Genomic DNA, 57,671 nt, shown 5'->3' with positions numbered 1-57,671 from the left:
ACTCTATTTCTGTGCTTTGATGAAACTTGACTTTGATACCAAAAAAATTGCACAATGTACCAATAACAGTATTCGTGCTGTAGAAAGTAAAAAATACAGGATCCGAAAAAAACTGAATATTTCTTCAGAAATAAACATCAACAGCTTCCTGATTAAAATTTAAATATCCACAATACTGAGTTTTACTACTTATGCGTAGCATTAAGTAATGTTGAGTGATGCCTGATAGTATTTATTGTCAATATTTTTACCCAAATATATTTCGATGAATATTAAGAACATTCATATTGGAGGTTTGATCAGGTCCAAAGTGGAAGAGTATCAGATCCCAATAGAAAGAATCTCAAGATTTTTAGACAGGACGGAAGATGATATAGAAAAGATGTATCATGAGCAGAGCATTAATACTGATGTTTTGTTGAAGTGGAGTAAGCTTTTAAAATTCGATTTCTTTAGATTTTATACCGGGCATCTCATTTTATATGCTCCCCAGTCAAGAATGGATCATAAGGAAAGCCAAAAGAAAAGCACAATGGTCTTCAGGAAAAATATCTATACCCAAGAGGTAAAGGATTTTATACTTGAGAAAATAGAAAGTGGAGTGATGACGGCAAATGAGGTGGTTCTAAGGTATAATATTCCTAAAACAACCCTCTATAAATGGATAAAAAAAATATAATATGGCTCCAGATTACAAACAGATTTATACTGATATTCTTAAGGAGAAATTTCCGGAAAAATTAATTGATAGTACCATTAAGCATCGATTGGAAAGATTGCATTCGGCCATAGATGTTCTGAATTTTAATCAATTGATTTTTGGAGAACCGGAATATGCTGTTGGATTTAACAATCAAAGACTTCGTTCTTATGATGAAGAATCTATTTTGAAAATTCTTAGGTATCAGAAAAAAAATAAACTTAATAATCTTCAGATTAGCAATCATTTTAAAATAAGCCGAAATACGATTACCAAATGGAAAGCTATTTTTAAAATATGAAAGGATTGTGCATTTTTGATAGTTCACTTTTTGATTTGTCCTTTTTAAATAGATGAACGATTGGTATTTTGTGAGTTTTATTACGCGTGAGTAGTATTACGTAGGTAGAATTAATTTGTAATGGTCTGAGGATGATAATTTTGTAGCGGTTAAATGACTTAGTTGAAAATTTTAATCATTAAACAAAAACAATTATAATTTATAAATGATGGAAACAAAATTTACGATGCCCTCAATGAAAGTCTTGTTAATAGCAATGCTATTTGTTTTTGGGAAATCTTATTCACAGGCCAATAATGGTGCTGTGGGAATTAATACCACTACGCCTAATACCAATTCTGTTTTGGATGTTGTCTCGGCCAATAATAACAAAGGAATTCTTATTCCAAGGCTCACTGAAGCACAGCGAAATGCCATTGTAATCAACCCATCCAAAGATGATGGTTTGACCATTTACAATACTACAGAAGATTGTTTTAATTACTGGAGTCTTACAGATAACGAATGGAAAAGTGTCTGTGGGCAGATGGGAAAAGCGGTTTTTACAATAGACTGTTCCACTTCCAAAGCAATGGGAAGCTATGTAAAAGGAAAAGAACTTACTAATTCGAATTACCTGAACATCGCTGTGAATGTAACAAAAGTTGGTAACTATACCATTTCAGGAACTACTATCAACGGATATAACTTTTATGGAACCGGAGTATTTCTTAATACCGGAGTACAAACAATACAGATTCCGGGACAGGGAACCCCTCAGAATATCCAGATAGATAATGTGTCACTAGAAGCTAATGGAAATACTGTTACCTGTGCTCCAGCGATCTCTGTTACGGTGTTAAGTCCTGCAGGAACCTATACGATGAGCTGTGGAACTGCAACCGTAAATGGAGTATACAAAGTAGGAACTGCTCTTACAGCTTCCAATACAATTACTTTGCCTGTGAATGTTGCAACATTGGGAAGTTATACCATTATGACCAATAGCGTTGATGGAATTTCTTTCAGCGGGTCAGGAACATTTACTGCTACAGGAAATCAGAATGTTACGCTGCAAGGAACGGGAATACCTTCCTCCACGACAGTGAAAACTATGACGATTACTTCCGACAGCCAGGGAGGAGTATCTACAACATGTTCTGTAAATGTGATTGTAGTTGTTCCAAAGAAAAGACTTTTAACAATCGGGACTGCACCCAACGGTTGTGGATATAATGTATCAGGGACTTCTCCATCGGGTATGGTGACTAAAGCTGCTGCTAATTTTGGAACATTGGCCAACAGTATTGTAAAATACGAAGGATGGGATCAGATCATAGACGGTACAGACAGCCCGAGTGCCACACAGCTAACGACCTGGACAACCGGAGCTAATCCTGTAGATATTATTGTAATAGGATATGCGTGGGGAATGAATGCTGCAGAAGCACAAGTGCTAAGAAATTATCTGGCAAAAGGAGGTGTCATCGTTGCGTATTCTGAAAGTAATAGTGGAATGCAAAACCTGTTCAGGAATGTTTTTGACGGATCTGTAAACACCGGAAGTGTAAACAGTGCAGGAGCTATTTATAAACTGCCAATGACCAATGATGAAATCCTGAATGGTCCTTTTGGAGATATAAGAGGATTGCAATGGGGAGAAGATGCTTCTTCTACAACTTATGCAACAGGGCTTCCTTCAAGTGAAATTACAGTATATTCAGGAGATACAAATATTTCTACAGCTTCACCATCAGGAACGGTAGGTCGTGTAACTGCATTTAAGCATAACACGCTAAACTTCATCTGGGTAGGAGATGGTGGATTCAATTCTCAGTGTGGAACAGTAGCTTCTCCAAATACCTCAGATACCATATGCCCATTCTATGCAGATACAAACTATAAACCAATCGCAAAACCCAATTATGGAAATGGGGCTGCAGCTTATGAAATGAATGTATACAACTCAATATTCTATGCCAACGCTCTTGCCTGGGCGATTAAAAAGGCAGAATTCAGTGGAATAAATACAAAATGATAAAGGGTTTTTAAAAAAGGCTCCGGTACGATTATTCGTACCGGAGCCTTTTATTTTATATATCTTTTAATCTCCTCAGTCAGCTTTAATATAAAGGCTACAGGAAGATCTTTTTCCATATCAATGAGAAGGATTTTAAACTTCTTTCTTCCATCCTGGATCAGTTCCGAATAATCCAGTCTGTCACCATGATAAAAACTCAGATAATGCTTTTCGTATTTTTTGCTGTAATAGAAGTAGCACAGCATTTTCTTTTTGTATTTGATAAACGGAAGCCCAAAGCTAAATGTCTCTGTAATGTTTTCAGGATCTGAGGCTAAGATCGTATCTCGTAAAAATAAAAGAGTACTTCTTTCAGGTTCTTTAATTCTGTAGAAATACTCTTGTATAGGGTTCATTTTTAATTAAATTAAAAAATTAGTCAAAGTTTTGAAGTTCAACAAGCTTGTTGTACATTCCTTTTTTAGCAATCAGGTCATGGTGAGTTCCCTGTTCTACAATATCACCTTTTTCCATCACTACGATCCAGTCTGCTTTCTGAATGGTTGAAAGACGGTGGGCAATCACTAAAGAAGTTCTGTTTTCCATCATTTTCTCCAGGGCATCCTGTACAAATCTTTCAGATTCTGTATCCAGGGCAGAAGTTGCTTCATCCAGGATCATAATGGGTGGGTTTTTCAATACTGCTCTGGCAATAGAAACCCTTTGTTTCTGACCTCCGGAAAGCTTACCGCCATCATCTCCGATATTGGAATCATATCCTTCAGGAAGCCTTGTAATAAATGCATCTGCATTGGCAATTTTTGCGGCAGCAATCACTTCTTCTTTTGTTGCATCAGGTTTACCCATCAGGATATTATTGTAAACGGAATCATTGAATAATACAGATTCCTGTGTTACCATACCTAAAAGCTTGCGATATTCCTGTAATTTTAAATTTTTAATATTGGTCCCGTCAATCAGGATTTCTCCTTCAGAAACATCGTAGAATCTTGCTAAAAGATTGGCAATTGTTGTTTTTCCGCTTCCACTTTGCCCAACCAGAGCAACGGTTTTTCCTTTTGGAATAGAAAGTGAGAAGTTTTTAAGAATCGTATGATCTTTATCGTAGAAAAAGCCAATATTATTAAACTCGATTGAACTATTTAATGTCGATATAGAAACAGGATTTTCTATTTCGTCAATTTTTACATCGGCATCAAGAATTTCTAGAACTCTTTCAAGAGAAGCTTCTCCCTTCTGTACATTTGAAATGGACTGAGACAAACTTTTCACAGGAGGTAAAATCTGGAAGAAAATACCCAGGAAAACCAGGAAATCCGCAGGGGAAATACTTTGTTCTACAATGATTTGTTTTCCACCGTACCAAGCGATAATTAAGAACGTAACCGAACCTAAAAATTCGCTCATTGGAGATGCCAATTCCTTTTTTCTCCCTAAACTTATAGAGCTGTTAATCCATTTCTGCATTGACTGCATAAAACGGTTGTCCATTATTTTTTCTGCACTGAAAATCTTAATCACCTTTGTAGACTTTAATGTTTCGTCTACAATCGAGAAAATATTTCCCATCTCATTTTGAGCTTGGTGAGAGTCTTTTTTCAGGCTTTTTCCTATTAAAGCAATCATAGTTCCCATTACAGGCAATACTAGAAGTGAGAAAAGAGTCATTTCTGTACTTAAAACGAAAAGAGTCACCAGTGTGCTGATCAGCATAAAAGGAGCATTGATTAATTCAACTAAACTTCCCAAAATATTACCTTCAACTTCACCCACATCATTTGACATACGGGACATCAGATCTCCCTTTCTGCTTTCTGTAAAAAAGGAAACTGGTAAAGAAAGAATTTTTCTGTACATGGCTCCACGAAGGTCTTTAGTAACGCCTACACGATAATTGATCAATAAAAATGAACCTAGATATCTGAAAAGGTTTCTCAGTAAAAACATAAAAGCTGTTATCACGCAAAGCCAAGCCAAAACGGTAAGTGCACCATGTTCCGTTACTAAACTCTGAACATAATAATTGGCATATTCTTTCGCGTAAGAGAAAAAATCTAAAAATTCTCCTGAATAAACAGGAGGTTTGCTGTATTTTTTAGACTCAATGGTTCCGAAAAGCATTCCCAACACAGGTAGAATAGTTCCTAAGGAAGCAATCTGAAAAACAGAGTACATAAGGTTGAAAAACAAACTTCCGTAGATGTATTTTTGGTGAGGTTTTGCGAACTTGAGTATTTTAATATATTGGTTCATTCAATGAAAAAATTGGATAGCAAAATTACGTAAAATTAAAAGATAAGACGTTCTTAATCCTGTTTTACTTTAAAGGATATGTTTCAAAAAATGCCTTTTTGTTACAACTCAAAGTTATTATACTTTAACTTTAGAATAAATAAACATGAGTAAAGTCGTAGAATAGGGGATGCGGGCGTATGGCAGGTTAATAAAAAGAACCGCTGAAGCAGCAGTTCTTTTTATGAGGATTTCATTAAAATCTCACTTTATCATTATATTTCGGAGCAAAGTTTTTAGGACTCAGTTTATCCAGTGTTTTTCCGAAGTTATTGATGATTTGAGTCATATTATCAAAATCAACAATGTTGATATCGTCATTTTCGTGGTGATAATGAGATGCCTTCGTCATATCAACGGTAGAAAACGAATGAGCAATGATTTTCTTTTTGACAAAGCTCACATTGTCTGAACGGTAGAAAAGCTGTTGTTTCGCATATGGATCCGCATTAATTTTTAATCCATTGACTGCATTTTGGTTGAACAGTTCATCAAGATCTGATAGTCCGTCCCCAGTCATATACAATGCATTTTTCCCCCATTGAGATTCTGTTGCTACCATTTCAAAGTTGAAAAGTGCGGTCATCTTATTATAGATAGGATCCAGGTTTTTATCTGTTGAAATTGCCATTGATCCCAGCATTCCTTTTTCCTCCCCATTAAACGCCATAAAAACCATAGAGAATTCAGGTTTTTTGTTTTTAAAATAATCGGCAATACCTACCAGAGTAGTAATTCCGCTGGCATCATCATCAGCTCCGTTATAAATATTGTCTCCGCTTTTATCACTGGTTCCAATGTGGTCGAAATGCCCGGAAAATCCCAGATATTGATCTGTTTTTCCTTTTTTGACTCCACAAACATTGTACACGGTTTTCCCATTATAGTCAAATGGCACGAGATAAGAGTTTCCGGTACAGTATTCCAGATTATTTTCTTTAAAAAGCTTAGCAATATAATGGGCTGCATTTTCATTTTCCTGAGTTCCTATTTCGCGGCCTTTCATTTCATCAGATGCTAACGAAGAAAGTACTGTTTGGATTCTTTCTTTTGAAACTTGCTGGGCAAAAATGGATATTGAAAAAAGTGATAAAGTAAGATAAGTTAGCTTTTTCATTGTCTTTAATTAAAAATTATATAATCTGTCGTGCTTTCGACAGAAAAGTTGCAATGAATTTACATAAATTAATTGATGTAAAAGAGGAGTAATATAAACAGGAGTATATAATCAATAAAAAACAGCTCCTTAAAAGAAGCTGTTCTCACTCAAAAAATCGTTGTAAGGCTATCGGAGTCTGTCTACAGATTTTACGAGCCTCTCATCTTTGCGGATGTAAACGTTTGCAATAAGCAGACAGATTACAGCAATCAATGGGAAACCTGGCTCAATACCCTTCTCAGGAAAATGAATTCCTCCGGATAAGTTTAGTAACCAATACGCCAATACACCAATCAACAAAACGTTTATAATGATGCTGATGGTATTCAGCAAAATTTGTCTTTTTCTGTTTTTGAAACTAAAAATACTTAATGCGCCGACAATAACAAGGGCTATACACCCGATATTAAGTAAAGGAATACTGTCGGAAATGACAACATCCTGTCCTGTTATAAAAAGGAAAACAGCAGCTAAAACTGCTAATAATGTCCATATGGTTTGTATTCTCTGTAGCATTGAATATTAAATTCTTGGCAAAAATAACATAAATTTTGCACAATTCAAAAATAAGTGTAGATTTGCATTATACAATGTACTTGAAAACCAAAGTCACCGGACTTACTTTTCTTACTCACAATTAATTACATTTTTACATAAATATGTTTAACATAGAAACGTTAAGGTCAAAATCCGTAACGGAACTGACTAAAATCTTAAAAGATTTGGGCGTTAAAGTTGCAAGAACCAGCAATGAAAATGACAAGATCTTTGCTATTCTTGACTTTCAGGCTTCTAACCCTAAAGTTGCAAAAGATTATTTCAACGCCACAGAACCCGCCAGTGTAAATACTGAAGAGGCCTCAGCAGAAAAACCTGCTAAAGCCCCGGTAAGAAAAGCTGCTCCCAAAAAACCAGCAGCCAAGCCAAAAGCAAATACAAATGCAAAAGCTCCGGAAGAACCTAAAGCAGAAGAAAAGGTTCCCGCTGCTGAAGAAATAAAACAAGAAGAGCCCAAAGCTGAACCTGTTGTAACAGCAACTGTAACTGAAGACACATCAGCCGCCGCTCAAGCTAAAAAGAAAAGAAAAAGAGTTTCTCCCAATACAGGTAATACAGAAGTAACCCAGGAAAAGCCAGAAGCTCTAAAAAACACAGAATCCCAAGAGCCTGCTCAGGCAGAAGAAAAGCCTAACACTCCCCCTCAACAATCACAGGCTAACAGACCTCAAAAAGGAAACAACCATCCACAGAACAGTGGAAACCAACATAAAAATCAAAACCAGAACCAACATCAGCACCAAAACCAAAATCAGAACAGACATTCTGAAAAGGCAGAGGAGCAGCACGACCATAAAAAAGAATTTAATTTCGATGGATTGGTAAGTATTGAAGGTGTTTTGGAAATTTTGCCAGATAACTACGGATTTTTACGTTCCTCAGATTTTAGCTATATCTCTTCTCCGGATGATGTATATGTGTCTACAGCACAGATCAGGAATTATGGTTTGAAAACCGGAGATACCGTTAAAGGAATTGTAAGACTTCCAAAAGAAGGTGAGAAATATTTTTCATTATTAAAACCTACAGAAGTTAACGGACGTGACCTTGCATTCATCAAGGACCGTGTTGCTTTTGAATATCTTACTCCACTTTTCCCGGAAGAAAAATTCAATTTAGCAGGAAACGGATCTACGCTTTCTACGAGAATTGTAGATTTATTCGCACCTATTGGAAAAGGGCAAAGAGCGATGATCGTTGCCCAGCCTAAAACGGGTAAGACTATGTTGCTTAAAGATATTGCCAACTCTATTGCATCCAATCACCCGGAAGTATATATGATGGTTCTTTTGATCGATGAACGTCCGGAAGAGGTTACAGATATGGAAAGAAGTGTAAATGCAGAAGTTATTGCATCTACATTTGATGAAGCAGCAGAAAAACATGTGAAAGTAGCCAACCTTGTTCTTGCAAAAGCACAGAGAATGGTAGAATGTGGTCATGATGTAGTTATTTTACTGGACTCTATTACAAGATTGGCAAGAGCATACAATACAGTGACTCCTGCATCAGGTAAAGTTCTTTCCGGTGGGGTAGATGCCAATGCACTTCACAAACCGAAAAGATTCTTTGGAGCAGCAAGAAAAATTGAAGGAGGAGGTTCTCTTACGATCATTGCAACAGCATTGATTGATACAGGATCTAAAATGGATGAAGTGATCTTTGAAGAATTCAAAGGTACAGGTAATATGGAGCTTCAGTTAGACAGAAAAATTGCTAACAGAAGAATTTATCCAGCTATTGACTTGATTTCTTCCAGTACTCGTAGAGATGACCTTCTATTAGATGAAGTGACTTCTCAGAGAATGTGGATTTTCAGAAAATATCTTTCTGAAATGAATCCTGTAGAAGCTATGGAGTTTGTAAATAAGAACATCAAAGGAACTCTTAATAATGAAGAATTCCTGATGTCTATGAATAAATAAATTTAATATTGTTAAATGAAAGCACGGATCATTTTGGTCCGTGCTTTTTGTTGACTGTAAATAAAAAAATAAAACTTAATTCATTCTAAATCAATGTATCAATGTTAAAGATTTATTAAAGTAATCTTCAATCCTTGATAATCCCTTAAATAATGGCTATTTTTGGGTATAACATTAAAAATAAAGATTATGTCATTTGAATTACCAAAACTAGGATATGCATATGATGCATTAGAGCCGACTATTGATGCAAAAACTATGGAAATCCACCATACAAAGCACCACCAGGCATATATTGACAATTTAAATAAAGCAATTGAAGGAACTGAACTAGCAGGAAAAACGATCGAAGAAATCTGTAAGACAGGTACTGACAAGCCAGCAGTAAGAAATAATGGAGGAGGACACTTCAACCACTCTTTATTCTGGGAGATTTTAACGCCGGGAGGAAGCAAAGAACCTGTAGGAAATGTAAAAGCTGCTATCGAAAATTACGGAGGTCTTGAGAAATTCAAAACTGATTTCTCTGATGCTGCTAAAACAAGATTCGGTTCAGGATGGGCTTGGTTAGTAAAAAATGCTGACGGTTCTGTATCTGTTTCATCTACACCTAACCAGGACAACCCACTAATGCCTGTAGCAGATGTTAAAGGAACTCCGGTTTTAGGATTGGACGTTTGGGAGCACGCTTACTATTTAAACTATCAAAACAGAAGACCTGATTATGTTTCTGCATTCTTTGATGTAGTAAATTGGGATAAAGTAGAGGAATTATTCAATAAATAATTTTCAGCTATTATAAAAATGAAAAGGTTCAGAATTATTCTGAACCTTTTTTTATTGAATGTAACTGTAAAGTTATCTTATTGCATCGCTTCCGGATAATCCGTTCATTTTTAATTTATACTTCCAGTTTACATATACGAAAACCTGGTATAATTTATATTCAAACTTGATTCCGTAATTTTCCTGAGGATCATAATCTATTCCGGATTCTATAATGTTTCTATATCGGCCGGAATTATAATAGCTGTTCCATTCGTTGACCAAAAACGTGTTTTTTGTCTTCAGATAAGATTCTGTATACTGGCTGATAGGTTTGGCAACAGCACTCAGAAAATAATCGAACTGAGTATCAATAACCGTAAGATCCCATTCCCCGTCTTCATTTTTAGAAGGCTTCATCTCAGATTGCTCTTTATCTTTCTTTGTGGTTTCCTGAGAAAAACAGCTGAAAGGAATCAAGGCAATCAATACGAATAAAACAATATTTTTCATGATTGAGGTATTTACATAAAAAAAGCACTCCAATAAGAGTGCCTAACTTTTTTATGGTTCTTTCTGAAGAACTACAAATGCCGGGAAGTGATCACTGTAGCCTCCTGTAAACTGGTCTCCGTTCCAGGATCTGAAAGGGTACCCTTTGTAATTTCCTTCTTTATTGACTAAGTAAGCCGGAGCAAAGATTTCTGCTTTGTAAACAGAATATTCTTTAGTTACCTGATCTGAAATGACATTTTTAGAAACTATAATCTGGTCAAACAGGTTCGGTGCATCCTGATAAGCAAGAGAGGCAACACCTTTCTTATATAAAGGATACATCAGATTAAGATAAGGCGTTTCTTCGCTTAAATCTTTAGGACTAGCCTGAGCTTTCAGATGGTTTTTTAAACTTGGACTTACAGGATCATCGTTAAAGTCTCCCATTGCAAAAAGCTTTGTCGTAGGATCTGCAGCTCTTACACTGTCCATTTGTTGCTTTAATAAAACAGCAGCAGCATTTCTTTTAGGTAAAGAAATCGCTTCACCACCTCTTCTTGAAGGCCAGTGGTTCATGAAAAATGCTACTTTCTCATTATCTAAAAACCCTGTTACAACAAGGATATCTCTTGTATATTCTCTTCTTCCGTTGTCACCGTAGATTACCAATTCTTTTTTCAATGAATTGGTAGGGGTGAATCTTCTTTTCTGATAAATTAATGCAACATCAATTCCTCTGTAGTCATAAGAATTGTAATGAATGATTCCGTAATCATATTTTTTTAGAGCAGGTTCGTTCACAAGATCCTGGATGACCTGTCTGTTTTCAACCTCAATTAAGCCTACTACTGCAGGAGCTGTTTTGGTATATTGTGCTCCCATTTCAGAAATTACCTTAGCTTCGTTGGCCAGTTTTGCTTTATAAATCTTTGTTCCGTAGTTCTTTGCGCTTTTTGGAGTAAATTCTTCGGATCCACTTTGTTCTCTAACTACTTTTTTGCCTTTCAAAGCGCCGTCACTCCATGGTCCATCGTATTTTTCAGATTCCAGAATTTTGATAGAGTCTATAGGAATACTTCTGTGGAAAGCCGGATTCTTAATGTCTTTGGTTCCATCGATATAATCTGCTGAGCGGATAGTGTCCCAAAGGTTTTCTACGTTTAAGAAACCTACGGTAGCTACTTTTCTCAGTTTTCCTTGTTGTGAGAATGCCATGATTGAAATAAGGATGGCAAACAGACTTAAAAATCTCTTCATCTATTTAGAGTTATTATTAATACTATTTAATTTGCAAATTTACTTTTTTTTAATTCACTGTATTTTAAATATTTGTAAATTTAAAAGCAACAATGCTATCATCATTTATATAATGATTCTTAAAAGTTTGCAATGTTAAGAAAAATTTACGTTAAAAAAGTTGTGAATTATAAAATTTAACTAAATTTGTGCCCCCAACTTTTAAACTGTTGAGAATTAACAAGAAAAGTATTAAAAAAATAAATATACTCATGATTAAAAAACTATCATTGATCTCTTTATTTACTTTGCTGCCTGCGTCATATTATTATGCACAGACAACAGTGCATGCGTATCTTAAGGATGCGGATGGCAAGCCTGTTGAGCAAGCAAGTGTAGATTTAAAAGGAGCAGGAAATGATGCAAAGGCAGACAAGATCGGTTATTTCCAATTTACTGACTTGATGCCCGGACATTATCAGATTATGGTTACAAAACCAAATTTCGAAACTAAAATTTTTGAATTTGACGTAACTAGTGATGAGAAAAGAAAAGATCTTGGAGTAATTACTCTTTATTCTGCATTGAACGGTGCAGATCAGGGTTTGGCTATTGTAGAAGATTCCGGAGAAAGTGACAGCGGTGGTGCACAGCAAACTGCAACAGTAGGATTACTACAGTCTTCTCAGGATGTTTTCAACAGAATTGCAAGTTTCGATTTAGGACCATACTGGTTCCGCCCAAGAGGGATTGATAGCAGAACAGGTGAGAATATGATCAACGGGGTTTCTATGGCCGCTGCAGATAATGGAGATGTAGACTTCAGTACCTGGGGAGGATTGAACGAAATTACCCGTTATCCGGAAATTTCCGCTAATCATGCGCCTTCAGAATATGCTTTCGGAGGAACTACCGGTGTATTTTATAAGAATACAAAAGCAAGTGAGTACAGAAAAGGAAGTCAGTTGACGTACTCTCTGACGAACAGAAATTATACGAATAGATTGTCTTACAGGTTCTCTTCCGGAATGAATAAGAACGGATGGGCATTTACAGGAATGATCGCGAGAAGATGGGCACAGGAAGGGATTCAGGATGGTACAGCTTATGATGCATATAGTGGATATGTTGGTATTGAGAAGAAATTCAGCGATAGCCATACGATGACTTTAAATGCTATCGGATCTAAATATGCAAGAAGTTCTTCAAGCCCAAGTACTCAGGAAGTATATGACTTCAGAGGAGTTCATTACAACTCTTACTGGGGATGGCAGAACGGAGATAAAAGAAATGAAAGAGTAAAAAGAGGTTTCCAGCCGATGATTCAATTACAGGATTTCTGGAAAATCAATAAAAACTCTCAATTATGGACGTCTGTTTCTTACCAGTTCGGTAAAGAATACAGTTCAAGATTAGATTGGTATAGAGCGAATAACCCGTCGCCAACGTATTACCGTAATTTACCAAGTTATTGGTTAAACTATAAAAATCCGGCTCCGGAACAAGCTGCCAATGTTGGAATCACAAGAGACTGGTGGACGAATGATGACCAATCACACACACAGATCAACTGGGATAATCTTTATAATGCCAACAGGAATGTAGAATATAATGCTACACTTGGTGGAAGAAGAGCTGCTTATTATCTTGTGGATGATGTGAAAGATGATAAAGTATGGAATTTATCTACGCACTATACTTATAACTTTAATGATACTTCCCGTTTCATTTTAAACTTATCTTACCAGAACTACAGATCTGAACAGTACAGAGAAGTGAATGATCTTTTAGGTGCTGATTTCGCCCTGAATATGGACGCGTTTGCATCTAATACAACTGCAGGAAGCGCTTGGGGGAAATTCAATACAAGAGAAAGTGATACTGATGTTGCCAAAAGAGAAGGTGATAAAATCGGATACAGCTATATTTTCAGAAGACAGGAATTTAAAATAAACCCAGCTTTCAAATTCTCAACAGGGAAATTTGATGTTTTTATTTCCGGATTATTCGGTTATACAACAAACAGCAGAGAAGGATTGTTCCAGCACTATTTGTATGAGTCATCTTACGGAAAAGGGGCAGATCAAAACTTCTGGAATGCAGGGGTGAAAGGTCAGGTTACCTATAAAATCAATGGTAGAAACTTCTTGGTTTATAACGGAGCTTACTTTTCTCAGTCTCCTTTCTTAAATGATATTTATTTTAATACAAGAGTAAGTGGTGTTACCACTCCGGGTATCAAGAACGTTGTTATTGATGCAAACGATTTGAGCTATGTAATCTCTACTCCTATTGTTAAACTTAGATTGACAGGTTACCTTGTTAATACTCAAAACGAAACAAGTGTACAGAGATACTTTGCACAGGGAGTTAAGTTGACTACGCTTACTGAAAGCGGAGATCAGGCTCCTATTCAGGATGGTGCTTTTATTACTCAGGTATTGGCAGGAGCCAACAAGAGAAATATGGGTATTGAACTTGGTGCACAGGTGAAAGTTACTCCTACTTTGACAGCAAGTGGATTATTAAGCTTAGGACAGTATACTTATACTAATAACCCTACTGTTTATTTTGCATCTGATGCTGTTGGAACTTTTAGAGAACTTGATGGAAACGGAAATGTAGTATCACGATCGTATACCAACATGGGTGAAGCTACTCTGAAAAACTACAGACAGGGTGGAACTCCTCAGGAGGCATATACTTTAGGTCTTCGTTACAGCAGCCCTAAATACTGGTGGTTAGGAGCGACATGGAATTACTTTGGACATTCGTTCTTAGATCCGTCTCCGGTAACCAGAACTGCCAGATTCTACACAAACCCCAATACACCGGGAGTACCTTATGACAACGTAACCGATGAAGAGCTTGCAAGAGTTCTTACGCCTACAAAACTACCTTCAGCATTCTTCTTCAATGTGAACGCAGGTAAGTCTTGGATGATTGGTAAGTATTATGTATTGGTGTCTGCCTCTGTAAATAACATCCTTAATAACAGAAACTTTATTACAGGTGGATTTGAGCAGACAAGAAACGTTAACTATACTGACTATGCTAATGATTATGACAGCGGAAACATGGTATTCGCTCCTAAATATTGGTATAACCAGGGTAGATCTTATTTTGTGAACCTTCAATTCAGATTCTAAAAAAATTAAATTAAAAATCGAAAACAATGAAAAATATATATTTTAAAGCGGCGATCTTTACTGCCATTTCAATGCTGGCGTTCTCGTCTTGTGTAAAAACCGATGATTATGACGTGCCGGAAATTAAATGTATCAACAAATTTGCAGCAGCTAACCATCAACTATCTGAGCTTGTATCCATTGCAAAAGCAAAACCTGTTGAAGCTGATATCATTAAAGAAGATTATATCGTTGAAGCGTATGTATCTTCAAGTGATGAGTCTGGAAACATCTACAAAATGATGTTCCTTCAGGATAAGCCTGAAAACCCAACACAAGGTATCGAAATTGATATCGACGGAGGAAACCAATATCTTGATTTCCCAACTGGATCTTTAGTTAGAATCAACCTGAAAGGATTGATCGTTCAGGGGGTTAATGGGAATATTAAAGTAGGTTCTTTTGACCCTAACTATCCTATCGGTAGAATCAACCCCAATAAAGTTTCAAATTACATGGCAAGAGTTTGTGATGGACAAAAAGCTGTAGTAACCGCTATCAAGCCATTAGAATTCAACTCTATTGCTGATGCTCTTAAAAATGGTGCTCACATCAATCAGCTTGTAAAAATTAAAAACGTTCAGTTTGAAGAGCCTGAATTGACAAAAACTTTTGCTGATGAATCAGCTACAGGTGACCGTTATATTACGGATAAAAAAGCAGGTAGACTAGATCTTCGTTTCAGCAACTATGCAACATTTGCGAAGTCTCCTATCTCTCCTAAATATGCAAAAAGTGGTGATATCGTTCTTCTTTTAAGCCGTTTTACAAGTTCAAGCAACACTACAACATATACAGAGCAGGCTTATATCAGAACTCTTGATGATATGAACTTCCCTAACGACAGATTCAACCCGGGTGAGCCGGAAGCTCCGTCTGTAAGTGCTGTCAATCTTTTCGCAGGATCTGATTTTGAAAACTGGGCAACGTTCTTAACAAGTGTAAACACCTTCGGACTTAAGCCTTATGCAACTCAAGGTGTCGGTTTAGGATACAACAATACAAACTCACTTCAGATCAAAGGAACACCTACCGCTAACGATTACGTATTTACATCTATCGCTACTACAGGAATTCCAGCGACTCCTAAGAGAATTACAATGTATATCAAAGGTACTGCAACAGGAAAAACTCTTTCTTTCAACGTGTATAAAGCAGGTGGAGGTTTCTACGTATTTAACTTAGGAACATTCTCTACAGGTGCTACTTTAGGAGTAGAAAGTGCTAACTCTTACACAGGATCGATCAATACGAACGGTCAATGGAGATTAGTTGAGCTTACGCTTACAGGTATTGCTGATATTAACACAACAGCTGGAAAAGATATGTTCGCTATCAAAACAGGAACAAGTGGAAATTACGATCTTCAGATTGATAACATCAAAATTGAGTAATACAGTAGGATAGAATATCGTTCTAATATACTTTATAAAAATCAGGCAGCTTGAAAAGCTGCCTGATTTTATTTTTAATAGTGAATATTAAATTAAATCCACTGAGAATTTTATATTTTTATTTCTGAAAATAATAGTAAAATATAGAACTGATATTTAAAATGGAATATTTCATTTATGCCTTAAATCATACTTATACTGATGAGTCCCATACAGCTACCAAATTTCTTGGTTTTTGCAATAGTGTTGAAGGCTTGGAGAAGTTGAAATCCAAAGCGGTTACTCTGCCTGGATTCAGAGATTATCCTGAATGTTTTGTTACGGATTGTTATATTATGGATAAAGTACATTGGAATGAAGGATTTCAGGAGGTTATTGGGGAAATGGGACGTGATTATATTGAGAAAGGTGATGTGATAGATGAAAACTGTATTTCAGTTAAGGGATTAGGCTTGAATACTGTTTTTAGTGTCAGCCATTATTATACAATACACACCTTTCTGGATGATGAAAGATATATTGGAGTATTTTCATCTTTAGAAAAAGCAGAAAATGCTATTGAGGAACTGAAAAACAAGCCTGGTTTTAAAGATTATCAGAATGATTTTGATATTAGTGAATTAGATCTTGATATCCTTTTCTGGTCTACAGGATTTTAAATTATTTAAAAACAAAAACCACTGCACCGGCAGTGGTTTTTTTATTTTCTTTTATTTAACTGTAATTGTTGGATCCCAGTAAAAGTAACCGTACAGAATCTGTTTGTTACTGTCTTTAGGATCTAAAATATAAAGTCCGAACTGTACATAGAAGTTCTCTTTTCCAGTAGATCTTACTTTTGAATCAATACTGGCAAAGCTGATATCTGCAGAGGTGGCAGGGAGGCCGTTTAAAGAATTTACATCCGGTACAGCAGCTTGCTTTCTTCTAACAGAATTGTATACGAAATTATTAAAAACCTGATCTCCGGACCAATATTTAATATTATAAATAATAACTGCGTCATCCGAATTCTGATAGATTGAAGTTCCTCTGAAAGAAACTACATCTCCGGCTCTTGCACTGAAGTTCAGATCAGCTGAACCTTGTCCTGAGATGGCATTGGCATTCGAAACGATCATATGCTGGCTGTTATGATCAATTCCTACAGGTTTATTAGGATCTGTACTGGGACTTTTATAATTTGCTCGTACATAATCCGTGTCTATTACAATCAGGACATCTATTGCCTGGCTGGATGATTTAAGTTCTATATCTTCCATGATACTTAGTTTTAGTTTGGTGTTTTCTTACTCATTGGCTTTTCAGATTTCGCCCCGTTATTTAAGTGATACGGCTTCACCTGTTTGGTTGTAATTACAATACAAATGTACATTGCTGAAAATGAAAATATTAGAGTGTAAATGCTGAAATTTGAGATTAGGTATTTGTACTTAATTTATCTCTTGGATGTGATTTTTTGTTATTCCAAAAAAAATACCCTGAAAAGTTCAACTTTTCAGGGTATCCATTTTATAATGGTTAAATCTAATTCTCGTTTAAAAAGAAACCTCGTTCACTTCTTTTCCTCTTTGAAAATTCATTGTTTTCTGGCTGCCTTTGTAGGCGATATTCACCAGATTGATCTGCTTAGGAAAAGCGCTCAAAAGGATCGTATTTTTAATCTTTAAGGTGCTGATATCCGAAACGCCTCCGGTCTCAAAATACACCCATACAGTTTCTCCACTGACCTGACTTCCTGTGAAGGTAATCGTTTTAGGAGACCCATTGACAAATACATCAAAACTATTGTTCACATATTTTTTTACCTCTGCTTCAAATCCAGCCGTATTAGGGTTAATTTTAATAGCATCAGAGATATGGCTTGTATTCATTTTTGTGGTAAACTTCAATGTTTTGCTTCCATCAATATAGTCAACTTTGGTCATTGAAGAGAAAAAGTCTACATACATAAAACTCGATAACACAAAAAATGTTAAAATACCTGATATATATAAAAGTTTTTTCATCTTAATTAATAGATTTACAATCATACTTGTTAGTTATAGGTCACAAATAATATGCCAATTAAAAATTTACATTCACAGCATACTTATCATAAAAAGCTTTAATATGTGCTACAGCCTCATCAGCAGTATCTACCACACGATAAAGATCCAAATCATCTTCAGCAATCATCCCTTCTTTCAAGAGCGTTGCCTTGAACCAATCTAATAATCCTCCCCAGAATTCACTTCCTACCAAAACGATTGGAAATTTTCCTATTTTGTTGGTCTGAATCAGAGTCATCGCCTCAGTCAGCTCATCCAATGTTCCGAAACCTCCCGGCATCACCACGAAACCTTGAGAATATTTTACAAACATTACTTTTCTTACGAAAAAGTAATCAAAATTCATAGAATAGGATTTATTGATGTAAGGATTAAAATGCTGCTCAAAAGGTAGATCAATATTAAGTCCGATAGATCTCCCTTTACCATTGAATGCTCCTTTATTTCCAGCTTCCATAATCCCGGGACCACCTCCGGTGATAATTCCGAAACCTAATTTGGTGATCTTTTCAGCAATATCTACAGCCATTTCATAGTATTTGTTCTCCGGCTTCAGTCGTGCTGAACCGAATATAGAAACACATGGGCCAATCTTGGCCAGTTTTTCATAGCCGTCTACAAATTCAGCCATCACCTTGAAAACCATCCAGCTGTCTTTGGTGATGGTTTCGTCCCAGGTTTTTTGTCTGAAGCTATTATGTAGTTTTGTTTCGTTTATGTCAAGTTCTGGATTTACTAAACTTTCATCCCTAGTTCCATCAATTTCCATTGCAAAATTTTATTTAAAATGTTTTTCGGCTTCTGTTACGGATGCCGGTCTTCCGACATCAATAAGGATGCTGTCATGTACAAATCCGTGTATATGCTCGGTTTGCATCAAATCCAGATATTCTTCCATAACAGAAAATTTGCCTGTTCTTTTTATTTTTTCAAAGATGACAGGATTGATACAATGAATTCCGCTGAAAGCAAGAGCTTTAAAACCTTTGTTGAATTCTGCCAGTCTCTGTTCTCCTGATTGTACATTCAGCCAGCCTCTCAAAACCATATCATCATTGAAAAGGAGTTTTCTCGAACTTTCTCTGTCCGAAACCGCTAAAGTAGCAAAATCTTTTATCTTTTTGTGGTATTCTACCAACGCATTGATGTTCAGGTCAGTTAGAATATCCGCATTCAAGATTAAAAAATCTTCTCCGTGATCAAGAAATTTTCTTGCAAAAATCAAGCCGCCACCTGTTTCCAGAAGCTCATTAGTCTCATCAGAGATTTCGATTTTGCAGCCGAAATTATTATTTTTATTTAAAAAATCAACAATCTGATCTCCAAAATGATGGATGTTGATGACAAAATCATTTATTCCGAAACTTTTCAGGTATTTGATATTTCTTTCGAGAAGCGGAACTCCGTTTACTTTGGCCAACGCTTTCGGATGGTGATCTGTAAACGGTTTAAGCCTGGTACCTTTTCCTGCTGCGAAAATTAGAGCTTTCATTTTTTATAATTGATAGATGGTAATTGATGAATGATAATACTTTGTATCATAAATAAATGATAATTAAATCATTTATCAATGATCGCTTATCATTTATTTATTCAGTTGTGGTTGTTCATCATGATGAAGGGTGATCTCAGTTCCTTCAGGATATTTTTCTCTGATAAATTCGGCAATTTTTATTGCGGAATATACCGATCTGTGCTGTCCTCCTGTGCATCCGAAATTGATCTGCAGGTGTTCAAAACCTCTTTCAAGGTAATTGTCAATATTAATAGAAACAAGAGATTTTACCAATTCTAAAAAAGTTGGCATTTCTGTTTTTGTTTCCAGATATTCCTGAACTCCTATATCGTTTCCGGTCTGAATTTTATATTCTTCAATTCTTCCGGGATTTAAAATCCCACGACAGTCAAAAGCAAAGCCGCCGCCGTTTCCTGAATTGTCTTTAGGAATTCCTCCTTTCTTGTATGAAAAACTGTGTATCTCGATGTGTAGCATATTCTTTTTTTAATTTTTAAACCATTAAGGTTTATTTAGTTTTTAAGGTAAGTTAAGATTTTGATAAATCAAAATTTAGTCAGGAAGTTCCTTGAAAAATTCCTTGATAAAAGGCTTCATTGACTTTGTAATATTATTCGTGAAAAAATTAATAAGAAGGCCTTGTGGCTTTTTAAGAACTTTCATGTAAGTGAGTAATTGTGCTTCATGAATTGGTAGTACTTTTTCCACAGCTTTTAACTCTATAATAATTGTATCATTTACAAGTAAGTCTACGACAAGTTTTGTTTCAATTTCTATCCCTTCATAATTGATGGGAATATATAATTGTTGTTTAACATCATAACCATTTTTAACAAGTTCGATTTTTAAGCATTCTTCATAAACACTTTCTAGTAGACCAGGACCAAGAATTTTATGGACTTTAATAGCAAAGCCTGTAATTTCATATGACAGTTGAGTAATTTCTTTTTTGGTCATAACCTTAATATTCTTAATAACTTAAAGCTTTCTTAATGGTTTGAATTTATTATTTCCTCAATTTTTTGTTTTGCTCTCTCTGATGTCAACTGCTGAATTACTTTTTTCAGCTCTGGATAGTTGTTCATCTGTTCCCAGGAGCCGGCAAACTGTGTTATATTTTGAATTCCTTTCTCCAGACTGGTCATGAAGTGTTGTTTCCTCTGAATCAATCCTCTGAATCCATAAGCTCCTAAAACCTGTAAAAATCTCATCATTTGAATAGGCATAACTGCATTTCTTAACTGGGTTCTCGTTTCAGGGTTTTCAAACTGCTGAATATAAAAATCCAGCATTTCCTGTTTAAAATCTTCCGGGAAATTGGCTTTAGCCTGGAAAAGAAAAGAGATGACATCATACATTAATGGTCCCTTCATTGCAGACTGATAATCGATGAAAGAAACCTCATTTTTTTCATCTACCATGATATTTCTTGCCTGAAAATCACGAATCATAATTCCTTTAGGTTCAATATTTTCAATGAGTATTGCAATCTTTTTGAATTCTTTCAGAAGAGTAGACTTGTTGTATTCAAGCTCAAGGACATCGGCTACAAAGTTTTTAAAATAATATAAATCATGAATCACGGGAAGTTCATCATAGCTTTCATATTCAAACGTTCTGGAAAAATCAATTTTTCCCTGAGTTTGTATCTGCATCCGGAAAAGCTTTTCTAATGTCTGCTTTACCAAAGATCTTACGGTGGAAGATAATTGTTCCTTGGCGATCACCTCTGAAAGGGTATGTTGGCCCAAAAACTCCTGGATATACATTTTTCTATCTTCAGAAACAGCAAGAATAGAAGGAGTGTTGAGGCTCAGTTCTGAGAATATTTTGGAATAGTAAAGAAAGCTTTCATTTTCCGGAATATTTTCATTGTAAGTAATGATATATTTTTCAGAAGTGACAGTGGCGAGGAAGTTTACCCTCGCAGAACCGCTTTGAGCTAATGTGACGAATTCGGAAGATTTTTTACCCAAATGGTTTTCAAAAAATCGTTTTGCGTTTTCAGAAGTCATAATATGGAAACAAATATACTAAATTAACATGAGTTGGAAATTATAGTTTAAGGAAGTAAAATATATGAGGAAAAGAATATTATCATTATGATATGAAATGAATTGTTGAACATTAGTTTAACTGCATATTTTTAAGAAAATTTTCAATGTCATATCCCGTAATAATGGTATATTATCCTTGGTTTTTAACTTTCTTGATTCAAATTCAGGATATTACAGTCTAATTTTTATCTTTGTACCATGCTGAAAGACTTTAAACCTGTTTTAGGTATTTTACTGCGTTTTATTATTATTTATCTGGTGCTGCTTTTTGCTTATCAGTTCTACCTGAATAGTGGTAAAGACTCCGGGCTGGATTCTTTTTCAAGACTCATTGCCCATCAGGTAGTTGTTCTGCAGAATGCAATAGGGTATCCTTCGGAACTTTATGATGATGTAAAGAATGAACAGGTTTGGTTTTACGTAAACCAACGCTATGAGACGAGAATGGTAGAGGGCTGCAATGCTGTTTCTGTCATCATTCTATTTGTCTCTTTTGTTTTTGCTTTTTATAAAGGGATGAAGACCTTTGCCTTTGTTGGGATAGGATTGGTTATCCTGTATATAATGAATCTTCTGAGAATCATAGGATTGAATATCGTAATGACAGATTATAAAGAGTATGGTAAAATGTTCCATGATTTTATTTTCCCTGCCATCATTTATGGGAGTGTTGTTGTACTTTGGCTGATCTGGATTAAATTTTTTGCGTTAAAACATGAAAATTCTTAACTGGCTTCTGATTATTGCAGGAATCTGCGGATTGATAAGTGTAAGAGTTCTGGAGGACCGTCTTTTTTATGATCCTTTCCTTACTTACTTTCATGAAGCGAATAAAAATATTGAATTCCCTGCATTTGAATGGGGAAAACTGATTCTTGGACATGTCTTCAGATTTGTTTTAAATCTTTTGTTTTCCTGCTTGATTATCTATGGCTTATTTAAAAGCAAACAATGGCTGGTACAGGGAGCAATGATGATACTAATTGTCTTTGTAATTGCTCTGCCTATTTATCTGTATTGTATTCATGATCAATTTGAAATAGGATATCTTTTTTCTTTCTATATGAGAAGATTTGTGATCCAGCCCTTGATTATCCTGTTGATTGTCCCCATGTTTTATTACAGAAAGCAGATGATTGCTAAAGGCGGCTGAGAATATGAATTGCGTAACCTATTCTGCAGTGTGCTTATCAACGCTGGTTATATTTTCCGGAGTCCATTCTACACGTTTTACGAAATCTTTTTCACGGACAGGACATTCTCTGATCTGGCAGACCGGGCATGAAATAGGTTTACAGTCGTCCATATGAAAATTGAACTCAATATTTCTTTTCATATTTTTAGCAAGAAGGATAATTACTTTTTCCATTTCGCCATGAGCATCCCGAAGATCATAATACCACGGAAGGGTAATATGAGCATCAATATGAAGAGAAGAACCGAACTGCTGAATTTTCATATTGTGTACATCAATCCATTCTATGTGTCTGTTTTCTTCAAGGATTCTGATCACCTGGTTTAGTATTTCTGGATCCTGTTCATCCATAATACCGCTTAACGATTTTCGGACGATTTTATAACCTACAAAGATGATATAAAGCCCAAAAGTTAATGCTACTGCAGAGTCGAGCCAATAGATTTTGGTGAAATAAACGATCACTAAGCTGGCTACCACACCAAGGGTTGTAATGGTATCAGACTGCAGATGCTTTCCTGATGAGATAAGGACCAAAGAATTTTCTCTTTCTCCCTTTTTTATAGAAATATATCCCAGAAGATAATTAATAACGGCAGTGGCAGCAATGATCCATATACCCAGATCTATTTTGCTGAGCGTTTTTCCTACGATAAGACTGTGAATCCCTTCATAGATAATCATAATGCCGGCAATAGCAATCAGGGCGCCCTCAATCCCGGAGGTGACGAATTCTACTTTTCCGTGGCCGTACGGATGGTCTTCATCTTTGGGTTTGGCCGCAAGATGAAGGGAATAGAGTCCCATGAATGCACTGATGACATTGACGATACTTTCCATAGCATCGGAAAATACAGCGTCAGAATTGGTGAGCTTCCAGGCAATAATCTTTCCTACGAAAAGGATGACTCCAAATGCTGCGATCAGCTTTTGAAATCCTATTTTCTCTTTGTGGGTATTTTTCTGGGTATTCATAAAGTGTTTGATAAAAAAAAGAATCTCAATTCTGAGACTCTTTTTTATTTTGTTAGTTTATACTAAGTTGTTTGCTACAAGGTATTCTGCGATTTGTACAGCGTTTGTTGCTGCTCCTTTCCTCAGATTGTCTGCTACGATCCAGAGGTTGAGCGTTTTGGGCTGTGACAGATCTCTTCTTATTCTTCCTACAAAAACTTCATCTTTCCCTTCCGAGTACAGTGGCATCGGGTAATGGTTGTTTTTCACATCATCCATTACGATTACACCTGGCGTTTCAGATAAGATTTTTCTTACTTCATCCAGTTCAAATTCATTTTCGAATTCAATATTTACACTTTCAGAATGTCCTCCCTGTACCGGAACTCTTACAGCAGTTGCTGTTAAGTTGAAGGTATCGTCTCCTAAAATTTTCTTAGGTTCCTTCATCAGTTTGATCTCTTCTTTTGTATAATCATCATCCGCAAATACATCACAGTGTGGTAATGCATTTTTGAATATCTGATAAGGATATACTTTTTCAGTAGAATCATCTCCGCTAATTTCACCATTTAACTGGTCTACAGCAGCTTTACCTGTTCCTGTTACAGACTGGTAAGTAGAAACAACCACTCTTTTTAAATCATATTTCTTGTTCAAAGGTCCAAGGACCATTACCAATTGAATGGTAGAACAATTCGGATTTGCAATGATTTTATCTTCTTTAGTCAAAACATCAGCATTGATCTCGGGAACGACTAATTTTTTATCAGGGTCCATTCTCCATGCAGAAGAATTATCAATTACTGTTGTTCCTGCTTTTGCAAATAACGGAGCGTATTCAAGAGAAGTAGAACCACCTGCAGAGAAGATTGCAATATCCGGTTTGGCAGCTATAGCGTCCTTCATGCTTACAATAGTAAATTCCTTCTGTTTATACTTCACCTTCTTGCCTACAGATCTTTCGGATGCTACCGGGATTAATTCTGTTACAGGGAAGTTTCTCTCCTCCAAAACTTTAAGCATAACTTGTCCAACCATTCCTGTTGAACCTACTACAGCTACTTTCATTGATTTAATTAAAAATTTAAGATTAAACTATTTATAAATTATAACACATATAATTTTTTTATCTATTTTAAGCTCCAAAGACTCTTACCCAAGGGAACGCGAAAGCAAATAAACCTGCTGCGATCAATCCCATAATAACGATTCCCAGAGAGATCGTGTCGTTGGATTTTACTTTTTTGTTGATAATGGTCATCAACACTGCTGCGATTAACATAGAGAAAGGGTGCTCAACAAATGTTTGTCTGCTGTAAGGGTCTTTCATTAATGTTCCTGCATCTAAAGCAGCTTTGAAACCTGGAGAAAATATGAATAACAAGCATATTCCTAATAAAAACTGAACGTGGAAGAAAATCATCGTGAAGAGCGTCGTCTTCTTTAGAAATTTGTTCACTTTTCCACTGAAGCCAAACATGGTAGCTAAAAGTGCAATGATAAATAATGCAACCAAAAGAAGTTCTAAATATCCAAATCCTTTGTGTGCACTAAGAAAAATCTTGTAAAAATCCATAATCCTATTTTTTTGTACACAAAGATAACAAAAATCCCGGCTCAAAGCCGGGATTGATATTTATAAAATCTAATATTATGATATTATTAGAAGTTGAATGATAAGGTTGCAGCCCAAGTTCTTCCGAATCCGAAATACACCTGATTCGCTGTTGCAACACCTTTATATAAATTACCTGCTTGTTCGTATGTTTGTGTAGCACCTATTGCTTTATCATCAGCATGAATAGCTGTTAGAGATTCCGCGATGTAAGTTGTATCAAACACATTGTATACATTTCCTCTAATTGTAAAGAACTGTGAAGGGTTTTTTAATTTAATTTTATAAGAAATCCCTAGATCAAACAAATGATAATCAGGAAGCTGAAGAGCTCCTTTAGCAGATGAGCTGCTGTAAGAGTATACATCTAGTGAAGAATATAGCTTGTTAGCATATCTCCAGTTCATATCTACTTTTAAATCTTTAACAGGAGTAACTGTAATACCTAGGGCTGCAGTCATCTGAGCAGATTCTCCTACTTTTACTTTATCTAAATTAAGTGTTAGTTCATTAGAAGTATTTCCTGGAATAATGTATGGTGAATTATCCGTATCGTTGAAAGTGGTAGCATTTGCAGTTCCTTTATAACGCCAGTCTCCTATTGAGAACATACCGTAAGCAGATAAGAATTTGTTAATAACTAGATTAGCATCAAATTCAATACCTTGGTGAATTTCACTTAAGCCATTAATTTCAGCATAATAAGTTGTTCTTACCTTGGTGGCTGGATCTGTATAAGATAATCCTGTCTTTCTTTGATATCTGTCATCCCAAGTAGTTCTGTAGATGTTTACATTAGCATTGAATTTAGAAGATCTAAATCCGTATCCAAGTTCAGCTCCAAAGATTTTTTCATTGGTTGCATCTGGAGAAACCACATTTTCATTACTTCTATAAATAGAGTTAAAGAAAGGTTGTTTTTCATAATATCCTACGTTACCAAATACATTATGGTGCTCGTTGATGTTATAGTTTAATCCCCCTTTGATGTTGTAACCAGTTAGGTTTTTGTAATCAGTTGTTGTAGGCATGATGGTACCATTCTTAGATTTAGTAACATTATCAATGATAAAGTTATCTATTCTCTGGAATCCTTGGTTAGAAACTGATCCCTGTACAAATGCAGAGAAATCATTCTTTGTATACTCCAATTGTCCAAATGCTCCATACCAAAGTACATTAGAATCATTGCTATAACCGATTCTGTTATTGATATCCATTAGCTTACCTCCAAAAGGATTCCATTTTGGATCTGTACTTTCAGTGGCAGTTACAGTATTGTTACCAATGTTTTTATTGTTTTTATCAAGATAACCAGACCCTCCTAATAGATCGCTAACTACCTGATAGTGATATCCTTGGTAGTATCTAGCGTCAACACCAGCACTGATTTTGAAATTTTCATTGAAACGGTGATTGAAAGAAGAGATCAATCCAAACCAGTTGTGAGAATTAATAGAAGAGTTTCTAATTAATATTCCTTTTGTAGGGTTTGAAGCTTGGTTTGCTGCATAAATTGCATCAAAGTTATAAAGTCCAGTATTAGGATCTCTAAAAGTACTTAAAGCTTTACCATTTGCTGTACCTGTTGTATTGGTACCACCACCTCTACCAAAAGAAGCGTAAACAACTGTATTAAGTTTTGATTTTTCACTTATATTCCAATCCCAGTTTAAAGACATTACCGGCTTGTGATAATAATTTACTCTTGCAGAGTATTCTCTACCGTTTAAATATCCCCAGTCAGAGTTGTATTTTCTATCTGGTGTCCCATCGTGGTCCTGATTGTAAAGAATATAGTTGTCAATTGTTGATGCATAAGATCTTTGGTTGTGCCATTGTGGAGCTCCAGTAATTGTGAATTGGAAATCATGGTTACCTCCAGGTTTCTGGTATCCTAATGCAAAATAATAGTTGTATCCTTCAAACTTAGTTCCATCTGCATACATAGAACCAGCTGTTCTACTCATTAAGAATGAAGAAGACCATCCTTTGTCAGATTTACCAGTATTATAAGCAAATAAAGATTTTACATAATCATTATTACCTACTCCTAAAGAAACAATCCCTCCTTGTTTTTTATCAGAAGCTCTTGTCAAAATATTTACGGTACCTCCAATAGATGCAATTGCTAATTTGGAAGAGCCTAGACCTCTTTGAACCTGCATTGCTGAAGTTACATCAGACAATCCTGCCCAGTTAGACCAATAAACAGAACCATTTTCCATGTCATTTACTGGCATACCATTTACCATTACAGCAATGTTGTTTTGACTGAATCCTCTAATATTTAGTTTAGAGTCTCCAAATCCACCACCACCTTTTGTAGCGTATACAGATGGCGTAGTGTTCAGGATTTCAGGAAATTCCTGATTTCCTAATCTTTCAACAATCTGAGCTTCCTTAATTGTTGAAACTGCTACTGGAGTCTTTCTATCTTTTGCGATATCAGCAACGCCAGTTAATACAACTTGTTCAATATCATTGGATTTTGTCTTTACAGTATCCTGAACTTGTTGAGCATAATAGACGCTAGCTGTAGATAAAGTAATAACCGCAGATAACATCGATTTGTTGATTAATTTCATAATCGTTAGTAATAGTTAGATTTAATTTTCTGCAAAATTCGCAAAATAAAATTTAACTATTATTAACTCAATGTTAATTTTTAATCAATCTTAATAATTGTAAGGTATTGATTTTCAATATTATGAATAAAAATTGAATTTTTACATGAAAAAAGTCATGTTGATGAATTTTTAACAAAGTGGGGGTGTTTTTATTAAAAATATAACGCTATTTCACTGCTTTGAGACTCAAATCTATATTCTCAGCAGAGTGTGTAAGGGCTCCTACAGAGATAAATGTTACCCCTGTTGAAGCAATTTCTTTTAGCATATCACGGGTAATTCCACCTGAAGCTTCAGACTCACATGAGCCGTTGATCATTTTTACGGCTTGCTCCATTGTTTTCACATCCATATTGTCAAGCATAATTCTGTCAACCTTTGCTTTGATAGCTTCCTGAACTTCTTCAAGGTTTCTTGTTTCAACCTCTATTTTTAACTTTTTCTTGTTCTTTTTAACATAATCCTTTGCCATTGCCACAGCATTGGTGATACTTCCATTGTAATCAATGTGGTTGTCTTTCAGCATGATCATGTCATAAAGACCATATCTGTGATTGGTTCCACCACCTATTGCAACCGCCCATTTTTCACACATTCTGAAGTTAGGTGTTGTTTTTCTTGTATCTAAAAGTTTAGTTTTTGTCCCTACTAATCTTGAATCCCAGTCATGGGTAAGGGTTGCAATACCGCTCATTCTTTGCATACAATTGAGAACAAATCTCTCTGTAGAAAGGATAGATCTTGCGCTTCCTGTTACAATAAGTGCGACATCCCCGAATTTACATGGAGTTCCGTCTTTAATAAAAACTTCAACTTTTAAATTTTTATCAAAAGTATTAAAAATGATTTCTGCGAGCTCAACACCCGCAAGAATACAATCCTGTTTTACTAAAAGCTTTGCACTTTGTACAAGATCCTGCGGAATGGTAGACAGCGTAGAGTGATCACCATCCTGAATATCTTCTTCAAGCGCATTTTTTATGAATGTCTTTAATGCTTTATCGGTTACGTAGCTTGGTCTTTTCATATTTTTGATTTTAGTAATAAAAGGAAGATCTTTTTCCGAACAATATATCATGAATGATGAAGAGCAAAAGGACTTCATTTTCCTTCGCATCTATTTTTTCAAAATCTATACTGTCTTTTATTTTTATATTATTTTGATTAATACCTTGAAACTCTAATACTTGTTTTTCGTTTCGCCCCTGAGGTATAACTTTATAACTCCATTTAAAATTATCCCAATCATACTCTTGAGTGTAGTAAATGATTTTTTCTCTATTGAATGTTAAAATTGGATATTGAGGATTATTGACATAATAAAGAGTTAAGCGTAGCTTATTATCATTAATTATATTATTTAAATCAAACTTTAAACTTCCATAATAATCTGGTTTTCCTAAACCTTTCATATTGCATAAAAGATTTAAGACTAAAGGATATTTGGATCTGGGAACAATAATTTTTTTTAATAAAGTTACTCCATATAATCCCAAAATCAGTCCTAAAAATAGTATTCCTGCAAGGATGACTATATTTGTAGAATCATCATTTTTTCCATTTTTCACCCAAAAATTTAATAATACAAAACCACAAATTAATGAAAGTATCATTCTTGAATAGAATAATATATTGACTGTTGTAAGGATATTTAAGTTCAGGGTTTTCACTAGTTTAATTAAAATTAAACCAAATCTTTATTATAAAACGCTCCCTTATTCTCTGTCATTTCCATCGACTGGTTAATGATGAGATGGGCTACGGTTGTTAAGTTTCTTAATTCTGACAGTTGAGGAGAAAGAATAGAGTAGTGATAGATCTCGTCTACGGCAGCAGCAATTTCCTGATGTTTCTGCGATGCCATATTCAGACGTCTGTTGCTTCTTACGATACCTACCAGGTCACTCATCATTTCCTGAAGCTGCTTTCTGAGGTAGCTGACGATAACCATTTCATCCATGATTTTCATTCCCTCTTCATTCCATTCCGGAACGGCTTTCAGATCATCAAAGTTGAAGCTGTTTTCATTCAGAAGTGCTACCGTTTTCATGGCAGCATTGTGTCCAAAAACCAACCCTTCAAGCAATGAGTTGGAAGCAAGTCTGTTGGCGCCATGAAGCCCTGAGTTGGTACATTCTCCTACAGCAAAAAGATTTCTGATGGAAGACTGTCCGTCTCTGTCTACTTCAATCCCACCCATTAAGTAGTGGCAGGCAGGTACGACAGGAATCAATTGAGTGAACGGATCAATTCCTTCATCTCTGCACTTCTTGTAAATATTTGGAAAGTGTTCTAAGAATTTTTCATGATTCATTTCCTTACAATCTAAGCCGACAAATTCGTCTCCGGTAATTTTCATTTCGGCGTCGATAGCTCTTGCAACAATATCTCTGGAGGCTAATTCTTCACGCTCGTCATATTTATGCATGAATTTTTCGCCTCTTTTTGTTCTTAATTTGGCGCCGTCTCCACGTACTGCTTCTGAAATTAAGAACAACATCCCATCCATTTTGCTGTACAAAGCCGTTGGGTGGAACTGATAATACTGCATATTGGAAACCTTTCCTTTGGCACGGGCTACGAAAGCAATTCCGTCTCCTGTGGCAATGGTAGGATTGGTTGTGTTTTTATAAACATGCCCGGCGCCTCCTGTAGCAACCAGTGTTATTTTAGAAGTGATTTTTTTGATCGTTTTGGATTTTTCATCCAGAATGTAGGCACCGTAGCAGTGAATGTCTCCTTCATTAAGTTCTTTTCCGGGAACATGGTGCTGTGTAATGATATCAATTACATAATGATGGTCGAGAATTTCAATATTCGGGCTGCTTTTGGCTGTTTCCAATAAAGCTCTTTCAATCTCAAAACCTGTAATATCTTTATGGTGGACGATTCTGTTTTCAGTATGGCCTCCTTCTCTTCCTAAAGCGAATTTGCCGTTTTTCATATCGAACTGAGCACCCCATTCTACAATTTCGTTGAACCTTGCGGGAGCTTCTCTCACCACCATTTCTACAACATCGCGTTTATTTTCTCCGTCACCGGCACGCATGGTATCATCAATGTGTTTTTGAAAATTGTCATTCTGAAAATCTGTAACGACAGCCAGACCACCTTGTGCATACTTGGTGTTACTTTCGTCTTCGTCAGATTTGGTTACAATAATGATTTTGGCATCAGGGAGCTGTTCAGAAACTTTAATGGCATAGGAAAGTCCGGAAATACCGGAACCGATTACTAATACATCCGCTTTTATCATATGCTTACTTTAGGTACAATCGTTTAAAATATTAAATAAATTTAAACAATTTTTCGTTTGGTTTTCTTACTTTTTTCATGTGCTGGAAGTGGTCTTCTTCAGAACGGTAACCTAAAGCTAGGGTAACAGTTACTTTCTCTGTTTCGGAATCAATATTCAGAATTTCTTCTATAAGATCCTGACGGAAGCCTTCCATAGGACAAGAGTCTATACTTTCAATAGCGGCAGCGTACATAAGATTAGCCAATACAATATAAGACTGTTTTTCTGCCCAGTTGAAAATTTCATCCTGTGTCTTTTGGATAATATGCTGATTAATGCTATTTCTGAAAGGGTCCAGTTTTTCTACAGGAGTATTCCTTACTTCAGAAATATGATTAAAATAGCCTCGGATATAATTCTCTTCAATGATTTTCTTTGAAATAATGACAACAAGATGAGAACAGGTGGAAATCTGAGATGGATTATAGAAAGCGGGAATCAATTTCTGCTTCATTTCTTCACTCTCAACAATGACAATTTTATAGGGCTGAAGTCCCAGCGAACTGGCAGACAACTTTCCTGACTCAAGAATGTTGTAAAGAGTTTCCTGAGGAATAATCTGATGATTGAATTTTTTTACAGAATATCTTCTGCTTAAAGCTTCCAAATAATTCATAGGACAAATTTAAGAATTGAATATGAATAAAGAGCCGTTAAAATGAAATATCTCCCGCTTGTTAATACAAAAAATCACCCTGACTGGCGGAGTGATTCTTTTGATGTGATGGAAAGTGTAATTATTCTCTGTTTTTTACAACAATCCAGCCTGAGAATTTTATTGGAGTACTGTTTTTATTATTTTCATTCCATGAAACAGAATACCAGTAATTTCCTGTAGGAACTTTTTTACTTCCATTGGTAGTACCTGCCCATTTGTAGCCATTTGTTTTATCAGCCTGGAACATTTTATAACCATATCTGTCGAAGATGGCTATTTCCAGATTCTGTTTATTGGCAAGAGCAGAGTAATCCACAAAATCATTCATACCATCGTCATTTGGAGTGATCACATTGATCAGATTAGGTACAGTGATGTTGATTTCAACAGGAATACAATTATAACTGTCTCTTACATATATTTTCGCTTCTCCTCTTGCAATATTGGTGAAGATATTAGAATCCTGCCAATTGATATTGTCCATAGAATACTGATAAGGAGGAGTTCCTCCATTCACATATACAGTAACGGTGCTTCCTGAGATATCAATACTTGTAACCACTGGATTGTCGGAAGGGTATACGGTTACTTTTTGTGTAGCAATACAATCTCCCGTTTTAAGTTTTACCCAGTAAGTACCTACCCCCACATTTTTGATGGATTGTGTAGTTGCTCCTGTGCTCCATTCGTAGCTTTTGAAACCGGCACCTGCATCTAATGTGGTTGTATTTTCTATACAAATAGTTTTGTCAAGTAAGGTTCTTGAGTAAACAGGAGCTATTACAGTTAATGTAACTTTAGCGATGGAATAACATCCATTTGCGCTGAATACTTTAATATATGCAACTCCGTTAGGGGCGATGTATGCCGTAGGAGTAGCGATTGCGTTTGTTCCAGTGATAGCATCGGTCAATGATGGGTAATACTCCTTTGTAAGTCCGCCTTGAGAAACTACAGCTGCTACAAGATTAAAAGAAGCCATAGATGGGTTGCTTTCAATAAAGCATGATTTTATTTCGACATCATTGACAACAACAACGGGGTAAATGTTCAGGGTAACTTTAGCTGTACTTACGCAACCTTGAGGAGTGGTTACCTTTACATATATTACCGCTGCTGCAGAAGCATAAGCTGAAGGGTTCGTAATTTTGTTGGTGTCATTATTAAGATCGAATAATGTAGGATAGAATTCCTTGGTTACGCCGGCAACAGTTGTTACAGCGGCAGAGTTAAGATCAAAGGTTGCTGTTCCTGCATTGTTATTATTACATCCGGTAAGGCTGGCATCTGTTGCAGCAAATGGAGTAGGGTTAAGCTGAATGACCCCGTCACCATTATCACAAAGAGTAGAAGTAGGATCTTTTACAACCACTTTAATCGTTGTATTTCCTGAATACTGGAAACTCGTAGGATTGGCGATAGGAGTAGAACTTCCCAATACATAATAAGTGAAAATATAATTTCCTGGATTATTTACAAATTGAGAATTATAAGAAGTAAGGTCTACAGTACCATTTCCCGTAGCGGGATTTGTGCACACGAACGGAGTGAGCGTATTACTTAAGATAGGAACTTTATCTACGAATACCTTAACATCTTTAATAGAATGTCTCGCGCTGGCACCTCCGGTTGCTGCAGAGAAACCAAAATAGCCCTGTGACATTCCTACTGCACCCCCTGAAGGAGCAAAAGACTGATCTGCGATAAGTACACCGTTTATTCTTACTTTGATAATCCAGTTTGTTGGGTTGGTAAGATCTGTTTCTCCATTTACTTCAACATGTCTGTAGGTATCTCCTACAAAAGGCTGAGTGGCAATAAGGTCCGGAGAGTGGAATGTGCTTCCTGGAGTCGTGTTGTATTCGATATTATTACCTGCTGTATTATTGGTGCCATACAGAATATGAACTTTACTCATCTGGCCTTCGGTGGTGTTGTTGAAGATATCAAAACCAACCATCAGCCCGGAAGCATTGGCAGGAATACCCAGTCCTCCTCCCGAAACGAATCCTGTAGGAGGGTTGGCCAGATACCAGAAGGTAAAACCGTCTCCTCTTCCAAATTGTGTAGTCCCGTTTCCGTCAATTCTGAAGTCGAATTCTACTTTCCATTTATCACAATAGCTTAGAGTGATAGGGGTGGATAATTTTACAGCCCCGTATCTGCTGGTCTGATCGGTGGTAAGTCTTACAAAATCTCCGCTTACTATAGCATCAGAGACAAGATCCCAGCCTGTTGTATTTACAGGGTTTCCGGTAAGTTGATAGGTTTGTGAGAGTATTTTTCCCGGCAAGCATAATAAGATAGCCAGCAATAAAATGAGTATATCTTTTTTCATAGTGGATGGATTGTGGTATTATTTGTTCTTAGATATAAAATTGTTTTATGTTTAAATGGATCACAAAAGGCAATGTCAGTTGTCAATCTCTGGCTGAGCAAGGCCTTTATTAATACCGAAACTACCCCAAATGAGGTAGTTTCTGATGGTAAAGTTTATTCTCTGTTTTTAACCAATACCCAGCCCGAGTATTTGGTTTCAGTGTTGTCTTTATTGTTTTCGTTCCATGAGATGGTGTACCAGTAAGTCCCTGTAAGAACTTTTTTCCCGGAAGCTGTTCCGTCCCATGTGAAGTTTCTCATTTTTCCAGCCTCATACAATTTATTTCCGTATCTGTCATACACAATGAATATCAGATTTTTCTTGTAGGCGAGTGCCGAGTAGTCAATGAAATCGTTTACATTATCGCCGTTTGGAGTAATGGCATTAATCAGATTCGGTACAGTGATCTGAATTTCAACAGGAGTACAGTTATAAAAGTCTTTTACATAGACCCTTACTTCTCCTCTTGCAAGTCCAGTGAATACATTGCTGGTCTGCCAATTTGCTCCATCCAGAGAAAACTGATACGGAGGAGTTCCTCCTGATACATTGACAGTAATCTTGTTATTATCAATATCAATGCTGGAAATCACTGGATTGGCAGATGCTTTTACATTGACAATCTGTGTCGTGATACAGTTTCCTGTTTTAAGTTTTACCCAATAAGTACCTACTCCTACATCTTTAATGAATGACGTTGTAGCTCCGGTACTCCATTCATAGCCGTTAAATCCGGGACCTGCATCCAGATCTGTTTTCTCACCGATACAAATGATTTTATCTTTCAGTACAGAAGACTTTACAGGAGGTAATACAATAAGATTGATTTTAGCAATATTGAAACATCCGTTGGCATCCGTTACTTTTGCATATACGGCAGTAGATGTTGATAAATACTGAAGAGGATTCATGATCTCATTGGTTCCGTCCAGAGCATTCGCTATCGATGTGTAATACTTTTTGGTAACACCGGTAGTTAAGGTAGTCACATCTGCTGTGGTCAAATTAAAAATAGCACTGGAAATATTGTTTTCAATGAAACATGATCTTAGTGTAGCTTCTTTCACAGGAGTGTCCGCGTAGAACGCCAATGTGATTTTTGCTGAACCGGTACATCCCTGTGGTGTTGTCACTTTTACATACACAACTCCGGGAGCAGATATATAATTGTCAGGATTTTGAATTTCATTACTATCTGCATTGAGGTCCGCTAACGTTTTATAATATTTTTTAGTAACTCCCGGAACACTTGTAACAGGTGCTGTATTCAGATTGAAAGCGGCAGTTCCTGCCTTGTTATTATTACATACCGTAATGGTTTTATCTTCTGCTTTAAAAGGAGCAAGAACCAATAAAATCTTACCATCGGGGTTATCACAGAGCAGTCCCGCATTATCTTTAATAACAACGGTAACGGTTGCATTCGCATTGAATTGATAATTGGTGGGAGTGGCAATAGGTGTTGAGCTTCCGAATGGATAATAAGTAAATGTATAATTTGAAGGATTACTGACAAATTGCGAATTGAAAGAAGTCAGGTTTACAGATCCGTATCCTGTAGTAGGATTTGGACAGAAAGACTGAGTTGCTGAGTTCTGCAAAATAGGAACTTTATCAGTATATATCTTTACGTTTTTAATAGAATGTCTTGATCTTGCACCTCCTGTAGAAGCCGAAAATCCGAAATATCCTACAGTCATTGCCGCTGCCGTTCCGGAAGGAGCAAACGACTGGTTACAGATTACGTTACCGTCTATTGTTATTTTTAAGATCCAGCTGGTAGGAGCGGCCGGATCTACCTGTGCCGTTACTTCAACGTGCTTGAATGTTGTTCCCTGAAAAGGTTGGGTTGTATTCAGATCCGGAGAATGGAATGAACTTCCCGGAACATTAAAGAATTCAACGTTATTGGTGTCAGAGGTATTTTGGACCTGCCCATAAGCAACGTGTACTTTACTCATCGTAGCAGTCGTAGTGTTGTTGTATGTATCAAGTCCTACGACAAGTCCAACTGCATTCTGGGATACTCCAAGACCTGATCCCAATACACTTGCAACAGGCGGATTGGCCAGATACCAGAAGGCGATACCATCTCCGTTGGAGGTTTGATTGGAATCCATTCTGAAATCAAATTCCACTCTCCATTTATCACAATACTTTAAGTTAATAGGGTCGTTCAGCCTTATGGAACCAGATTGGTTGTTGGTGTCCGGAGTGAGCTGAATAAAATCTGTGTTTACTTGTGTGGGGGAAACCATCGTCCAGCCAGTAGTAGTCACTGGGTTTCCGACAAGCTGATAAGTCTGGGCAAAGGACTTCCCGGCTATACAGAGTAAAAAAACAGATAAATACAATAATAGATTTTTATTCATTTAGATGGGACTTAGATTAATATGTAAAGATATTAAATCCCGATCAAATAATATGTATTTAACGTTAATTCTGTTAAAAGTTTTAATTATATTTTAATAAATAGAACTTCTTCTGATGAAATAATAAATATAGGGCAGGAGCTTTGTATTTGTTTTAATTAAAATTAAAAGAGAGAATTAGTGTCAAGACCTTCAAAATAGGCGTCAATTTCAAGATCTGAAGAAGCGGCTGCAGCTACGGCTAATTTGTCGCAAAGCTCATTTTCAAAGTGTCCGGCATGACCTTTTATCCAGTGCATTTTAGGCGTATGTTTATTGTATAGCTCAACGAATTTTTTCCAGAGATCAGGATTTTTTACATTTTTCCAGCCTCTTTTGATCCAGCCGGCGATCCAGTTTTGGTTGATTGCATCAGAGACATACTTGCTGTCCGTATACACATGGATATCATTTTCTGTGGATTTCAGCTTTTCCAATGCGGTGATGACAGCCAGAAGTTCCATTCTGTTGTTGGTGGTTTTTCGAAAACCTTTGGAAAATGTTTTCTGGTAATTTTTTTCCGGAACACGCATGAGAATTCCATATCCGCCTTTTCCCGGATTTCCGCTGCAAGCCCCATCGGTATAAATTTCGATTCTCAAATCTGCTTTTTAATTGAATTGCTGGTTGTGAAATTAAACTGAATTGTCTTAAACTTCAGCCTTTATTTAAAATGGAAAATCGTCGTCATCATCAAAGTCATTCATTGAGGAACCGGAAAGTTTTGAGCTGTCCGGAAGGTCAAATGCTGCCCCTGGCTGAATCGTTGTCTTGATTTTATCAAAGCCGCTCGGTTCATTAAAGTTAGAAGGGTACCCACCTCCTGCACCTTCGAATGCTGCTTCAATATCAGCAAATTTTGCAAAATGTTTTAAGAAAGATAATCTGACATCTGCTGTAGCACCATTTCTGTGTTTTGCAATAATCAGCTCGGCTTGGTTTTCAGTAGAAGTTTCCTGTCCTTCCTCATCATTATCCCACACGGTAATTTTATAATATTCCGGTCTGAAGATGAAAGATACGATATCCGCATCCTGCTCGATCGCTCCGGATTCCCTTAGATCTGAAAGCTGAGGTCTTTTTCCCGGACGCGCTTCCACACTTCTTGAAAGCTGAGAAAGGGCAATTACCGGAACGTTAAGTTCTTTTGCAATCGCTTTTAATGAACGTGAAATCATAGAGATCTCCTGTTCACGGTTCCCGACTCCTTTTCCGCCGCTGCTTCCTGCTGTCATCAGCTGAAGGTAGTCTACCATGATAATTCTTACTCCATGCTGCATGACAAGTCTTCGGCATTTTGCACGGAAGTCGAATATGGAAAGGGAAGGGGTTTCGTCAATATATAAAGGTGCATTTTCCAACTCAGATACATTGGAGAATAGTCTCTGCCATTCTTCATCATCCAAAGTTCCTTTTCTTAATTTCTCAGAAGAAATCCTTGTTTCGGAAGCAATCATTCTGGTAATCAGCTGTACAGATGCCATCTCGAGAGAGAACAGAGCCATAGGGACTTTGTGTCCTACTGCAATATTTCTTGCCATGGAAAGAAGGAATGCCGTTTTACCCATCGCCGGACGTGCGGCAATAATGATAAGGTCAGAATTCTGCCATCCACCGGTTTCTTTATCTACATCTCGGAATCCTGAAGGAACCCCAGAAAGTCCTTCCTTATCTTTTAAAGATTTAATCGTATCAATAGCCTGTTTTACCAATGAATTGGCGGTATCGAATCCTTTCTTGATTGTTCCGTTGGTAATCTCAAAGAAAGACTGCTCAGCTTTATCCAAAAGTTCAAAAACATCAGTTGACTCTTTGTATGAAGAATCAATAACATTGGCAGAAACATTAATAAGGCTTCTTAAAATATATTTTTCAAGAATAACACGTACATGATATTCAATATGGGCAGATGAACTTACTCCCATTGTCAGATCGATGATATAGTGGTCACCGCCTGCCTGGCTTAGTTTATCTTCTTTTTTTAAATTCTGAATAATGGTCATTAAGTCTACCGGTTGGTTGCCTTCATAAAGCTTTAGGATGGTAGAAAAGATGACCTGATGTCTCGGATCATAAAATACTTCTGGGGTAAGAAGGTCAATGGAATGGTCAAGACCTTTTTTGTCAATCAAAAAAGTTCCGATAACAAGTCTTTCAAAATCCACTGCATTGGGAGGCATTTTTCCATCCGCAATAGACAATTCTTTTGCAAAGTTTCCGTGTGTAAGGGATGATAATGTTTCTTTCTGCGCCATGGTGCAAAGATAGTTTATTTAAAAAATAATAAAAAAATAGTATTCAACAAATTGTTAGCAGTCTTTTGGAAAATACTGTAAACAGGAGATTCGCCCTGTTGATAAAAAAATCACCTCAGTCTGAGGTGATTTTTCAAAAAAGATGTAGTACAACTTATTCTTTATTTTTTACCAATACCCATCCGGAGTACTTGGTTTCGGTACTGTTTTTATTGTTTTCATTCCAAGAGATAGAATACCAGTAAGTTCCGGTTGGAATTTTCTTACCAAAGGCTGTTCCGTCCCATGTGAAATTTTTCATTTTGTTGGCTTCATGAAGTTTGTTTCCATATCTGTCATACACGATGAAGATCAGGTTTTTCTTATATGCCAGTGCTGAATAGTCGATTACATCGTTTACGTTATCTCCGTTTGGAGTAATGGCATTAATAAGATTAGGAACCGTCACGGTCACCTGAACAGGAGTACAGTTGTAAGTATCTTTTACATACACTGTATTCTCACCTCTAGGAAGTCCTGTGAATATATTGGAATCCTGCCATTTTATACCGTCTACAGAATATTTATAAGGAGGAACTCCCCCTGTAGCGGTAACAGTAATATTGTTATTGGTAATTTCTATTCCAGAGATCACAGGCTGAAGACTCGCATGTACGCGTACTTCCTGAAGAGTGAAACATTTTCCGGTCTGAAGTTTTACCCAATATACACCAACTCCTACGTTGCTGATAGATTGTGTAGTTTCACCAGTGCTCCATTCGTAGCTTACAAATCCAGGTCCTGCATCCAAAGTTGTTTTACCTTCAGCACAAATCGTTTTATCTTTTAATACAGTTGATTTTACAGGAGGTAATACTTTCAGGTCTATTTTAGAAATTGAATAGCACTGCTTGTCATTGTCTACTCTTGCATATACCGTTTTACTTTCTGAAAGATAATTAAATGGTGTAGCAATTGGGTTGGTCTGAGTTTTAGCATCAGCTACTGATGTATAATATTTAATGATAATTCCTGTAGGTGTAGGAACGGCTATTCCGATATCTGCCTTAGACAAGTCAAATGTTGAACGCGTAATATCTTTATCAATATAACAGTTTTCAATGACAGCATCTTTTAATACAACCGCTGGGAAGAATAACAGTCTGATTGTAGTAGTTGCTATACATCCGAAAGTAGAAACTACTTTTGCATATACGGTTGTTTCCTGAGAAACATAGTTGGTAGGATCAGTAATTTCATTGATTCCTGCATTCATGTCAGCAACAGTAGCATAATATTTAATAGTTGCTCCGGTTCCTCCAAATACATTGGCTGTTGTCAAATTATATTTTGCAGTACCCGCTCCGTTATTATTACAAGAGTATAAAGTAGCAGCGTTTGCTGAGATGCCTACATTAACAAACTTAAATTTCCCTGTTATGAAACATCCGTTGATCGGGTTGTTCAGGTTATCAGGATCTTTATATACAATTCTGTAATAGTATGTTGTTGTCGCGTCTACAGTTGCTATTGTAAGAGGGTTCTGTCCTGTAAGCGCGTCGTTGGTAGTTTTGTGATAAGTAACCTGGAAGTTAGAGCTGTTACCATTAATGATAGATGCAGAAAGTGTTGAAAAATCAAACTGCGTAGGTAACGCACAAACCATCACCTGGCTAGGATCATTAGGAGTAGCTCCTGGAATTCCCGGAGTGATGAACGGGTAAGGAGAAAGAACTGGATCGTTAAATGCAGAACTTAAGCTTGCAGTACCTGTCCATTCTAGAGAAAAACCATTAACGGATCTACTGAAGTTATCAATGACCAAATAATAGGTCTGGCCTACTAACACATCCATATAAGGGCTCCATTTACCATTGTTCATACTTGCAGTAGTACCGGGAGGATTGGTAGGGAACACTGCTGGTGGAGCAAGAGCAAGATCAAGACCTGTATCTCCTGGAGTACCGCTATAGTTACATCTTATTGGCTGTATGAAAACATGATCCGCGTTCTGTAAAGATGCACATCCGTTTGCAGTTGGCCCGTAGACTGCAAAATCATAATCATCGGTTTGGTCGTTAGGTTTTATTTTAAATGCAAGGGTACCTGGTGTGGATATCGTGAAAGTGTACCAAACGGTATATCTTTCATTGGTACTAAGACACCCTCCATTTTGGTTAAGAATTTCTATAATATTTCCAGGTCCTGAAGGGGTGTAAGAAATGTCAGAGTTACCACAGATGGGAATTGCTGTGACACAATCCGACTGAGAGTAAGCCATTTGTGTTACCAATAAAATAAAAAGAAGTAGTATTTTTTTCATTGTTAAAACTATTTTTGTTAAACAAAATTGAAGATCAATAAATTTTTTATCACAATTTAAAAAAGAAAAAGCCGCCAAAGCGGCTTTTAATATTATATATTATTCTCTGTTTTTTACAACAATCCAACCTGAAAACTTGAAAGGAGTATTCTTTTTGTCATTTTCATTCCATGTTACAGAATACCAATAGGTACCTGTTGGGATTTTCTTACCTGCGATGGTTCCGTCCCATTTGTATCCATTGGATTTATCTCCCTGGTGGATTTTTGTTCCGTATCGGTCGAAAATGCTCAATACAAGACTCTGTTTGTCTGCCATAGCAGAGTAATCTACTACATCATTCACACCGTCTCCGTTTGGCGTAATCATATTGACAAGGTTAGGAACGACTACTGTAACTTCAATGGGCTCACAGTCGTAAGCATCTTTTACATATACTTTGTAAGTTCCTCTTGCTACATTAGAAAATGTATTGGAGGTCTGCCATAGGATTTTATCCATAGAATACTGGTAATCCGGTGTACCTGCTATAACATTAATCGTTAATGTAGTATTGGATACCTCAATGCCAGTTACTACTGGCTGCTCAGAAGGGTAAATCGTAACCTTTTGAGTCGCAATACATTCTCCAGTCTTTAATTTTACCCAGTAAGTTCCTACGCCAACATTTTTGATGGATTGAGTAGTTGCTCCTGTACTCCATTCGTAGCTGGCGAACCCAGGTCCTGCATCAAGAGTTGTAGTATCTTCCATACAGATGATCTTATCTTTCAGAACACTCGATGTCACGGGAGGAATTACCGTTAAACCGATTTTTACAACCACATAACAGCCTCTGGTGTCAGATACTCTTACGTATACTACACCGTTTGGTGCAATATAATTTGCGTTTACAATCTCATTAGTTGAATCTATTGCATCAGTTAATGAAGGGAAGAATTTCTTCGTGATACCAGCTTGTGGTGTGATCACAGCAGCATTGTTAAGGTTGAATAAAGCTGTAGAAGGATTAGTTTCTATAAAGCATGATCTTAACTCAGCATCTTTTGCAATAATTTGTGGATAAAACTTAAGCGTAATTTCTGCAATATCAGAACATCCAAATGCAGAAGTTACTTTTACATATATTTTACCTTCTGCAGAAACAAACTGATAGATGTTTGTAATCTCATTGATTGAGTTGTTCAGATCATATAAAGTATGGTAATATTTTTTTGTGACGGTAGGGTCAGCAATAACATTTGCTGTCGTAAGATCATAAGTTGCAGTTCCTGCATTGTTATTATTACAGCTGGTTAAAGTAACATCTGCCGCTGTGATGGTTCCATCTTTAAACTTAAAGGTGCCCATTTGTCTACACTTGTTGATGGGATTGTTTGCATTCGCCGGATCAGTATAGCTGATACTGTAATAATATATCCCTGTAGTTGTTACAGTCTGTGGCCCGGTGATTGGGTTGTTGGCTGTTAAAGCATCATTTTGGCTTGTGTGGTACGTAACGGTGAAGTTAGGATTACCGTTAAGAATGCCTGTTGATAATGAAGCAAAATCAAAAGTAGCAGGATTTGTACAGATCACGACTTCTCTTGGATCTGCTGGGTTTGCAGCTGGTATTCCTGGCGGAATAAATGGATGCGGCTGTATATTAGGATCAGAGAATGGAGAAGATAACGTAGCGGTTCCACCCCATGACATTTTAAAACCATTTGCAGATTCACTGTGGTTGTTTACAATCAGATAATAGGTTTCTCCGGGTAATACATCGATGTATTTTGCCCATCTGTCTCCACCTACTACATCACATAGGTCGGTAGAAGGCATGTTAAGTCCTGTGATACCAGGGGATACCGCATAAGAACCACGGAGTGGAGTACCTCTGGTGGCACATGTTTTATTAGGACCGAATACTGCGAAGTCATAATCATTGCCCAGATCATTGGGAATAATTTCGAATGTAAGCGTTCCTGCTGTAGCAATGGTAAAAGTATACCATACTGAGTATCTTTCGTTACTAAGACATCCACCAATGGTTTCAAGAGTGTCACCGTAACCATTCGGGGTGTATGAAATATCTGTGTTACCACAGACAGCCATAGCTGTAGCACAGTCAGACTGCGCATATAGAATACGTGAGAATATTATTAAGAAAATGAGTAGTGTTTTTTTCATAGGATAAGGTTTTAAACAAATATTAAAACGTTGATGATTAAATGAGTTTTTATCACGTTTATACCATTTTTGAGAATAGTATGTTGTAATGTCACTCTCTTTTTTATTGGCTAATCACTTGCTTGCCCCAGCTTGGAGAAGTAGATGATGGATTGGCTGCATTAAGTTCATTCGCTGCTTTTTGGTGCAGTTTTACAGCTTCCAGTTTATTGTTAGACAATTCAGCTATTTCAGCTTTCAGGAATGTAAGTCTTGGATTATCCTTAAGTTGAGTATCTGCTTTTGACATATATGCAACAGCAGTTTTCAGAGTCTTCTGAGGTTCTGCAGCAGCTGTTATTCTGATTTTCTGCGTATTGATAAGTCCCAAAAGCGTATTGATTTCTCCGTTGTTTTTTTCTGAAGCAAGAGCCTGTGCCGCAAATTTTCCTGCAGCCTCATTAGATTCAGCCATAGGTTTGTTTGTCGTGTATTTCAACAAATACTGTGTCTTAAGATACATTGCAACAGCAGCGTAGTAATTAGCTTTCCACTTTTCAGAAGTTTTTGTTTCGGAAAATGTTTTAAAAACAGTATCGTAGTCACTGTCTGTCTTTGCATTATCGAGCTGCAAAGCAGTTTGCTGTAAGGTTGGATCTGAAAAAAATTGAGCATTCATTAGTGAACCTGTCACTAAAAAGCTCAAAATTAGTAAAAGTTTATTCATAGGGGATATTTTATGAAGCAAATATAAAAAATTATTAACGTTAAATTAAAGATTTTAAGATATATTTAATGAAACTAATGTATTGGTTTTTAATATTGTATTTTATTTTTTTGGTATAATTATATCAAGATCATAAAGATATTGGTGTTTTATCTGAATATTTAAGATTTAATCCTTAAATACATTTGAAAAAAACACGTATAAAAGAAAAATCAGAATAGAAAACGTTCTATTCTGATTTTAAGTATTTCGAATTATGAATAATTTCAAATAGAATTTGAAACGTATTGTCAATCAATATATTAATATTGCATTTTTCTTAGTTTAGGATTGGTGCTTCCTACAAGTAAAGCCACTAAAACAGTCATGCATCCTCCAAATACAACGGAGCGTACAACACCCAGTAATTTGGCCATGACTCCACTTTCGAACTGTCCCATTTCATTGCTGGACATAATGAATATTGAATTGACACTAAGAACACGTCCTCTTATATGGTCAGGTGTTTTTAGCTGTACAATGGTGCCTCGTATGACCACAGAAATTCCGTCAAGCATTCCACTCATCACCAGGAACATGAATGATAACCAATATAGCTTGGATAAGCCAAATCCAATGATGCAAAACCCAAATCCAGTGACAACGGCGAGAAGAATCTTACCCTGATTTTTTCGAAGAGGAACAATAGACAAAATAGTAATAATACACATGGACCCAATATCAGAAGCCGCATTCAGCAAACCGAAACCTTCAGCTCCTGAACTTAAAATATCCGTAGCAAATACCGGAATCATCGCTACTGCACCACCAAAAAGTACCGCAAACATATCAAGGCATAATGCCCCTAAGATTTCTTTAGTTTTAAAAATATAGGAAATTCCCTCACGCATACTCTCCACAACATTGACTGTTTCTTTTTTGTACTCGGAATACTGCTTGTGAAGCTGCCAGAAAAATAAGGAAGCAACAAATATTAGTGCTAAAATAGCAACCAAGGTCCATTTTACTCCAATATATCCGATAAGGATACCACCTATGGCATGTCCGCATACAGATGATATCAGGAACGTTGCCTGATTGAGCGTTACAGCATTGGGTAGATTTTCCTTTTTTACAATTTTAGGAATCATAGAAGGAACGATGGGTCCTATGAAGGCTCTCGCTATTCCAGTAAAAAAGATAACTCCATAAATATAGTAAGTAATCTGATGTCCGGTGAAATGCATTTTTACATCCAGAAATGCAGGAATCAGCAGGAGTCCGATCAGAAAAATATAAGCATAATTGCAGATAAGAAGCAGCTTCTTTTTTTCATTCATGTCGATAACATGTCCGGCGTACAGCGCGCAGCTTACAGCGGGTATTACCTCCGAAAGCCCGATAAGGCCTATTGAAAAAGGATCTTTTGTTAGTTGATACACCCACCATCCTAATAAAGTGGCCAGCATTCTGAAAGCTAAAACAATGAAAAATCTCCCGGTGAGAAGATTTCTAAATTCAACATTTTGTAATGTTTGTAACGGGGTAAAGGAAATCATGAACAAAAATAGCCCTAAAAATCTATTTAGGACTATTCATATGTTGATTTTTAAAAGATATATTAAATATATCCTGAAAGATAAAATCTATTTTAGTCAGCTCTTGAAGAACTGATTACAATGGCAGCAACACCTGCAGCTCCGATAATTGTAGCTCCAGCAGCAATTCTTGCTTTTCTTCTGTCTTTTACAGCCGCTACATTAGATTTAGGGATAACCACTTCTGTACTGTCTTTTTTACCAGCTGTACCTACAAGATTATCACCAACGACATTTCTGAATAATATGGTCTGTTTCGGAGAACCGTCCCTCATCGTAACCTTATATACCTTGCCGGCTTCCAGATTAGAATAATTGTTTTTTGAAATATCATCGCTGTATTTTGTAGTAGCACAAGATGTAATAACAAATAAAGACGTTAATAAAGATGATTTTAACAGTACAGATGCTTTCATTATTTTCTTTTAGTTTTTCAAATTTATAATTTTTTTTGAATATACGTTTTTGGAATTGAAAAAATATGATTAAAATTTGTAAATTTCTAAGAGATCTGCAATGTTTCTGTCATTAGCCAATCTTGGAGTCTTGTTCTGACCTCCCAATTTTCCCTGGGATTTGGCATATTCATGAAAAGCATTCTTTTTGAGTCTGGAAATCTGCAGTTTCTGTAAAATATTTCCTGAAATCAAATCATCATAATAAGTGTTCCTCGCTCTCAGCTGCTGATCCAGTTCGTCTCTGAATGCTTCTAAATGTTCAGGTTCCTTTTCAAATTCAATCAGCCATTCGTGGTAAGGAAGCCCTTCTCCTGGGTTTACCTGTGGAGCAAGATGGAATTCAGTAATCTGTGCAGAATGCTTTTCAAGGGTTGCTTTCATCGCTTCTTCCACCTCAAAAGCAATCACGTGTTCTCCAAATGCCGAAGTGAAATGTTTAGTCCTGCCGCTTACCAGAACCCTGTACGGATCTTTACTTATAAATCTCACAACGTCTCCGATAGAATAAGCCCAAAGCCCGGAATTGGTCGTAAGAATCAGCGCATAATCTTTATGAAGTTCAATTTCTTTTAAAGTTAATCTTCTTGCTCCTGGCTTGCCATATTCTTCCAGAGGAATAAATTCATAAAAAATTCCATGGTTGGTCAATAATAGAAGTCCTTCCTTTGTATAGTCATCCTGAAAAGCAAAAAAACCTTCAGAAGCCGGAAAAGTTTGAACAATATCCACTTTTCCGCCCAATAAATCTTCCATTTTATCACGATAAGGCTCGTAATTCACTCCTCCGGTTACAATAAGCTGCAGGTTAGGAAACAATTGCTTGATCTTTTTCCCATGTTTTTCGGTCAACTTCTCAAAATACATAATCAGCCATGGCGGGATTCCGGAAATCAGGGTCATATTTTCACGCTCTGTTTCTTCAACGATTCTGTCTACTTTAGCTTCCCAATCTTCAATCATGTTAGTTTCCCAGCTTGGGAGACGATTTTTTTGAAGATAATTGGGGATGTGATGGGCTACAATACCTGATAATCTTCCGGTTTTTACTCCAAAAACTTCTTCCAGCTCAGGGCTTCCCTGCAGAAAAATCATTTTCCCGTTTACGAAATCAGCGTTATCCTTTTTACTGATATAATGAAAAAGAGCACTTTGGGCACCCGCAATCTGAAAAGGCATTCCTTCCTTAGAAATCGGAATGTATTTGGATCCGGAAGTCGTTCCCGAAGTTTTGGCGAAATATTCCGGAGTTTCTGTCCATAGAATATTGGACTGTCCTTTTTTTACTCTTTCAATATAAGGTTTCAGATCTTCATAGTCGGCTACAGGAACTCTGTCCTGGAATTCTTTTACAGAATGGATGTTTTCAAAATCATGTTCCCGCCCAAAAAGTGTCTTTTGAGCTGTATTCACCAGAGAAATTAATAAATCCTCCTGGTTTTTCCCAGCATTTTTTTTGAAGTCCTCCGCTTTCTGAACATGTTTCCTGGCCCAGATAAGCGCTGCATTTTTCTTGAAGAAGTTTAACATGCGTCAAATTTATAAATAAGTAGAGAATCTGGAATCATTTTTTGCGAAGCTTCATAAAAAAAACCAATGGAACAAGTTCCATCGGCTTTTCGAAATTTGATTATGAAAATAACAACTATATGTTAATGTTATGCTTATTTGTTCTCCTTGTATCTTTTATCTGGAGTACCGTCTTTTTTTACGTGTTTGTTTTCTTTATATCTTTTGTCTGGTGTGCCATCTTTTTTCATTTTGGCAGCGGGCTGGGCAGGTTTAGCTGCCTTAGCATCCATCGCTGGTTTTGCAGCTTTTACTTCTGCAGGTTTAGCGGCTTTCACTGTAGTTTTTACAGGAGGTTGAGCTTTGGCGCTTGTAGCGGGAGCAGTCTGCTGAGCAGTTGCAAGTCCTAATCCCAAGATTAATGACATTGCAGATAATAATTTTTTCATAAGAATACTGTTTGTTTTTTTTGCTGAATAAAGATATACAAAAAGCAGGCTAAAAAAATGAGATTTCTAACCTTAACTAAAGTTTATTACAGCTTAAAAAAAAATTAAAACGGTTCATTGACAATAAAAAAGCCCGTCTTCAGTGTGAAAACGGGCTTAGGTAATAATATATAAATAGACATGGCTAGCGTGTACAGTTTGCTGTCCACGTTTTGCCATCTTTTGCAAATAAGATTTTTAAATTATTATTGTCAATTCTGATATACGAGGTTCCTGTAGAACCTATCATTACAAGAGTATGATCACCTTCCTGGTTAAACTCTATTCCGTTAAGATCCGGAATACTGTTGGAGAAAGCGAAATTATACTTGGTACCGCTGGCAATCTTTGTTACAAATACACTTCCGTTATCTGTACTGATATTGGTAGAGCCACCGTCATTATAGGAAACCTTTCCTTTATAAGTTCCTGCAAAGAATTCGTTATTTACAGGGTCGTCATCTTTGCTGCACGACGAAAAAGATAATGCTGTAAATAGGAACAGCATCATAACTCCCAGGATTTTCATTGCTTTTTTCATAATACTTAAATGTTTGGTTAGGTTTAAATGGCCAAACACTATGCCATGGGAAGATTATTGAATTTTTTTAACGAGTTATTAAATAAATTTGTAATAAATTAAGATTATTGAGCTAAGTCATTCATTTTAAATCTGAAAGTCTTTCCCTTTTTTAATCAAAGAAAAAATTATCCGTACCTTTGTATATCATCAACGGTTTCGGAAAACTCCCGAAATCGCTTTTGTCGTTTATACCATTACTATTTATGCAGTTAAAATCCATCAACGAAAAGTTTCTTCCAGATCTTATGCAGAAAGAGTTCGGGAAAGAAATTTTCACCCAGTTAGAAAACAGCCAGCATATTGCCGTAAAAGGAAGTGCCGGATCTTCAGTTTCTATTTTTGTAGCTGAGCTTTTTTTGGTTCAAAAGAAAAATATTCTTTATCTGGTAGATGATAAAGAGGATGCGTTGTATGCCAATACAGAGATGGAAGACCTTCTTGGAAAGGAAAAAGTGTTGTATTTCCCGGCAACCCATCTTGAACCCTATCAGGTTGAGAAAACCCAAAACGCCAATCTTGTTTTAAGGACTGAAGTTTTAAATAAGATCAATTCCGGGAAATCTCCGAAAGTCATTGTAGCCTATGCTGGGGCTCTGTCTGAAAAAGTATTGAAAAAAGAAGACTTTAAAGCCATTTCTCATCATATAAAAGTAGGTGATCAGCTGGATTTTGATTTTGTAGATGAGCTTCTTAATCATTATCATTTTCAACAGGCTGATTTCGTTTCCGAACCTGGAGAGTTCTCTATAAGAGGGGGGATCGTAGATGTATTTTCCTATTCATATGAAAAGCCATATAGAATAACATTCTTTGGTAATGAAGTGGAAAGTATCAAAACCTTTGATATCGAAACTCAGCTTTCTGTAGATAAAGTAAAAGATTTTCAATTGGTTTCCAATATGAACTTTTCCGTGACGGGAAGCAGGGTATCACTGCTGCAGTTATTGCCTGAAGGAAGTTTTGTGATTTCCAAAAACGGAATGGTAGGAATGCAGAAAATCAGGACATTTTATGAGAAATCTCTGGAGAAATATGATACATTAAATAAAGATATTGCCCACAGGACTCCGCAGGAACTTTTCATTTCTGATCAGGAATTTTTATTTGATTATAAAAAATTTAAAACGGTTGATTTTGGAGGAATGGTGATTGAAGGGTTGAAAGAAATCACAGAAGTTAAAATGGAACAACTTCCTCAGCCTTCTTTTCATAAAAACTTTGAGCTGCTGATTGAAGATATTGAAGAGAAGCAGAATGAAGGATTTGATACCTGGATTTCCTTTTCAACAGAAAAACAAAAAGAAAGACTGGAATCTATTTTTGAAGAGCTCGAAAATGAACTGCCTTTTAAGAGTTTTAAGTCTGAACTGCATGAAGGATTTGTAGACAACGGACACAAATTGCTGGTGTATACAGATCACCAGATCTTTGACCGTTATCAGAGGTATAAGGCTAAAAATACTTTTGCTAAATCAGAGCAGCTTACCCTGAAAGACCTGATGTCTTTGAAAATAGGAGATTATATTGCTCATATCGACCATGGAATCGGGAAATTTATGGGATTGGTGAAAGTAAATAATGATGGTAAAATTCAGGAATGTTTTAAATTGACCTATAAAAACGGAGACTTATTATATGTAAGCATTCACTCTTTGCATAAGATTTCGAAATTCAACGGACCGGATGGAAAAGAGATCGTTTTGAGCAAACTGGGATCTCCAAGCTGGAAATCCTTAAAACAGAAAACAAAAGCTAAGGTAAAGCAGATTGCTTTTGACCTTATTCAATTATATGCCCAGAGAAAAACAGCAAAAGGTTTTGCTTATACTCCGGATTCTTATCTGCAGAATGAATTGGAGGCCAGCTTTATTTATGAAGATACTCCGGATCAGGAAAAGGCTACTGTAGATGTTAAGAAAGATATGGAGGCGGAAACGGTCATGGACAGGCTTGTTTGTGGTGATGTTGGTTTCGGTAAAACGGAGGTTGCGATCCGTGCGGCATTTAAAGCCGCTACAGATGGTAAACAGGTTGCCATATTGGTCCCTACAACAATTCTTGCTTTCCAGCATTATAGAAGTTTTAAAGAAAGGCTTAAAGATTTTCCGGTAAATGTTGCCTATGTCAATAGATTCAGAACGGCTAAACAGAAATCAGAAACCTTAAGTGCTCTGAAAGATGGTAAAGTAGATATCATTATTGGGACGCATCAATTGGTAAGCAGTTCTGTTAAATTTAAAGATCTGGGACTACTGGTTATAGATGAAGAGCACAAATTCGGGGTTTCAGTAAAGGATAAGCTGAAAACACTTAAAAATAATGTTGATACGCTTACACTTACGGCAACTCCTATTCCAAGAACTTTACAGTTTTCTTTGATGGCTGCAAGAGATTTATCAGTCATCAAAACACCGCCGCCTAACAGACAGCCTGTGGATACACAGCTGATTGGGTTTAGTGAAGAAATTCTTCGTGATGCCGTTTCTTATGAGCTTCAGAGAGATGGTCAGGTTTATTTTATTAACAACAGGATTGAAAACCTGAAAGATATTGCGGGGCTTATTCAGAGGCTGGTTCCGGATGCAAGAGTCATCACAGGACATGGGCAGATGGAAGGAAAACAGCTGGAAAAGAATGTGCTGGATTTTATGGAAGGAAAATATGATGTTCTTGTTTCTACAACCATTGTAGAAAGTGGAGTGGATGTTCCGAATGCCAATACCATTTTCATTAATGATGCGCAACGATTTGGGATGGCAGACCTGCACCAGATGAGAGGAAGAGTAGGGCGTAGCAACAGAAAAGCCTTTTGTTACCTGATTACTCCTCCTTATGATATGATGACTTCAGATGCCAGAAAACGTCTGGAAGCAATTGAGCAATTTTCTGATTTGGGAAGTGGTTTCCAGATTGCGATGAAAGATCTTGAGATTCGTGGTGCCGGTGACCTTCTGGGAGCTGAACAGAGCGGGTTTATCAATGAAATGGGATTTGAAACCTATCAGAAGCTGATGCAGGAAGCGTTGGAAGAATTGAAAGATGATGCTGATTTTGAAAACCTGTTTGATAATGAAGAAGACAGGCAGAAGCTTTTCAAATCTGTAAAGGATGTGAATATTGATACTGATTTAGAACTGATGTTACCAGACTTCTATATTTCCAATACGGAAGAAAGATTGTTGTTGTATCAGAAAATTGCGGAAATCAATAATGAAGTAGATCTTCATCAATTTGAACTTGAATTAATTGACCGTTTTGGGGCATTACCTAAAGAAGCCGTGAACCTTTTGAAGAGCGTTTCTCTGAAATGGCTTGCAGCAGATATTGGTTTTGAAAAAATTGTGATGAAAAATGGGGTGTTTTTAGGCTACTTCCCGGGAAACCCTCAGGATAAGTTCTATCAGACAGATAGATTCAGGCATATCATTAATTATTTAACCCGAAATCCTGCAGAGGCCCAACTTAAAGAAAAGCCCGGAAAAGAAGGTAACCAATTGATGATGAGGAAGGAAAGGGTGAAAAATGTAGATGAGGTTAATATATTGCTAAAAGCTATTATTGATCATAATTAAATTATAATTTTCTTTTTATTATAAACAAGTTTATAAAAGATGTGAAAAGTCTATGAGAATCTTAAATTTTCATAGACTTTTTTGTGATTGTTATCATGTTTTTATTCAGGAATACTCCTGTTAAAGAGAATTATAGCTCTTTTGAGGGGTGTAAAATCACTTCTTAATGATTAAAAATATTCTGTAAATCCCCGTACAGTAAGGGTTTGAGATGTTAAACTTGTTTTTTTAAATGTAAAAAGTAGAGTTATGTAGAAATAATTCTACTTTTTCGTATTATTTATTCTATCTTCTAATGTGTTTATTTCTATAGGTTTATGAATGTATAACTGGAATTTTTAGGGCATCATTGTGTACCTTTGCAGTCCTTAATTATGAAAAAACTAATATATTGCTGCGTGGCTGGATTTCTTTCATTCTATGCCAACGCTCAGGTGGGAATTGGTACTGCGAAACCGACATCCATTCTTGATGTGAATGGAAAAACCACCTTAAGAAAAGAACTTAGAGTGGGCGGGACTTCAACTGATGTTGGAAACGCCGGGTTAAACGGCCAGGTTTTGGTTTCTCAGGGTGAGGGTTTGCCTCCTGTTTGGAAATCTTTGAATGTTTCATTTGTGGGAGAAGGACAGTACAAATTAATCAATTCGTATTTATCATCAGATCAGGTGGGTATTACAACACTCTCCAGCGGGGTACTAGGAGATGGCATTTATAAAAACAATGTTAGCGACGATATAACGGATACCAGCAAAGGCAAGTGGGTGGAAATTCCGGGCCTTGAAAATAATTTCACAATCAAAAACGGAAAAAACAGACTAACCTATCAGTTTCAGACAGGCGTTGAAATGAAAGCTCCGGCTGCGACGGCGTCCCAGAATATTGGATTTGCATGTGCGGTTTTCAGAAATGAAAAGCTTGTCGCTGTACGTCCGGATAAAATTACTTCCAATAATAATGCTGATAAAGAAGGAATCCAGGATTATATCTTCACGCTTAGTTACACAGAGCAAAATGTGCCTGTAGGAGTACAGAAAGTAAAACTTGCATGCAGAAAGATCGATGTATCCAATGTGTCATCCAATTTTGTCATAGGACGTAATGTATCAAATACCAATACGGTTTCCAATGCATTTACCCTTGAGTCTGTTATGAAAATAGACGTTCTTGAATACGTAACCTACAAAGCCAATTAATCGTGATGAAAAAATTATTATCGACTCTGCTTGTTTCAGCAGGACTTGTATTATCTGCCCAAATCGGAATAAAAACAGAAAGTCCAAAGGCAAAACTGGATGTGAATGGTGATGTGAATTTTAGAAATAAGATCGTAGTGCTTAACACTACAGATAATACCTTATTTCAGGGGAATAATGATCAGCTTTTGGTTTCTCAGGGTGAAGGAAATCCGCCAACATGGAAAACCCTTCTTATTCCTGAATATGAATCCAATAAATTTTATTTGATATTTAACAACTCTTTCTCAGATAAGATCGGAGTTAAATTTAGCAATATAGAACAGTCGGCGATCACTTCACGATCTGCCACGTTTGCGAAAGGCACTGATATCAGTGCGTTTTCAGGGTTTAAAAAAATTGGGGGATTATCCCCTAAGATAAAGGTTTTCAGTTCAGAAAGTAAAACGTATTTCCAGTTTGAAACGGTAGTTCAGGCTACCTTTCCTGCCAATACCTCGCCAGATATCTCCATTGATTATGCCTGCGGTATTTTCGTGGATGATAAATTAGTTAACATGAGACAAAGAAACCTGAAAGCGAGCAGTGCCTCAAATACATTTATCACCCATAATCAGATTGGGGTGGTTTCCAATCTTTCTCAGGGTGAGCATCAAGTAAGTGTGGCGTGTTCTAGATTAAAATCATATAATACCACCAATGATGTTGTGCTGGCTATCGGAATTAATGCCAGTACAAATATTAATGATTTTATTGCCCAGTCTTCTCTTAAAGTAGATGTGTATGAAGTTCCGCAGGTCTTTAATTCTATTACAAACTAAATCAGATCATGAAAAAAATATTTTTTGTTAAATCTTTATTGCTTGCTTTTTTTGCTCATGCGCAAGTGGGTGTGAACACTTCTGCTCCGGTTAATATGCTGGATGTAAATGGAGATCTCAATGTAAGAAAAGAAATCAGAACAGGAGGGACTAATCTCTTGAAGGGTTCTGCAGGTGTAGCAGGGACCATGTTGCACAATAATGCAGAACTTGCCGTTAATGATTGGAAAAGTGTGAAAATTGCAGATGGACAGGGAAGTATGGCGGTATTTTCTATGAACTCCGTTGCGGATCAGACCGGAGCTGTTTTCAATAATGGAAATGGGTCTACAAATCCCTATACTGAAGGAACCACCCTTGGAAGTGCATGGACGGTACTTACAGGCAATAACGATACTTTTTCTATTACCAATAGTACCAATAAAGTGGTATTCAGTTTTCAGACAACCGCTCAAAAGACTGGAAATGGAACCGCTTCTGCAGGTTTTGCTTGTGGTATTTTTGTAGATAATGCGCTTAGAGCAGTGAGAACTGATGTGCTGTTAGGGGATGAAGGAACCTATAAGATTTTTAATCTGAATGCAACACTCACCGATCTTACTCCTAAAAACAATTACATTGTAAAAGTAGCCTGTACAAAACGAAATCTAAATTCAGGAACACTGGGAATAGGAACAGCAGTGAATACTACCTTCCTCAATAGTGAGATGTCGCAGTCTGTTTTGACAACATCTATACTACAACCTTATTAATTTTCATAATAATACAATAATTAAGAATCTAAAAACGTTATGTTTTTAGATTTTTTTTGTTGATTAACTCTATTTCTTGTGAATTTGTTCAGATAAAGTGAAGTGTATTATCGAAAATTGAATTATATTTGGACAAGCTAAAAAATTCTATATGGTAAAAAACTATTTTCTTAAAATGTTTGCCGGTATTGCTTTTCTAGGACTGCTGACAGCATGTAATACTACCTCAGATCCTACAGAATCTATCCCTAATCCGGATGATGGACCTCCCCCTAAAAAAGTTTTAGCAAAGGTCACTGCAAATAATGTTTCTCAGGAAGAATATGTTACTACTGCCGGAACGGGAGATTTACAGACTGCCATATTTAAAGATGAGTCTACTTCCAGCAGTGCTTATTATACAGGAACGGTAACGTACACCAACAAAAATATCACTAAAATTAAATTTGTAAGCTCTGCAACATCCAGTCTAGCTTATGAGTTCAATATTGTTCCGGATGATACAGGTAAAAAGATTTATAATGCGACCTCTACAGCAACCGGGGCAACCCCATCAGCTTCTGTTGTAAGTGATTATGCATTTACCTATGATTCGGTAACGAGTAAACTGACCAAAATTCTGGAGAAAAGAAAAGAAGGGGGAATCAGCGCTTATAACAGGTTTATAGACTATAGCTTTGTGTATAACGGAAACAATGTGATCCAGGTGGTTTGTTCCAAAGGAATATTAGACATCAATGGAAACCCGAATATGACTACAGCAGCAGTAAGCAAGTACAGCTTTCAAAACTATGATGCTCAGAAAAGCCCATATTCTACCCTTCCGTCAGTATATTTTATTGCACGAAGTCTGATCACTCCGTCTAATTTCTACAAAGTTTCTCCAAACAACCCTACGTCAATGTTCATAGAATTGCCGTCACCTGCAACGCCTGTTAATACAGCTCAGAGTTATTCTTATGATAACCAAGGGTATGTAGTGGTTGAGAAAAACAAGAATGTAACTTTTACCTATAAAAATTTATAGGAGAAATAGAGTTATTAATCTTACCGGAATATAAATAATATTACAACTTTTAGGCAAAAAAAAATTATATTTGTCAAAAAAATAATCAATTACAAGGAAATGAAACAAATTTTCTATTTTATTTTACTAATCGCAGGTTTTTCCTCAATACATTCTTGCAAGAGTTTATTGGATGAGGATGGGAATCCATTGTTGGATCTTAATAATACAGGAGGATTAAGCGGTCCCAGAGCATTATACAGAGAAATTACAGATAAAGATACGATCGCAGAATATCGCTACAGCGGGCTTCTTGTAACTAAAGTAATCACAGACAGTGCTTCCATAACTGACATCATGTACAGTGGTGATAAAATCAGCCAGATCAATTTTAACGGCTTCCTGGATCTTGATGGAAACGGAAAGCTGGATAAGGACAGTGTATCATACACCCAGTTATTCACTTATGCAAACAATAACAAGTTGCAGATGATTTCTGAAAACCGCGCGATCTTCAGAAGACCTCCGCCTGTACCACCGGCAACTACTCCGGGTCCACAGACATTACTGAAAAAAGAGAAGAGTCTTTATACTATTAAATACAGCGCTTCTAATGGGAAGCTGGACTCAATTATTATGAAAAATGGTCCTGACGTAACAGGAGTTCCATTGGCTTTCACAGATTTCTCTAAAACAGCTTATACCTATGTAGGAGATAATGTATCTAAAGTGGTAAGACATTATGGTACTATGTCCGGAGGGGCATTCGGTGCTGTTACAGGAAAATATAGCTATGAATATTATGCATATGATGATCAGGTGAGCCCTTTCACATTGTTACCACATGTATATAAGATTTCAAGACTATTGTCTACAGTGATCAATGATAAGGAAAGTCTTATCTTATCTCCAAACAACCCTAAGAGATGGTCGGTGACAGATCTTACACCACCTATTCCAACTCCGATTGTAAAAAGTACGAATTACTCGTATGATCCTCAGACTTACATGACGAAAGGATATGGTGTTAATTACATCTATAAACCACAATAGAAGAATTTTTTTAACAATATTCAAACTCAATCTTTCATAAGATTGAGTTTTTTATTTTTTATCCCTTAATTTTGCAAAAAATTTCTGATGAAATATTTAATTGTCGGGCTTGGTAACAAAGGCTCAGAATATGAAAATACACGACACAATATAGGTTTTAAGGTCGCTGAGAAAATAGCGGAAACTCTTGAGGTATCATTCAATACATCCAACTTTGGCTGGATGGCAGAAGGAAAACACAAAGGGAGAAAAGTTTTTATTCTGAAACCTGACACTTACATGAATCTTTCCGGAAATGCAGTGAAATACTGGATGCAGAAAGAAAATATCCCTTTAGAAAATGTACTGATTGTTACCGATGATCTCGCGCTGCCTTTCGGAACGTTGAGATTGAAAGGAAAAGGCTCTGATGCAGGTCATAACGGA

At 36.5% G+C, this 57,671-nt stretch carries 51 protein-coding genes (2 of these 51 running past the window's edge); 18 read left to right on the top strand and 33 right to left on the bottom strand.

The genetic code is table 11. From position 1 onward, the window contains the following. The 4 genes from AC07UM_RS11200 to AC07UM_RS11185 all read left to right on the top strand — a co-directional run. Nucleotides 1-163: the 3' portion of a helix-turn-helix transcriptional regulator gene (locus tag AC07UM_RS11200; RefSeq protein WP_494683423.1), read on the top strand. Its footprint begins 830 nt before the window's first position; the window shows 163 of its 993 coding nt (coding positions 831-993); its start codon lies beyond the left edge, outside the window; the stop codon is at nucleotides 161-163. A gap of 102 nt (nucleotides 164-265) precedes the next feature. Continuing rightward, nucleotides 266-679, top strand: a complete 414-nt coding sequence (locus AC07UM_RS11195; RefSeq protein WP_494683424.1) for a transposase — start codon at nucleotides 266-268, stop codon at nucleotides 677-679. A gap of 1 nt (nucleotide 680) precedes the next feature. Next, a complete protein-coding gene (locus tag AC07UM_RS11190; protein ID WP_494683425.1) occupies nucleotides 681-1,001 on the top strand; it encodes a helix-turn-helix domain-containing protein in 321 nt (106 codons plus the stop codon). Nucleotides 1,002-1,236: 235 nt separating this feature from the next. Continuing rightward, nucleotides 1,237-3,018 (top strand): phage tail-like protein, encoded by a 1,782-nt coding sequence (locus tag AC07UM_RS11185; protein ID WP_494683426.1) that lies wholly within the window; start codon nucleotides 1,237-1,239, stop codon nucleotides 3,016-3,018. 50 nt (nucleotides 3,019-3,068) lie between these two features. Here AC07UM_RS11185 and AC07UM_RS11180 read toward each other — a convergent pair whose 3' ends face one another. The 4 genes from AC07UM_RS11180 to AC07UM_RS11165 all read right to left on the bottom strand — a co-directional run bounded on the left by AC07UM_RS11180 (nucleotide 3,069) and on the right by AC07UM_RS11165 (nucleotide 6,988). Beyond that, nucleotides 3,069-3,416 carry a DUF1801 domain-containing protein gene (locus AC07UM_RS11180; RefSeq protein ID WP_494683427.1) on the bottom strand — a complete coding sequence of 116 codons (348 nt, stop codon included), beginning with the start codon at nucleotides 3,414-3,416 and terminating at the stop codon, nucleotides 3,069-3,071. A 19-nt stretch (nucleotides 3,417-3,435) separates the two neighbouring features. Beyond that, a complete protein-coding gene (locus AC07UM_RS11175; protein ID WP_494683428.1) occupies nucleotides 3,436-5,274 on the bottom strand; it encodes an ABC transporter ATP-binding protein in 1,839 nt (612 codons plus the stop codon). Between the two features lie 235 nt (nucleotides 5,275-5,509). Further along, nucleotides 5,510-6,430: a M28 family peptidase gene (locus tag AC07UM_RS11170; RefSeq protein WP_494683429.1), complete on the bottom strand. Its 921-nt coding sequence runs from the start codon at nucleotides 6,428-6,430 to the stop codon at nucleotides 5,510-5,512. Nucleotides 6,431-6,598: 168 nt separating this feature from the next. Beyond that, nucleotides 6,599-6,988 (bottom strand): DUF4293 domain-containing protein, encoded by a 390-nt coding sequence (locus tag AC07UM_RS11165; RefSeq protein WP_494683430.1) that lies wholly within the window; start codon nucleotides 6,986-6,988, stop codon nucleotides 6,599-6,601. Between the two features lie 143 nt (nucleotides 6,989-7,131). On the opposite strand from AC07UM_RS11165, the gene rho reads away from it, so the two are divergent. Both rho and AC07UM_RS11155 read left to right on the top strand, forming a co-directional pair. Next, nucleotides 7,132-8,955: a transcription termination factor Rho gene (gene rho / locus AC07UM_RS11160; protein WP_494683431.1), complete on the top strand. Its 1,824-nt coding sequence runs from the start codon at nucleotides 7,132-7,134 to the stop codon at nucleotides 8,953-8,955. A gap of 189 nt (nucleotides 8,956-9,144) precedes the next feature. Further along, nucleotides 9,145-9,741 carry a superoxide dismutase gene (locus AC07UM_RS11155; RefSeq protein ID WP_494683432.1) on the top strand — a complete coding sequence of 199 codons (597 nt, stop codon included), beginning with the start codon at nucleotides 9,145-9,147 and terminating at the stop codon, nucleotides 9,739-9,741. A gap of 72 nt (nucleotides 9,742-9,813) precedes the next feature. Here AC07UM_RS11155 and AC07UM_RS11150 read toward each other — a convergent pair whose 3' ends face one another. Together AC07UM_RS11150 and AC07UM_RS11145 are read right to left on the bottom strand one after the other, a co-directional pair. Next, nucleotides 9,814-10,233 carry a DUF6146 family protein gene (locus AC07UM_RS11150; RefSeq protein WP_494683433.1) on the bottom strand — a complete coding sequence of 140 codons (420 nt, stop codon included), beginning with the start codon at nucleotides 10,231-10,233 and terminating at the stop codon, nucleotides 9,814-9,816. A 51-nt stretch (nucleotides 10,234-10,284) separates the two neighbouring features. Further along, nucleotides 10,285-11,472 carry an endonuclease/exonuclease/phosphatase family protein gene (locus AC07UM_RS11145; RefSeq protein ID WP_494683434.1) on the bottom strand — a complete coding sequence of 396 codons (1,188 nt, stop codon included), beginning with the start codon at nucleotides 11,470-11,472 and terminating at the stop codon, nucleotides 10,285-10,287. Nucleotides 11,473-11,723: 251 nt separating this feature from the next. On the opposite strand from AC07UM_RS11145, the gene AC07UM_RS11140 reads away from it, so the two are divergent. The 3 genes from AC07UM_RS11140 to AC07UM_RS11130 all read left to right on the top strand — a co-directional run bounded on the left by AC07UM_RS11140 (nucleotide 11,724) and on the right by AC07UM_RS11130 (nucleotide 16,692). Next, on the top strand, nucleotides 11,724-14,600 hold the full coding sequence (locus AC07UM_RS11140) for a carboxypeptidase regulatory-like domain-containing protein (RefSeq protein WP_494683435.1): 2,877 nt from the start codon (nucleotides 11,724-11,726) through the stop codon (nucleotides 14,598-14,600). A 26-nt stretch (nucleotides 14,601-14,626) separates the two neighbouring features. After that, a complete protein-coding gene (locus tag AC07UM_RS11135; protein WP_494683436.1) occupies nucleotides 14,627-16,033 on the top strand; it encodes a DUF5689 domain-containing protein in 1,407 nt (468 codons plus the stop codon). A 161-nt stretch (nucleotides 16,034-16,194) separates the two neighbouring features. Beyond that, the gene (locus AC07UM_RS11130) at nucleotides 16,195-16,692 is read left to right on the top strand and encodes a DUF7336 domain-containing protein (RefSeq protein WP_494683437.1); all 498 of its coding nucleotides are present in this window, start codon (nucleotides 16,195-16,197) and stop codon (nucleotides 16,690-16,692) included. Nucleotides 16,693-16,743: 51 nt separating this feature from the next. Here AC07UM_RS11130 and AC07UM_RS11125 read toward each other — a convergent pair whose 3' ends face one another. From AC07UM_RS11125 to AC07UM_RS11095, 7 genes are all read right to left on the bottom strand, one after another. After that, a complete protein-coding gene (locus tag AC07UM_RS11125; RefSeq protein ID WP_494683438.1) occupies nucleotides 16,744-17,295 on the bottom strand; it encodes an inclusion body family protein in 552 nt (183 codons plus the stop codon). A 276-nt stretch (nucleotides 17,296-17,571) separates the two neighbouring features. Continuing rightward, a complete protein-coding gene (locus AC07UM_RS11120) occupies nucleotides 17,572-18,042 on the bottom strand; it encodes a DUF6702 family protein (RefSeq protein WP_494683439.1) in 471 nt (156 codons plus the stop codon). Nucleotides 18,043-18,100: 58 nt separating this feature from the next. Next, nucleotides 18,101-18,853 (bottom strand): LOG family protein, encoded by a 753-nt coding sequence (locus AC07UM_RS11115; protein ID WP_494683440.1) that lies wholly within the window; start codon nucleotides 18,851-18,853, stop codon nucleotides 18,101-18,103. Between the two features lie 9 nt (nucleotides 18,854-18,862). Then, nucleotides 18,863-19,576, bottom strand: a complete 714-nt coding sequence (locus AC07UM_RS11110; protein WP_494683441.1) for a nucleotidyltransferase family protein — start codon at nucleotides 19,574-19,576, stop codon at nucleotides 18,863-18,865. Nucleotides 19,577-19,669: 93 nt separating this feature from the next. Next, nucleotides 19,670-20,077: a RapZ C-terminal domain-containing protein gene (locus tag AC07UM_RS11105; protein ID WP_494683442.1), complete on the bottom strand. Its 408-nt coding sequence runs from the start codon at nucleotides 20,075-20,077 to the stop codon at nucleotides 19,670-19,672. A gap of 75 nt (nucleotides 20,078-20,152) precedes the next feature. Beyond that, entirely contained in the window at nucleotides 20,153-20,557 is a 405-nt protein-coding gene (locus AC07UM_RS11100) for a GxxExxY protein (protein WP_494683443.1), read from the bottom strand. A gap of 32 nt (nucleotides 20,558-20,589) precedes the next feature. Further along, a complete protein-coding gene (locus tag AC07UM_RS11095) occupies nucleotides 20,590-21,615 on the bottom strand; it encodes an aminoglycoside phosphotransferase family protein (protein ID WP_494683444.1) in 1,026 nt (341 codons plus the stop codon). A gap of 240 nt (nucleotides 21,616-21,855) precedes the next feature. Between AC07UM_RS11095 and xrtF the strand changes: the two genes are divergently transcribed. Beyond that, nucleotides 21,856-22,386 carry an exosortase family protein XrtF gene (gene xrtF / locus AC07UM_RS11090; RefSeq protein WP_494683445.1) on the top strand — a complete coding sequence of 177 codons (531 nt, stop codon included), beginning with the start codon at nucleotides 21,856-21,858 and terminating at the stop codon, nucleotides 22,384-22,386. Then, nucleotides 22,373-22,810, top strand: a complete 438-nt coding sequence (locus AC07UM_RS11085; RefSeq protein WP_494683446.1) for an exosortase F system-associated membrane protein — start codon at nucleotides 22,373-22,375, stop codon at nucleotides 22,808-22,810. Before xrtF ends, AC07UM_RS11085 begins: the two co-directional genes overlap by 14 nt. Nucleotides 22,811-22,828: 18 nt before the next feature. Here the strand turns inward: AC07UM_RS11085 and AC07UM_RS11080 are convergent, their stop codons facing one another. From AC07UM_RS11080 to AC07UM_RS10985, 20 genes are all read right to left on the bottom strand, one after another. Further along, the gene (locus AC07UM_RS11080; protein ID WP_494683447.1) at nucleotides 22,829-23,827 is read right to left on the bottom strand and encodes a cation diffusion facilitator family transporter; all 999 of its coding nucleotides are present in this window, start codon (nucleotides 23,825-23,827) and stop codon (nucleotides 22,829-22,831) included. Nucleotides 23,828-23,884: 57 nt separating this feature from the next. Further along, on the bottom strand, nucleotides 23,885-24,877 hold the full coding sequence (locus AC07UM_RS11075; protein ID WP_494683448.1) for an aspartate-semialdehyde dehydrogenase: 993 nt from the start codon (nucleotides 24,875-24,877) through the stop codon (nucleotides 23,885-23,887). A 67-nt stretch (nucleotides 24,878-24,944) separates the two neighbouring features. After that, a complete protein-coding gene (locus AC07UM_RS11070) occupies nucleotides 24,945-25,385 on the bottom strand; it encodes a hypothetical protein (protein ID WP_109737796.1) in 441 nt (146 codons plus the stop codon). Nucleotides 25,386-25,471: 86 nt separating this feature from the next. After that, a complete protein-coding gene (locus tag AC07UM_RS11065) occupies nucleotides 25,472-28,012 on the bottom strand; it encodes a TonB-dependent receptor (protein WP_494683449.1) in 2,541 nt (846 codons plus the stop codon). Between the two features lie 208 nt (nucleotides 28,013-28,220). After that, complete coding sequence (gene nadC / locus AC07UM_RS11060; protein WP_236852055.1) at nucleotides 28,221-29,081, bottom strand: carboxylating nicotinate-nucleotide diphosphorylase; 861 nt, start codon at nucleotides 29,079-29,081, stop codon at nucleotides 28,221-28,223. A gap of 10 nt (nucleotides 29,082-29,091) precedes the next feature. Beyond that, a complete protein-coding gene (locus tag AC07UM_RS11055) occupies nucleotides 29,092-29,667 on the bottom strand; it encodes a hypothetical protein (RefSeq protein WP_494683450.1) in 576 nt (191 codons plus the stop codon). A gap of 71 nt (nucleotides 29,668-29,738) precedes the next feature. Continuing rightward, nucleotides 29,739-31,310, bottom strand: a complete 1,572-nt coding sequence (nadB, locus tag AC07UM_RS11050; RefSeq protein ID WP_494683451.1) for an L-aspartate oxidase — start codon at nucleotides 31,308-31,310, stop codon at nucleotides 29,739-29,741. Between the two features lie 31 nt (nucleotides 31,311-31,341). Next, entirely contained in the window at nucleotides 31,342-31,968 is a 627-nt protein-coding gene (locus AC07UM_RS11045) for an NAD(P)H-dependent oxidoreductase (protein ID WP_494683452.1), read from the bottom strand. 121 nt (nucleotides 31,969-32,089) lie between these two features. Further along, on the bottom strand, nucleotides 32,090-34,348 hold the full coding sequence (locus tag AC07UM_RS11040; protein WP_494683453.1) for an FIDD domain-containing protein: 2,259 nt from the start codon (nucleotides 34,346-34,348) through the stop codon (nucleotides 32,090-32,092). 155 nt (nucleotides 34,349-34,503) lie between these two features. Continuing rightward, nucleotides 34,504-36,762, bottom strand: coding sequence for an FIDD domain-containing protein (locus AC07UM_RS11035; RefSeq protein ID WP_494683454.1), 2,259 nt, complete (start codon nucleotides 36,760-36,762; stop codon nucleotides 34,504-34,506). A 164-nt stretch (nucleotides 36,763-36,926) separates the two neighbouring features. Next, nucleotides 36,927-37,403, bottom strand: a complete 477-nt coding sequence (gene rnhA / locus AC07UM_RS11030; protein ID WP_103232006.1) for a ribonuclease HI — start codon at nucleotides 37,401-37,403, stop codon at nucleotides 36,927-36,929. A 66-nt stretch (nucleotides 37,404-37,469) separates the two neighbouring features. Next, the gene (gene dnaB / locus AC07UM_RS11025) at nucleotides 37,470-39,056 is read right to left on the bottom strand and encodes a replicative DNA helicase (protein WP_494683455.1); all 1,587 of its coding nucleotides are present in this window, start codon (nucleotides 39,054-39,056) and stop codon (nucleotides 37,470-37,472) included. Nucleotides 39,057-39,210: 154 nt separating this feature from the next. Then, on the bottom strand, nucleotides 39,211-41,358 hold the full coding sequence (locus tag AC07UM_RS11020) for an FIDD domain-containing protein (RefSeq protein ID WP_494683456.1): 2,148 nt from the start codon (nucleotides 41,356-41,358) through the stop codon (nucleotides 39,211-39,213). Nucleotides 41,359-41,457: 99 nt separating this feature from the next. Continuing rightward, the gene (locus AC07UM_RS11015; protein WP_494683457.1) at nucleotides 41,458-43,527 is read right to left on the bottom strand and encodes an FIDD domain-containing protein; all 2,070 of its coding nucleotides are present in this window, start codon (nucleotides 43,525-43,527) and stop codon (nucleotides 41,458-41,460) included. Between the two features lie 103 nt (nucleotides 43,528-43,630). Continuing rightward, nucleotides 43,631-44,233: a hypothetical protein gene (locus tag AC07UM_RS11010; protein ID WP_494683458.1), complete on the bottom strand. Its 603-nt coding sequence runs from the start codon at nucleotides 44,231-44,233 to the stop codon at nucleotides 43,631-43,633. A gap of 302 nt (nucleotides 44,234-44,535) precedes the next feature. Beyond that, nucleotides 44,536-45,771 carry an MFS transporter gene (locus AC07UM_RS11005; protein ID WP_124532418.1) on the bottom strand — a complete coding sequence of 412 codons (1,236 nt, stop codon included), beginning with the start codon at nucleotides 45,769-45,771 and terminating at the stop codon, nucleotides 44,536-44,538. A gap of 92 nt (nucleotides 45,772-45,863) precedes the next feature. Beyond that, nucleotides 45,864-46,226 carry a hypothetical protein gene (locus AC07UM_RS11000; RefSeq protein WP_103232018.1) on the bottom strand — a complete coding sequence of 121 codons (363 nt, stop codon included), beginning with the start codon at nucleotides 46,224-46,226 and terminating at the stop codon, nucleotides 45,864-45,866. Between the two features lie 69 nt (nucleotides 46,227-46,295). Continuing rightward, nucleotides 46,296-47,795, bottom strand: a complete 1,500-nt coding sequence (locus AC07UM_RS10995; RefSeq protein WP_494683459.1) for a GH3 auxin-responsive promoter family protein — start codon at nucleotides 47,793-47,795, stop codon at nucleotides 46,296-46,298. Nucleotides 47,796-47,929: 134 nt separating this feature from the next. After that, nucleotides 47,930-48,223 (bottom strand): hypothetical protein, encoded by a 294-nt coding sequence (locus AC07UM_RS10990; protein WP_103234181.1) that lies wholly within the window; start codon nucleotides 48,221-48,223, stop codon nucleotides 47,930-47,932. A 184-nt stretch (nucleotides 48,224-48,407) separates the two neighbouring features. Beyond that, the gene (locus tag AC07UM_RS10985) at nucleotides 48,408-48,803 is read right to left on the bottom strand and encodes a hypothetical protein (RefSeq protein ID WP_494683460.1); all 396 of its coding nucleotides are present in this window, start codon (nucleotides 48,801-48,803) and stop codon (nucleotides 48,408-48,410) included. Nucleotides 48,804-49,048: 245 nt separating this feature from the next. On the opposite strand from AC07UM_RS10985, the gene mfd reads away from it, so the two are divergent. The 7 genes from mfd to pth form a co-directional block, all read left to right on the top strand. After that, the gene (gene mfd, locus AC07UM_RS10980) at nucleotides 49,049-52,417 is read left to right on the top strand and encodes a transcription-repair coupling factor (RefSeq protein WP_494683461.1); all 3,369 of its coding nucleotides are present in this window, start codon (nucleotides 49,049-49,051) and stop codon (nucleotides 52,415-52,417) included. A 374-nt stretch (nucleotides 52,418-52,791) separates the two neighbouring features. Next, a complete protein-coding gene (locus AC07UM_RS10975) occupies nucleotides 52,792-53,613 on the top strand; it encodes a hypothetical protein (protein WP_494683462.1) in 822 nt (273 codons plus the stop codon). A 5-nt stretch (nucleotides 53,614-53,618) separates the two neighbouring features. Beyond that, complete coding sequence (locus tag AC07UM_RS10970; RefSeq protein ID WP_494683463.1) at nucleotides 53,619-54,434, top strand: hypothetical protein; 816 nt, start codon at nucleotides 53,619-53,621, stop codon at nucleotides 54,432-54,434. An 8-nt stretch (nucleotides 54,435-54,442) separates the two neighbouring features. Beyond that, entirely contained in the window at nucleotides 54,443-55,186 is a 744-nt protein-coding gene (locus AC07UM_RS10965) for a hypothetical protein (RefSeq protein WP_494683464.1), read from the top strand. Between the two features lie 151 nt (nucleotides 55,187-55,337). Continuing rightward, complete coding sequence (locus AC07UM_RS10960; protein WP_494683465.1) at nucleotides 55,338-56,213, top strand: hypothetical protein; 876 nt, start codon at nucleotides 55,338-55,340, stop codon at nucleotides 56,211-56,213. Nucleotides 56,214-56,312: 99 nt separating this feature from the next. Continuing rightward, nucleotides 56,313-57,245, top strand: a complete 933-nt coding sequence (locus tag AC07UM_RS10955; protein ID WP_494683466.1) for a hypothetical protein — start codon at nucleotides 56,313-56,315, stop codon at nucleotides 57,243-57,245. 87 nt (nucleotides 57,246-57,332) lie between these two features. Then, nucleotides 57,333-57,671, top strand: partial view of an aminoacyl-tRNA hydrolase gene (pth, locus tag AC07UM_RS10950; RefSeq protein ID WP_494683467.1) — the 5' portion only. It continues 225 nt past the right edge of the window; the window shows 339 of its 564 coding nt (coding positions 1-339); its start codon is at nucleotides 57,333-57,335; its stop codon lies off the right edge, out of view.

It is taken from the genome of Chryseobacterium sp. GW821-FHT04C04 (genome assembly GCF_059420365.1).
This window is presented reverse-complemented; position numbering and strand designations above follow the sequence as displayed.

Excerpts from the sequence above, each read along its gene's own strand:
- AC07UM_RS11195 (WP_494683424.1), top strand. The coding sequence starts at position 266 with ATGAATATTAAGAACATTCATATTGGAGGTTTGATCAGGTCCAAAGTG.
- AC07UM_RS11190 (WP_494683425.1), top strand. The coding sequence starts at position 681 with ATGGCTCCAGATTACAAACAGATTTATACTGATATTCTTAAGGAGAAA.
- AC07UM_RS11185 (WP_494683426.1), top strand. The coding sequence starts at position 1,237 with ATGAAAGTCTTGTTAATAGCAATGCTATTTGTTTTTGGGAAATCTTAT.
- AC07UM_RS11180 (WP_494683427.1), bottom strand. The coding sequence starts at position 3,416 with ATGAACCCTATACAAGAGTATTTCTACAGAATTAAAGAACCTGAAAGA.
- AC07UM_RS11175 (WP_494683428.1), bottom strand. The coding sequence starts at position 5,274 with ATGAACCAATATATTAAAATACTCAAGTTCGCAAAACCTCACCAAAAA.
- AC07UM_RS11170 (WP_494683429.1), bottom strand. The coding sequence starts at position 6,430 with ATGAAAAAGCTAACTTATCTTACTTTATCACTTTTTTCAATATCCATT.
- AC07UM_RS11165 (WP_494683430.1), bottom strand. The coding sequence starts at position 6,988 with ATGCTACAGAGAATACAAACCATATGGACATTATTAGCAGTTTTAGCT.
- rho (WP_494683431.1), top strand. The coding sequence starts at position 7,132 with ATGTTTAACATAGAAACGTTAAGGTCAAAATCCGTAACGGAACTGACT.
- AC07UM_RS11155 (WP_494683432.1), top strand. The coding sequence starts at position 9,145 with ATGTCATTTGAATTACCAAAACTAGGATATGCATATGATGCATTAGAG.
- AC07UM_RS11150 (WP_494683433.1), bottom strand. The coding sequence starts at position 10,233 with ATGAAAAATATTGTTTTATTCGTATTGATTGCCTTGATTCCTTTCAGC.
- AC07UM_RS11145 (WP_494683434.1), bottom strand. The coding sequence starts at position 11,472 with ATGAAGAGATTTTTAAGTCTGTTTGCCATCCTTATTTCAATCATGGCA.
- AC07UM_RS11140 (WP_494683435.1), top strand. The coding sequence starts at position 11,724 with ATGATTAAAAAACTATCATTGATCTCTTTATTTACTTTGCTGCCTGCG.
- AC07UM_RS11135 (WP_494683436.1), top strand. The coding sequence starts at position 14,627 with ATGAAAAATATATATTTTAAAGCGGCGATCTTTACTGCCATTTCAATG.
- AC07UM_RS11130 (WP_494683437.1), top strand. The coding sequence starts at position 16,195 with ATGGAATATTTCATTTATGCCTTAAATCATACTTATACTGATGAGTCC.
- AC07UM_RS11125 (WP_494683438.1), bottom strand. The coding sequence starts at position 17,295 with ATGGAAGATATAGAACTTAAATCATCCAGCCAGGCAATAGATGTCCTG.
- AC07UM_RS11120 (WP_494683439.1), bottom strand. The coding sequence starts at position 18,042 with ATGAAAAAACTTTTATATATATCAGGTATTTTAACATTTTTTGTGTTA.
- AC07UM_RS11115 (WP_494683440.1), bottom strand. The coding sequence starts at position 18,853 with ATGGAAATTGATGGAACTAGGGATGAAAGTTTAGTAAATCCAGAACTT.
- AC07UM_RS11110 (WP_494683441.1), bottom strand. The coding sequence starts at position 19,576 with ATGAAAGCTCTAATTTTCGCAGCAGGAAAAGGTACCAGGCTTAAACCG.
- AC07UM_RS11105 (WP_494683442.1), bottom strand. The coding sequence starts at position 20,077 with ATGCTACACATCGAGATACACAGTTTTTCATACAAGAAAGGAGGAATT.
- AC07UM_RS11100 (WP_494683443.1), bottom strand. The coding sequence starts at position 20,557 with ATGACCAAAAAAGAAATTACTCAACTGTCATATGAAATTACAGGCTTT.
- AC07UM_RS11095 (WP_494683444.1), bottom strand. The coding sequence starts at position 21,615 with ATGACTTCTGAAAACGCAAAACGATTTTTTGAAAACCATTTGGGTAAA.
- xrtF (WP_494683445.1), top strand. The coding sequence starts at position 21,856 with ATGCTGAAAGACTTTAAACCTGTTTTAGGTATTTTACTGCGTTTTATT.
- AC07UM_RS11085 (WP_494683446.1), top strand. The coding sequence starts at position 22,373 with ATGAAAATTCTTAACTGGCTTCTGATTATTGCAGGAATCTGCGGATTG.
- AC07UM_RS11080 (WP_494683447.1), bottom strand. The coding sequence starts at position 23,827 with ATGAATACCCAGAAAAATACCCACAAAGAGAAAATAGGATTTCAAAAG.
- AC07UM_RS11075 (WP_494683448.1), bottom strand. The coding sequence starts at position 24,877 with ATGAAAGTAGCTGTAGTAGGTTCAACAGGAATGGTTGGACAAGTTATG.
- AC07UM_RS11070 (WP_109737796.1), bottom strand. The coding sequence starts at position 25,385 with ATGGATTTTTACAAGATTTTTCTTAGTGCACACAAAGGATTTGGATAT.
- AC07UM_RS11065 (WP_494683449.1), bottom strand. The coding sequence starts at position 28,012 with ATGAAATTAATCAACAAATCGATGTTATCTGCGGTTATTACTTTATCT.
- nadC (WP_236852055.1), bottom strand. The coding sequence starts at position 29,081 with ATGAAAAGACCAAGCTACGTAACCGATAAAGCATTAAAGACATTCATA.
- AC07UM_RS11055 (WP_494683450.1), bottom strand. The coding sequence starts at position 29,667 with ATGATACTTTCATTAATTTGTGGTTTTGTATTATTAAATTTTTGGGTG.
- nadB (WP_494683451.1), bottom strand. The coding sequence starts at position 31,310 with ATGATAAAAGCGGATGTATTAGTAATCGGTTCCGGTATTTCCGGACTT.
- AC07UM_RS11045 (WP_494683452.1), bottom strand. The coding sequence starts at position 31,968 with ATGAATTATTTGGAAGCTTTAAGCAGAAGATATTCTGTAAAAAAATTC.
- AC07UM_RS11040 (WP_494683453.1), bottom strand. The coding sequence starts at position 34,348 with ATGAAAAAAGATATACTCATTTTATTGCTGGCTATCTTATTATGCTTG.
- AC07UM_RS11035 (WP_494683454.1), bottom strand. The coding sequence starts at position 36,762 with ATGAATAAAAATCTATTATTGTATTTATCTGTTTTTTTACTCTGTATA.
- dnaB (WP_494683455.1), bottom strand. The coding sequence starts at position 39,056 with ATGGCGCAGAAAGAAACATTATCATCCCTTACACACGGAAACTTTGCA.
- AC07UM_RS11020 (WP_494683456.1), bottom strand. The coding sequence starts at position 41,358 with ATGAAAAAAATACTACTTCTTTTTATTTTATTGGTAACACAAATGGCT.
- AC07UM_RS11015 (WP_494683457.1), bottom strand. The coding sequence starts at position 43,527 with ATGAAAAAAACACTACTCATTTTCTTAATAATATTCTCACGTATTCTA.
- AC07UM_RS11010 (WP_494683458.1), bottom strand. The coding sequence starts at position 44,233 with ATGAATAAACTTTTACTAATTTTGAGCTTTTTAGTGACAGGTTCACTA.
- AC07UM_RS11005 (WP_124532418.1), bottom strand. The coding sequence starts at position 45,771 with ATGATTTCCTTTACCCCGTTACAAACATTACAAAATGTTGAATTTAGA.
- AC07UM_RS11000 (WP_103232018.1), bottom strand. The coding sequence starts at position 46,226 with ATGAAAGCATCTGTACTGTTAAAATCATCTTTATTAACGTCTTTATTT.
- AC07UM_RS10995 (WP_494683459.1), bottom strand. The coding sequence starts at position 47,795 with ATGTTAAACTTCTTCAAGAAAAATGCAGCGCTTATCTGGGCCAGGAAA.
- AC07UM_RS10990 (WP_103234181.1), bottom strand. The coding sequence starts at position 48,223 with ATGAAAAAATTATTATCTGCAATGTCATTAATCTTGGGATTAGGACTT.
- AC07UM_RS10985 (WP_494683460.1), bottom strand. The coding sequence starts at position 48,803 with ATGAAAAAAGCAATGAAAATCCTGGGAGTTATGATGCTGTTCCTATTT.
- mfd (WP_494683461.1), top strand. The coding sequence starts at position 49,049 with ATGCAGTTAAAATCCATCAACGAAAAGTTTCTTCCAGATCTTATGCAG.
- AC07UM_RS10975 (WP_494683462.1), top strand. The coding sequence starts at position 52,792 with ATGAAAAAACTAATATATTGCTGCGTGGCTGGATTTCTTTCATTCTAT.
- AC07UM_RS10970 (WP_494683463.1), top strand. The coding sequence starts at position 53,619 with ATGAAAAAATTATTATCGACTCTGCTTGTTTCAGCAGGACTTGTATTA.
- AC07UM_RS10965 (WP_494683464.1), top strand. The coding sequence starts at position 54,443 with ATGAAAAAAATATTTTTTGTTAAATCTTTATTGCTTGCTTTTTTTGCT.
- AC07UM_RS10960 (WP_494683465.1), top strand. The coding sequence starts at position 55,338 with ATGGTAAAAAACTATTTTCTTAAAATGTTTGCCGGTATTGCTTTTCTA.
- AC07UM_RS10955 (WP_494683466.1), top strand. The coding sequence starts at position 56,313 with ATGAAACAAATTTTCTATTTTATTTTACTAATCGCAGGTTTTTCCTCA.